Raw genomic sequence first — 56,863 nt, 5'->3', positions numbered from 1 at the left:
AGACGAAGCTGCCGCTCAGGCCTTCCAGGCGCTCGGCGGGCTGCATCAGGACAGCCAGGAACGCTATGGCAAGGACCACGAGTGCGCCGATGCTCACGATAGGCGTCGAGCGCTCACCGCGGATCGCTCCGAGGAGAACCAAGGCCAGAGCGCCGATGGCGAGAATGATTTCCGGAAGAGCGAGCCCAAGCGCCGGAACGGTGTGGGTGGCAATCATTGCGGCCTCACGGAGTTGCGACCGCAACGGTCTTTGCGGAAAGAAGCGCGGTGCTCACCTGGGACATGAGCGTATCGGTCGAGGCTGCGAAGCTGTCGAGGATCGATCCCGGCTGTACGCCATAATAGATCACGAGCAGCACGAGTGGTGCGAGCACGACGATCTCACGCCTGTTGAGATCCGGAATGCTCTGAAGAGAGGGCTTCTCGAGCGGCCCGAAGATGATGCGGCGATAGAGCCACAGGGCGTAGGCGGCCGACAGAATCACGCCCGAAGTCGCGAGAAACGAAACCGTGGGATTCGCCTGGAAAGCCCCGAGGAGAGAGAGGAACTCGCCTACGAACCCCGACGTGCCGGGCAGACCGACATTCGCCATGGTGAAGACCATAAAGGCGACGGCATACAAAGGCATGCGATTTACGAGGCCCCCATAGGCCGCGATCTCGCGCGTGTGCATCCGGTCATAGATGACACCGACGCACAGGAACAGCGCCCCGGAGACGAGGCCGTGCGAGATCATCTGGAACATCGCGCCCTGGATCCCCTGCGGGGTCATCGTGAAGAGGCCCATCGTCACGAAGCCCATATGGGCAACCGACGAGTAGGCGATCAGCTTCTTCATGTCCTCCTGTGCGAGAGCCACGAGCGAAGTGTAGATGATCGCAATGATCGAGAGGGCGAACACGAGCGGCGCGAAATAGGCCGATGCTTCCGGAAACATGGGCAGCGAGATCCGGATGAAACCGTAGCCACCCATCTTCAGGAGAATGCCCGCCAGGATCACCGACCCTGCCGTCGGCGCCTCGACGTGGGCGTCAGGCAGCCATGTGTGGACCGGCCACATTGGGACCTTGACCGCGAAGGACGCGAAGAACGCAAGCCATAGCCAGATCTGGACCTCGCGGCCGAACCTGGAGGACGATTCCGCGAGCAGAGTCGGAATATCGGTGGTGCCGAGCCCGAAATACATCGCCAGGATCGCCAGCAGCATCAGCACGGAGCCGAGCAGGGTATACAGGAAGAACTTGAAGCTGGCGTAGATGCGCCGCTTCCCACCCCAGATTCCGATGATGAGAAACATCGGAATGAGCCCCGCCTCGAAGAAAAGATAGAAGAGGACGAGGTCGAGCGCCACGAAGACCCCGATCATCGTGGTTTCGAGCACCAGGAAGGCAACCATGTATTCCTTCAGGCGGTGCTCGATGGAGGTCCACGATGCCAAGATGCAGAATGGCATCAGGAACGTTGTCAGGACGACGAACGGGATTGAGAAACCGTCCACGCCGAGCTTGAACCGGATCGTCTCGGTCAGCCAAGCATGCGTTTCCACGAGCTGGAAGGATGAGCTCGACGGATCGAAACGGTTCCACGCGACGAGCGAAAGCAGGAACGTAACCACCGTGGTCGCGAGGGCGGCCCAGCGGGCATTGGACCTGACGGCCTCCTCGTCGCCTCGCAGCGCGAGAATGAAGGCTGCCCCGACGAGAGGCAGGATGAGGAGGCCGGAAAGGAGGCCGAGGCCGAGCATCAGCGAGCTCCCGAAACGAGATACCAGACGACCAGAACCGCGACCCCGATCAGTATCGCGAAGGCATAGTGATACAGATAACCGCTCTGCAGTCTGACGACGCCTCTCGTGACGTCGAGCACACGTGCGGAGATACCGTCAGGCCCGAGGCCGTCGATGACGCGCTGATCGCCCGTTCTCCAGAGGAAACGACCGAGCCGGTTCGCGCCGCGCACGAACACCAGATCATAGAGCTCGTCGAAATACCACTTGTTGAGCAGGAACCGGTAGAGCATCGGGTGCTGCGCCGCGAGTTCCGCCGGCTTGCGCCTGTCGACCTGGTACATCCAGTACGCGAGGCCGAAGCCGAGCAGCATCATGATCGTAGGCAGCCAGACAACCAGCGCCGGGACATGGTGCATGTCCTCAAGGATCGTGTTCTCGGGCCGGGTGAACAGAGCCCCCTTCCAGAACTCTCCGTATTCGTGGCCCACGAAGGGCTCGTAGAAGAGTATTCCGGCCAGGATCGCGCCGGCCGCGAGCACTGCAAGTGGGATCAGCATCACGAGCGGGCTTTCGTGCGGCGTATGATGACCGTGCCCGTGCTCGAGTGGAGAGTGGCCGGTCGGCTCGACGTCATGCCCCCGCTCATCGTGCTCGACGCCTTCATGGTCCGGAGGCGCAGCATGCGCTGCGGTGCCGCCCCACCGCGCCGGATCCTCAAAGGTCATGAAGAACAGACGCCAGGAGTAGAACGAGGTCATCAAGGCCGCCACGACGACAGCGAGAAAGGCGTAGACGGCGCCCGGCCTCTGAGAAGCGTATGCGGCCTCGACGATCGCGTCCTTGGAATAGTAGCCGGCCGTGAACGGAAAGCCGGTCAGGGCCAGGGTCCCGATCGCCATCATCGCTGCGGTGAAGGGAATATAGCGGCGCAGCCCGCCCATATTCCGCATGTCCTGCTCATGATGCATGGCATGGATCACCGAGCCTGCGCCCAGGAACAGGAGCGCTTTGAAGAAGGCGTGGGTGAACAGGTGGAAGATGCCTGCGCCGTATGCTCCGACGCCCAGAGCTACGAACATGTAGCCGAGTTGCGAGCAAGTCGAATAGGCGATCACACGCTTGATGTCGTTCTGCACCAGCCCGACCGTCGCCGCGAAGAACGCTGTCGTCGCTCCGATCACCGTTACGACTGACAGGGCCGCTGGCGCATACTCGAAGACCGGCGACATGCGCGCGACCATGAAAACGCCGGCAGTGACCATCGTGGCGGCATGGATGAGCGCGGATACCGGCGTCGGGCCTTCCATCGCGTCCGGCAGCCAAGTGTGGAGCAGGAATTGAGCGGACTTGCCCATTGCTCCCATGAACAGGAAGAGACAGGTGAGCGTCAGCGCATGCCATTGAATGCCGAGGAAGACGAAGCTCCGATCCGCGAACTCGCCTGCGCGCGGGAAGATCTGGTCGAAGGACACGCTGCCGAAGAGGAAGAACAGCAGAAAGATTCCGAGCAGGAAGCCGAAGTCGCCGACGCGGTTAACCACGAAGGCCTTGATGGCCGCCGCGTTCGCAGAGTCTTTTTGGTACCAGAAACCGATCAGGAGGTAGCTCGCAAGGCCGACGCCCTCCCAGCCGAAGAACATCTGCACAAGATTGTCAGCCGTCACGAGCATCAGCATCGCGAACGTGAAGAGGGACAGATAGGCGAAGAATCGCGGCCGGTGCGGATCCTCGTGCATGTAGCCCATCGAGTAGAGGTGGACGAGTGCCGAGACCGTGTTGACGACCACGAGCATCACAGCCGTCAACGTGTCGATCCGGAAGGCCCAGTCCACCACGAGGTCGCCCGATGCGAACCACTGCGCGACCTGAATGCGCGTTGCGCCGGTCCCGAATCCGACCTGGAAGAGTGCGACCCACGACAGGACCGCGGAGACGGCTAGCAGAGCCGTCGTGACAATCTCGCTCGGCCGGGATCCGATGAGACGACCAAAGAGGCCGGCGATCAGAAAGCCGACGAGCGGGAGGAAGACGATCGCGTGATACATGCTCGATCCGTGGAGGCCTCAGCCTCTCATCAGGTTGACGTCTTTGACTGAAATCGACCCGCGATTCCGGAAAAAGACGACGAGGATGGCGAGACCGATCGCGGCTTCGGCCGCTGCGACGGTGAGGATCAGAAGCGCGAAGACCTGACCGACGATGTCGTTCATGTAGGTCGAGAACGCGACCATATTGATGTTCACCGCGAGCAGGATCAGCTCGATCGACATCAGGATGATGATGACGTTCTTCCGGTTCAGGAAGATCCCGAACACGCCGAGCGTGAAGAGGATTGCGGCGACAGTCAGGTAATGACCCAGTCCGATAAGCATGCTCTCGTCCTCACACGCCTTGCCGGAAGGGCACCTTGCGAACCTCGACGGCCATCTCCTGGGTGCGAGCATTCTGTCGGGAGATGTCCTGACGCCTGACGCCGGGGCGCGCGCGGAGGGTGAGCACGATTGCACCGATCATCGCGACCAGCAGGATCAGGCCTGCAGCCTGGAAGAAATAGGCGTAGCGTGTGTACAGGACTTGGCCGATAGCCTCGGTGTTGGTCATCAGCGACGGCGAAGGAATCGGAACGGCCGGCGAGCGGATCAGGGCGGGATCGAGGACCCAAATTCCGATCACCATCGCGAGCTCGACGAAGAAAATGATTCCGATCAGGACCCCGACCGGCAGGTACTGAAGGAAGCCCTGTCGCAACTCGGCAAAATCGACGTCGAGCATCATCACGACGAACAGGAACAAAACTGCCACGGCGCCGACATAAACGATGACAAGAATCATCGCGAGGAACTCGGCGCCCATCATCACGAAGAGGCCTGCCGCATTCACGAAGGCCAGGATGAGGAACAGCACCGATTGAACGGGATTTCGGGACGCGATGACCATGAAGGCCGAGGCGACCGTTACCGTGGCGAAGAGATAGAAGAACGCGGCATTGACCGTCATTTGCTGAGCTCAAGCCGCGCTTGGCGGCCCCTTCCGGCCGAGCCCTGTGGGACTCGGCCTGTCTATAGTTCCCGATGTCGGGCAGGACAACTGGAGAGCCTTGCCTCGCCCGTACCTGCGGATCAGCGGTAGGGTGCGTCCTTGACGATGTTACGGGCGATCTCCCGCTCCCAACGTGCTCCGTTCTCGAGCAGCCTGTTCTTGTCGTAGAGCAGCTCTTCGCGAGTCTCGACCGAAAACTCGAAGTTCGGCCCTTCCACGATGGCATCCACAGGACATGCCTCCTGGCATAAGCCGCAATAGATGCACTTCACCATATCGATGTCGTAGCGCGTGGTGCGCCGGGTTCCATCATTCCGGCGCGGACCGGCCTCGATCGTGATCGCCTGGGCCGGGCACACCGCCTCGCAGAGTTTGCAGGCGATGCAGCGTTCCTCCCCGTTGGGATATCGGCGGAGGGCGTGTTCGCCGCGGAACCGCGGGCTGCGAAAGTTCATCTCGAACGGATAGTTGATCGTCGCCTTCGGCTTGAAGAAATAACGCACCGTCAGGATGAAGCCGGTCACGAACTCCTTCAGGAGAAGCGCACGAGCGAAGTTGTCGAGTTTCATGGGCTCACTCCAGAGCGAGAACGGCTAGCGGACACCCGGCGCCAGCCCCGTGGCCATCAGGACGCCAGCCACGACCACGACCATGGCGATCGAGATCGGCAGGAACACTTTCCAGCCGAGGCGCATCAGCTGGTCATAGCGATAGCGCGGCACCAGGGCCTTCACCATCGCGATCAGGAAGAAGAGGAAGCTCGCCTTCAGAACGAACCAGATCACGCCCGGAATAAGAGTGAACGGAAAGAACGGTATGGGCGACAGCCAGCCGCCCAGAAACAGGATTGTCCCGAGCGCGCACATGGTCATGATCGCCACGTATTCGCCCAGCATGAACAGCAGGTACGGGGTCGACGAGTACTCGACCATGTAGCCAGCCACCAGTTCGGACTCGGCCTCCGGGAGATCGAAGGGAGGCCTGTTCGTCTCCGCCATGGCCGAGATGAAGAAGATCACGAACATCGGGAAGAGCGGCAGCCAGTACCATCCGAAGATGCCCAACGCCGTGTCCTGCGCGGCCACGATCTGCGAGAGGTTCAGGGTCCCCGCGCACATCAGGACGGTGATGATCACGAACCCGATCGACACCTCATAGGACACCATCTGCGCCGCAGACCGCAACGCACCGAGGAACGGATACTTCGAGTTCGAAGCCCACCCGCCCATGATGACGCCATAGACGCCAAGGGAGGAGATCGCGAAGATGTAGAGAATGCCGACATTGATATCGGCGATCGCCCATCCGGCACTCAGCGGGATGACCGCCCAGGCCGCCAGCGACAACGTGCACATCACCAGAGGCGCGAGGAGAAACATCCCCTTGTTCGCCGAAGACGGAATGACCGGCTCCTTGACGACGAACTTCAGGAGGTCGGCAAAGGATTGCAGCAATCCCCAAGGCCCGACCACGTTGGGCCCCCGGCGGAGTTGGACGGCAGCCCAGATCTTCCGGTCCGCGTAGAGCGCGTAGGCGATGAAGATCAGCAGGGCGACGAGCAGGAGCAGGCTCTTGCCCACGAGGATCGCGACGGTGAGGATGATATCGCCGAGGTCCATATCAGGTCTCCTACTCCGCCGCCTCGAGCTTGGCGCCACGCGCCAGAGCCGAACACTCGGCCATGACTCCCGACGCGCGAGCGATCGGGTTCGTCAGATAAAAATCGCCGATCGGGCTCACGAAAGGCTCCCGGCCCGGCTTCCCTCCGAGGTCGGCCAAAGTGGAGACCACTTCCACAACATTTTCCGAGGCGATCGTGCCGATTGATGCGAGATGTGGGTGATCAGCGTAGAGCCGCCGCCGGAGCGCGTTGAGGTTATCGAATGGCAGACGCTGGCCCAGTGCCTCGGACAGGGCGCGGAGAATGGCCCAGTCCTCTCTAGCCGCACCAGGCGCGAAAGCTGCGCGGTTCGCCAACTGCACACGCCCTTCCAGGTTCACATAAGTCCCGGATTTCTCCGTGTAAGCCGCGCCTGGCAGGATGACGTCCGCCCGATGGGCTCCACGGTCGCCATGCGTTCCCTGGTAGATCACGAATGCTCCCGGGGAGACATCGATTTCGTCCGCGCCGAGATTGAACAGCACATCCACCTGCCCGTTGGCCATCTCTGCGGCCGTGAGCCCGCCCTCGCCCGGCACGAAGCCGAGGTCCAGGGCGCCGACCCGGGACGCAGCGGTATGGATGACGCCGAAGCCGCCCCATTCGTCCGTAACGGCACCGCAGTCGCGGGCGAGCGATGCGGCGAGCGACAGGATCGCCAAGCCGTCTGGCCGTGCCAAGGCACCCGGCCCCACGATGATCAGGGGCCGCTTGGCCTCCTTCAGCGTGGACGCAAAGGCATGCCGACCCGCTGCCAAGTCCGATAGTGTATCGGGGCCAGCGCCGAGATAGTCGTATCTGTAGGTGAGATCGACCCGCTCGCCGATCACGCCGATCGGCAGAGGCGCCATGCGCCAACGCTTGCGAATGCGGACGTTGATAAGAGAGGCCTCGATCCGGGGATTCGAGCCGACCAGCAGAATGGCGTCTGCATCCTCGATACCGGCGATGGTCGAGTTCAGGATGTATGAGGCCCGGCCGGAGGCGGGTGACAGAACGCTTCCGTCCATCCGACAGTCGATGTTCGCAACACCGAGACTGCGCATCAGAAGCTGAAGAGCATAGGTCTCCTCGACGGCGGCTAGATCGCCGACAATCGCCCCGATGCGCTTGGGATCTGTCGCCTTGATGCGGTTTGCGATCGTCGAGAAGGCCTCGACCCATGAGGCCTGGCGCAGGCGGCCGTTCTCACGGACGAAGGCCCGATCGAGACGCTGAAGACGAAGGCCATCCACGACGTGGCGTGTCTTGTCGGTGATCCATTCCTCATTCACCGCCTCGTTGATGCGAGGCAGGATGCGCATGACCTCGCGGCCGCGGGAGTCGACGCGAATAGAGGATCCGATCGCATCCATGACGTCGATGGAATCCGTCTTCGTCAGTTCCCACGGACGATAGTTGAAGGCCTCTGGCTTGTGCGTCAGCGCGCCCACCGGACAGAGATCGGCGGCGTTCCCCTGGAGTTCCGATCCGAGCGCCTTCTCGAGGTAGCTCGTGATCTCCATATCCTCGCCGCGCCACACGGCGCCGAGATCCTCGACGCCGGCGACTTCCGTCGTGAAGCGTACACACCGCGTGCAATGGATGCAGCGGTTCATCGACGTCTTGATAAGGGGACCGAGATATTTGTCGACGACAGCGCGCTTGTTCTCGGCGAAACGGGTGCTGTCGACCCCATAGGCCATCGCCTGATCCTGCAGGTCGCACTGGCCGCCCTGGTCGCAGATCGGACAGTCGAGCGGGTGATTGATCAGGAGAAACTCCATCACGCCTTCGCGAGCCTTCTTCACGGTCGGCGTCTTGGTGAAGACCTCGGGAGGCTCGCCATTCGGCCCGGGACGGCAATCCCTCACGGCCCAGGCGCAGGACGCGACCGGCTTGGGAGCGCCCTTCAACTCGACGAGGCACATGCGGCAGTTGCCGGCGATCGACAGCCGCTCATGGAAGCAGAAGCGCGGAATTTCGGCCCCGGCCGCCTCGGCAGCCTGGAGCAGGGTGAATTCCGGCGGAACTTCGACCTCAATTCCGTCGACGATGAGCTTGGTCATTGCAATCTGGCCTTCGGTCCTGCCGCTCTACTCTGCCGCCATGGGAATGGCTTCGAGGTTGGGGTTGGCGGCATAGTCGTCGATGCGCTTCTCGATCTCGTGCCGAAAGTGGCGAATCAGGCCCTGTACGGGCCAGGCGGCCGCGTCGCCGAGGGCGCAGATCGTGTGACCTTCGACCTGCGTCGATACTTCGAGAAGCATGTCGATTTCGCGTTTCTGGGCACGCCCCTCTGCCATGCGCTGCACGACTCGCCACATCCAGCCGGTCCCCTCGCGGCACGGCGTACACTGCCCACAGGACTCGTGCTTGTAGAAATACGAGATGCGGGCGATGGCGCGGATCACGTCTGTGGACTTGTCCATCACGATCACCGCAGCAGTTCCGAGACCCGATCTCAGGTTCCGGAGCGTGTCGAAATCCATATGCGCATCGATGATCTGCTCGGCTGGAACGAGCGGGACCGACGATCCTCCGGGAATGACCGCGAGCAGATTGTCCCAGCCGCCGCGAATGCCGCCGCAATGACGATCGATCAGTTCGCGGAATGTCAGGCCGAGCTCCTCTTCCACGTTGCAGGGCTTGTTCACGTGGCCCGATACGCAGAACAACTTTGTTCCGGTGTTGTTGGGCCGTCCGATTCCCGCGAACCACGCTCCGCCGCGGCGCAGGATGGTGCCCGCAACGGCGATCGACTCGACGTTGTTGACGGTCGTCGGGCAGCCATAGAGTCCCATATTCGCAGGGAACGGCGGCTTGAGGCGCGGCATGCCCTTCTTGCCTTCGAGGCTCTCGAGCAGCGCGGTCTCTTCTCCGCAGATATACGCTCCAGCGCCTTGGTGGACGTAGAGGTCGAACGGATATCCGTGGACGTTGTCCTTGCCGATGAGCTTTGCCTCATAGGCCTCATCGACAGCGCGCTGGAGCGCCTTGCGTTCGGCGACATACTCGCCGCGGATGTAGATATAGGCGGCGTGAGCTCCCATCGCGAAGGAGGCGATGAGGCAGCCCTCGATCAGGAGGTGCGGATCGTGCCGCATGATCTCCCTGTCCTTGCAGGTGCCCGGCTCCGACTCGTCGGCATTCACCACGAGGTAATGCGGCCGGCCATCGGACTGCTTCGGCATGAAGGACCACTTGAGCCCGGTCGGGAAGCCGGCGCCTCCCCGACCCCGGAGCCCGGACTTTTTCATCTCGTCGATGATCCAGTCCCGCCCCTTCTCGAGCAGAAACTTCGTTCCGTCCCATGCGCCGCGCATGCGCGCCGCGTCCAGTCCGGGAGAGTGGAACCCGTAGAGGTTCGTGAAGATGCGGTCGCGGTCTTGCAACATCGTGATTCACCCCGTCAGGGCGTCTTGTTCTCTTTGACAGGAACGTCGGGCTTGCTTTCGCTCCCGTCGCGCTTTCCGCCCTCGGAGGGCGGCGTTCCGGCCACAGGGGTCGTGGCAGATTTGGAAACCGCCCGCCCCTCGGCGGGGTCGCTTGGCGTGGCGACGTAGGACTTTCCGCTCTGGGGAGGAGATACTGGCTCGTCCGTTTTCTTGCTTTTGCTGGCGGTCGCCCGCGAACGGCTGGACGCGCGCTTCTGCTCGGAAGCCCGGACGGGAGTCTCGCCTTCCTTGGCTCGTTTCGCCGGTGTGTCGGCGGCATCCGACTCGATGGCGCGCCCTGCCGGGGGCTTTGCTGCCTTGCTCTCCTCGGGCAGCGATGCGACTTCGGTGGCCGCTTCGTCGGTGACGACCTTCAGAGCCTCCTCTTCGAACCGCTTGCGCCAAGCGCCGACGAGCGAGCCGTCGAAGAGCGCAGGATCCTGCAGAGTATTCACGGCACCTTCCGGCTCGGACGAACGCCGGCCGATCTGCGAGCCGGGCTTCACCGGCCGGCCGGCGGCCAGATCGTCGAGCAGCTTCTCGAAGTTCTCCGGCGTGAGATCCTCGTAATAGTCGTCGTTGATCTGCACCATGGGGGCATTACAGCAAGCCCCAAGGCACTCGACCTCGAGCCAGGAGAAGAGCCCATCGGAAGAGATGTGCCGCTCCGCTCCGATCCGGCGCTCGAGAACCTTCTTGATCTCGCCGGCGCCGCGCAACGCGCAGGGTGTCGTCCCGCAGAACTGGACGAAGTAGCGCCCGACTGGGTCGAGGTTGAACATCGTGTAGAAGGTGGCGACCTCCATGACCCGGATCGGAGCCATCCCGAGCCGGTCAGCCACGGCCTCGATCGCCTTCTGCGGCAGCCATCCGCCGCACTGTTCCTGAGCGCGCCCGAGCAGAGCGATCACGGCCGATGCCTGACGGCCTGGCGGGTATTTTGCAATCTCCCGCTCCGCGAAGGCCTCGTTCTCCGACGTAAAGTCGAAGCTCGCAGGCTGCAACTCCGGTGGAGCGAGCTTACGGACGGCCATTCCAACTCTCCTCGTCGCGCCTTGGACCCGACCCGACATGCGCGATCATCATAACGCCGAGCAGGTGAACCCCCTGCCCTGTTGTCGCCTTAGCGATCCACTTCGCCGAACACGATATCCAGCGAACCGAGAACCGCGGATACGTCTGCAAGCATGTGCCCGCGGCACATGAAGTCCATCGCCTGGAGGTGGGCGAAACCGGGCGCCCGGATCTTGCAGCGATAGGGTTTGTTCGTGCCGTCCGACACGAGATACACCCCGAACTCACCCTTCGGGGCTTCCACCGCCGCATATACCTCACCGGCCGGCACGTGGAATCCTTCCGTGTAGAGCTTGAAGTGGTGGATGAGCGCTTCCATCGAGCGCTTCATGTCACCCCGGGATGGAGGAGCGACTTTCCCGTCCATCGTCGTGACGGGGCCCTGGCCTGCCGGCGAGCGCAAGCGCTCGAGACATTGCTTCATGATGCGCACGCTCTGGCGCATCTCCTCCATACGGATGACCTGCCGGTCGTAGTTGTCCCCGTTGCGTCCGACCGGAATGTCAAACTCCAACTCCTCGTAACATTCGTAGGGCTGCGCCTTGCGGAGATCCCACGCGGCGCCGGAGCCGCGGACCATCACGCCGGAAAAGCCCCAGCGCCAGCAATCCTCGAGCGAGACGACGCCGATATCGACGTTGCGCTGCTTAAAGATTCGGTTTCCGATCACGAGTCCGTCGAGGTCATCTAGAACCTGGAGAAATGGATCGCAGAATTCCCAGATGTCATCGATTAGATCGGGCGGCAGGTCCTGATGCACGCCGCCTGGACGGACGTAATTGGCGTGCATGCGCGCTCCAGAGGCGCGCTCATAGAAGACCATGAGCTTCTCACGCTCTTCGAAACCCCAAAGAGGAGGTGTCAGCGCACCCACGTCCATGGCTTGGGTCGTGACGTTCAGGAGGTGCGAGAGCAAACGACCGATCTCGAGATACAGCACGCGAATGAGCTGTGCGCGTTTCGGAACTTCGATTCCGAGGAGTCGCTCGATTGCGAGGCAGAAAGCATGCTCCTGGTTCATCGGCGCGACGTAGTCGAGCCGATCGAAGTAAGGCACATCCTGCAGATAGGTCTTGTACTCGATCAGCTTCTCGGTCCCTCGGTGGAGCAAGCCGATATGCGGATCGACGCGCTCGACGATCTCGCCATCGAGTTCGAGAATGAGCCGGAGCACTCCGTGCGCCGCCGGGTGCTGCGGGCCGAAGTTAATCGAGAAGTTCCGGATATTGTGTTCGCCCATGGGCAGCCCCAGCCCCTCTCAGGGAGAGGTCTTGGACTTCTCGTCGCCGGGCAGCACGTAGTCCGTGCCTTCCCATGGAGACAGGAAGTCGAAATTGCGGAATTCCTGAGTGAGCCGCACTGGCTCATAGACGACGCGACGCTGCGCATCGTCGTAACGAACCTCCACGAAGCCGGTCAGCGGGAAGTCCTTGCGGAGCGGAAAGCCCTCGAACCCGTAATCGGTGAGAATGCGCCGCAGATCGGGATGCCCGGAAAACTGGATTCCATAGAGGTCGTACGCTTCCCGCTCAAACCAGTTCGCCGCCGGAAAGACGGACACGATCGACGGCACCGGCGTGACCTCATCCGCCTGCACCTTGACGCGCACGCGCAAGTTATGACTCGGCGAGAGGAAATGGTACACGACGTCGAACCGCAGATCTCGACCGGGATAGTCCGCTCCGCACACGTCGATGAAGCACACGAAGCGGCATCGCGCATCGTCGCGCAGGAAGGTCACGACCCGGACGATCTCCTTCGCCTCGGCGAGAATCGTGAGCTCGCCGAAGCTCACGACCGCCTGCGTTGCCGCGCCGGGAAGCGAGCTGACGATGTAATCGCCGAGATCCTGAAGATCAGCGTTCATGTCGGACCTGCTCAACGCTCGATCGTGCCGGTCCGGCGAATCTTCTTCTGGAGAAGCAGAACGCCATACAGCAAAGCCTCGGCTGTGGGTGGACACCCGGGCACGTAGATATCAACCGGGACTACGCGGTCGCAGCCGCGGACCACGGAATACGAGTAGTGATAGTAGCCACCGCCGTTGGCGCAGGAGCCCATCGAAATCACGTAGCGCGGCTCGGGCATCTGGTCGTAGACCTTGCGCAGAGCAGGCGCCATCTTGTTCGTGAGCGTGCCGGCAACGATCATGACATCCGACTGCCGCGGGCTGGCCCGTGGAGCAAACCCGAAGCGCTCCGCATCGTAGCGTGGCATCGACATCTGCATCATCTCGACGGCGCAGCATGCGAGGCCGAAGGTCATCCACATGAGCGACCCGGTGCGCGCCCAAGTGATCAGGTCTTCCGTGCTCGTGACGAGAAAGCCCTTGTCGGCGAGCTCGTCGCTGACATTCGCGAAAAAAGGGTCAGTCTCGCCAACCCGTTTGCCCGTAACAGGATCAATTGCGTCTTCGGGCTGCGGGGCGATCACACGGGATTGGGAGTTCGCGATCAGTCCCATTCGAGCGCTCCCTTTTTCCATTCGTAGACGAAGCCGATCGTGAGAACGGCCAGGAAGATCATCATCGACCAGAAACCGAACCACCCAAGCCCACCGAATGTGATGGCCCATGGGAACAGAAAGGCGACCTCGAGATCGAAAATGATGAAGAGAATGGCGACAAGGTAGAATCTCACGTCGAACTTCATTCGCGCGTCGTCGAATGCGTTGAAGCCGCACTCGTAGGCCGATAGCTTTTCAGTGTCCGGGTTGCGGTAGGCGACCAGGAAGGGGGCGACGAGAAGCGCTACCCCGATGAGCAGCGAAATGCCGATGAAGATGACGAGCGGCAGATAGTCGACAAGAAGATCGGGCATGCCACACCTGGAGGGGGACGGAGCGGCGAGCTTCGCCGACCGGCAGACCCTGATTTATGCTGCCTCGGGTGCCGTCAAAAGAACCCGCGACAAATCGGAGGATGCGGCGGGAGGATTAGCCGAGCATCCCTCCCCTGACAAGGGTTGCGCAACGCCCTTGGCCCCATTCCGGCAGGGATTCCCTCGCTTTGACGCGGAATGCAGCCTTTTCCGGATCCGGCTCGTCCCTTTGCTCGGAACACGTGCTGCTACGGTAAAAGATGCACCGGGAGTTGTATCCCGATTTCCGGGACGAGGAGCCAATGGCGCGGGCGACGGGGCTCGAACCCGCGACCTCCGGCGTGACAGGCCGGCACTCTAACCGACTGAGCTACGCCCGCGTTGGCAATCGCCTCGACGGCGATGCGGTCCATTAAGCAGACGACTTCGAGGTGTCAAGCGGACGACGCGACCTATCCGAAGTTGTCTGGTGGGCGGTGACGGGATCGAACCGCCGACCCTCTCGGTGTAAACGAGATGCTCTACCGGCTGAGCTAACCGCCCGGTAATGGGGACATAGAAATAGAACCCCGACAAAGCAAGCGCCGTCTTGTTTCGATTGCTCTGCAGGTAACCCAGCCCTGCGCCAGAGCGCCGCCTGTCAGGTGTCCCAAATCGTTCGGCTTCGAATTTCCTGCGCGCCGGGCAAGATGGATCCGGCGTTCGAGCAAATGCGCAAAAAAGAGCCCTCGGGAGCTACCCGAGGGCTCGACTGACTTAGGCAGGTGCGGATCAGTGGGCCACGACGGACGCCGAATCCTCATCCGATCCTGTCGCTGGACGGGTCGGGGCAGACGCCTCGTCCCACTCGATGCGCTGGGGCATCCGGATGAGCGCGTGCTCGAGCACCTGATCCATCCGGGCTACGGGAACGATCTCGAGCCCGTTCTTCACGCTTGCCGGGATATCGACCAGATCCTTCGCATTCTCCTCGGGAATCAGGACCTTCTTGATCCCGCCGCGGAGTGCCGCGAGAAGCTTCTCCTTGAGTCCGCCAATGGGCAGCACCCGGCCTCGCAGGGTGACCTCGCCGGTCATGGCGACGTCACGCCGAACCGGAATCCCGCTGATCACCGAGACGATTGCGGTCGCCATGGCAATGCCTGCAGACGGTCCATCCTTCGGGGTTGCCCCCTCGGGCACGTGGACGTGGATATCCCGCCGGTCGAACAAGGGCGGCTCGACGCCGAAGTCGATCGCACGGGAGCGCACATACGAGGCTGCGGCCGAAATCGACTCCTTCATGACCTCCCGGAGATTTCCGGTCACGGTCATCTTGCCCTTGCCGGGCATCATGATCCCCTCGATCGTGAGGAGCTCACCGCCCACCTCGGTCCAGGCCAGCCCAGTCACCATGCCGACCATGTCCTCGGATTCCACCTCGCCGTAGCGGAAGCGCGGTGGGCCAAGGAAGTCCGGCAGATTTTCCGGCGTGACATCGACTCGCTTGGTCCCAGTGAGCAGGATCTCCTTCACGGCCTTCCGGATGAGGTTCGCGAGCTCCCGTTCGAGATTCCGGACGCCAGCCTCACGGGTGTAGCGCCGGATGAGGAACATGAGACCATCATCGCTGATCGACCACTCCTTCGTGTCCAGCCCATGCTTCTGCATCGCGGACGGGATGAGATGGGTGCGGGCGATCTCCGCCTTCTCCTCCTCCGTGTAACCAGCGATCCGGATCACCTCCATGCGGTCCAGTAATGGAGGCGGGATGTTCAGCGTGTTGGCCGTCGTCACGAACATTACGTTCGAGAGGTCGTAGTCGACCTCGAGGTAATGATCGTTGAAGGCGCTGTTCTGCTCCGGGTCGAGGACCTCGAGCAATGCAGCCGACGGATCTCCGCGGAAATCCATGCCCATCTTGTCGATCTCATCCAGCAGGATTAGCGGATTGGCGGTCTTCGCCTTGCGCATCGACTGGATGATCTTGCCGGGCATTGAGCCGATATAGGTCCGCCGGTGGCCCCGGATCTCGGCCTCGTCCCGAACACCGCCGAGCGACATCCGGACGAATTCGCGTCCCGTCGCTTTCGCGATCGACTTGCCGAGCGAGGTCTTGCCGACGCCGGGCGGGCCGACGAGGCAGAGAATCGGTCCTGTCAGCTTGTTCGCGCGCTGCTGAACGGCAAGGTACTCGACGATGCGCTCCTTGACCTTGTCCAGGCCGTAGTGGTCCGAGTCGAGGATGCTCTGCGCCCCTTTCAGATCCTTCTTGATCTTGGAGCGGCGGCCCCACGGGATCCCGAGCAGCCAGTCGAGGTAATTGCGGACGACGGTCGCCTCGGCCGACATCGGCGACATCTGGCGGAGCTTCTTGAGCTCGCCCATTGCCTTTTCGCGGGCTTCCTTCGTGAGCTTCGTCTTCTCGATCTTCTCCTCGAGCTCAGCCAGTTCGTCCCGGCCGTCCTCGTCCCCGAGCTCCTTCTGGATCGCCTTCATCTGCTCGTTGAGGTAGTACTCGCGCTGCGTCTTCTCCATCTGACGCTTCACGCGGGTACGGATCCGCTTCTCGACCTGCAGGACCGAGATCTCGCTCTCCATGAGCCCGAGAACCTTCTCCAGCCGCTGCGCGACCGTGGGGATCTCGAGTATGGCCTGCTTGTCGGCGATCTTGATCGCGAGATGCGACGCGATCGTGTCCGCAAGCTTGGCGGGCTCGTCGATTTGCGTAACGGCCGAAACGACTTCGGGCGAGACCTTCTTGTTGAGCTTTACGTAGTTCTCGAATTCGGAGACTACCGAGCGGGCAAGCGCCTCGGCCTCGATCTGGTCACCCAGCGAATCCGGAAGAGCGACGGCTTCCGCCTCGTAGAAGTCCTCGGTGCGCGTATATGCATTGACTCTCGCGCGGCTCGCGCCCTCGACGAGCACCTTGACCGTGCCATCCGGCAATTTGAGGAGCTGCAGCACGCTTGCGAGCGTACCGACCTGATAGATCGCGTCGGTGGCCGGATCGTCATCCGTGGCATCAATCTGGGTCGCCAGGAGAATGTGGCGATCGGTGCGGACGACCTCCTCAAGGGCACGGATGGACTTCTCGCGCCCGACGAAGAGCGGGACGATCATGTGCGGGAAAACGACAATGTCGCGCAGGGGCAGGACCGCGTAAGTCCCGGTCGAGCCCGGCACGACGGGCTGGCGCGGCTTCGACTGTGTCATTGAAAGACATCCTTTTGGCAGCGTCCGCGGTTCCCCTCGTCAGAGCAGGCACGCGAACGGTGAACCGGAACGCTCAGGCTGTTTTTGTGTGCTGCGTTCCGTGCGAGGAGCCGCCCCTCCTGGGATGAGCTGACGGCAATCCCGCAAGGAACTAGATGGCGAGGCCCCGACCTGCTTTCAAGCATGCCAACGAAAGCAGGTCGGTCGGTCACGCCGTCCCGGATCTCAGGCACTGGCGCTCGCAGTCTGGTCCGCGCGGTCGCCGTGGATGAAGAGCGGCTTCGCCTTCCCTTCGACGACCTCCGGCCCGATGACCACCTGCTCGACGGAGTCGAGCCCCGGCAGGTCGTACATCGTCTCGAGCAGGATGCCTTCCATGATCGACCGCAGGCCGCGGGCACCGGTCTTGCGCTCGATAGCCTTGCGCGCGACCATCGAAAGCGCCTCGTCCTGGAAGGTGAGGCTGACATTCTCCATCTCGAACAGGCGCTGGTACTGCTTCACCAGGGCGTTCTTGGGCTCCTGGAGAATTCGCTTGAGGGCGCTTTCGTCGAGGTCCTCGAGCGTGGCGATCACCGGCAGGCGGCCGACGAATTCCGGGATGAGGCCGAACTTGAGGAGATCCTCGGGCTCGACCTGCTTGAACACCTCTCCGGTCCGCCGGTCATCCGGCGCCTGAACGGTCGCTCCGAAGCCGATCGACGTGCCCTTCCCGCGAGCGGAAATGATGCGCTCGAGACCCGCGAAGGCGCCGCCGCAGATAAACAGGATGTTGGTCGTATCGACCTGGAGGAACTCCTGCTGGGGATGCTTCCGCCCCCCCTGAGGCGGCACCGATGCGACTGTCCCCTCCATGATCTTGAGGAGCGCCTGCTGGACGCCCTCGCCCGAGACATCCCGGGTGATGGACGGGTTGTCGGACTTGCGGGAGATCTTGTCGATCTCGTCGATGTAGACGATGCCGCGCTGCGCCCGCTCGACGTTGTAGTCTGAGGCCTGGAGGAGCTTGAGAATGATGTTCTCGACATCCTCGCCGACATAGCCGGCCTCGGTCAGGGTCGTCGCATCCGCCATGGTGAACGGCACGTCGAGGATCCGAGCCAGGGTCTGGGCCAGCAGGGTCTTACCCGACCCGGTAGGCCCGATCAGCAAGATATTCGACTTGGCGAGCTCGACGTCGTTGTGCTTCGCGGCATGCGCCAGACGCTTGTAATGGTTGTGGACGGCAACCGAGAGGACCTTTTTCGCGTGCTCCTGGCCGATCACGTAGTCGTCCAGGACCCTGCGAATCTCCTTCGGAGTGGGAACCCCGTCCCGGGACTTCACCAGCGACGACTTGGACTCCTCACGGATGATATCCATGCACAGCTCGACGCACTCATCGCAGATGAACACGGTCGGCCCTGCGATCAGTTTCCGAACTTCGTGCTGGCTCTTGCCGCAGAACGAGCAGTAGAGCGTGCTCTTTGAGTCGTTACCGCCGGCCTTGCTCATTATCGCTTCTCCGATCGGGCACGGGCTCCGTCACGGCCCCCGCACCAATGTACTAACATAGGAGCGCCGGTCTCAAGAAAAGGTTCCAGCGCCCGAGACCCGGGATGTCTCAGATTTGTTGGTTCCCGAATCCCAGTGCAACACGCGCACGGTGCGCGATCAATAGAGACGGCGCCGTACGCCAAAAGGACGCACGGCTTCCAAGTCCCCGGGCAGATCTACAGGAATCAGGTTTGCGGGAGCGTCGGCTCGGGACGCTTCACCAGGACTTGATCGATCAGGCCAAACTCCTTGGCCTTCTCTGCCGTCATAAAATTGTCTCGCTCCAGGGCCCGTTCGATCGTGTCGTAGTCCTGACCGGTATGCCGCACGTAGATCTCGGTGAGGCGGCGCTTGAGCGCTTCGCTCTCGCGGGCGTGGATCATGATGTCGGTGACCTGGCCCTGGTAGCCGCCGGACGGCTGGTGAACCATGATCCGGGCATTCGAGAGGGCAAACCGGTGGTCGGCCTCACCTGCGCAGAGCAGAAGCGACCCCATCGAGGCTGCCTGCCCGACGCAGAGCGTCGCGACCGGGCACCGGATGAACTGCATGGTGTCGTAGATCGACAGCCCCGAGGTGACCACGCCCCCCGGGGAGTTGATATAGAAGGAGATCTCCTTCTTGGGGTTCTCGGCCTCCAGGAAGAGGAGCTGCGCCACGATCAGAGAGGCGGAATAGTCCTCCACCGGCCCCGTCAGGAAGATGATCCGCTCACGGAGGAGCCGGGAATAGATGTCGAAGGCCCGCTCGCCACGATTCGACTGCTCGACCACCATCGGAACGAGGGTGTTGCTATAGACCTCGAACGGATCTCTCATTGCTCACGGCTCCTGAAACCGGTCACGCGATCGCGTGACCGTCGATCATGGGAAGGATACAACCGCCGCCAGCCGGACCCTGCGAACCGGGTGGCCAAGCCGCGGGTCAGGCCGCGGCGTTCTCCTTGGCCGATTCGTCGTCGCTGAACAGCTCTTCCTTGGAGACCGGCTCGTCAGACACCTTCACCTGCGAAAGGATATGGTCGACGACCTTCTCTTCGAAAAGGGGGGCTCGGATTTCGGCGAGAGCCTGTGGATTCTTCTGGAAGAATTCCCAGACTTGACGCTCCTGGCCCGGATACTGGCGGACGCGCTCGACGAGAGCCTGGGTGACTTCATCGTCCGCGACCTTGATGTCGGCCTTCTCGCCGACCTGTGCAAGAACCAGCCCGAGCCGAACCCGACGCTCAGCGATCTTCCGGTATTCCTCTCGCGCCTGCTCCTCGGTCGTCCCCTCGTCCGCGAAGGTCTTGCCGTTGTTCTTCAGGTCCGCCTCCACCTGGGACCAGACGGCGGCAAATTCCTGCTCGACGAGGCTCGGAGGCAGCTCGAAGCTATATTTCGTGTCGAGCGCGTCGAGGAGTTCCTTCTTCAGGCGCCGGCGGGATTGCGCATCGAAATCCCGTTGAATGGCCCCCCTGATGGCATCCTTCAGCTTGTCGAGAGACTCCATTCCGAAGCTCTTCGCCAGTTCGTCGTCGATCTTGATCTCGCCAGGAGCCTCGACCGCCTTCACGGTAACGTCGAACTCGGCGTCCTTACCTGCGAGATTCTCCGCGAGGTAGTTCTCGGGGAAGGTGACTTTCACGAGCCGGGAGTCTCCGGCGGACATGCCGATAAGTTGCTCCTCGAAGCCCGGGATGAAGGTGTTGGACCCGATCTCGACCCGGATGTCCTCACCCTTTCCGCCCTCGAACTCCGCACCGTCGATGCGCCCGACGAAGTCCACGACGACGCGGTCACCGTCCGCGGCGGCACCGTTCTTCGGCTCGAAAGACTGGTTCTGCTTCGCCATGCGGGTCAGCGACTCGTCGACCTCGGTATCCTCGACCGTTGCGACGGCGCGCCGGATCTCCACGGCGGACACATCAGCGAGCTCGAAGGTCGGCAGCACCTCGAGCTCGACCGTGAAGGCGAGATCCGCCTTGGCATCCATGGCCTGCTCCACTTCCTGCCGGTCCTCGGGGAACTGGATCTTGGGCTCGTGGGCAAGCTTGAGATTGTTCTCGTCGACGATCTTTCGGTTCGCCTCGGTGACCGCATTCTGAAGGACGTCCGTCATGACCGAACGTCCATAGACACGCCGGAGGTGCGAAACAGGCACCTTGCCGGGCCGGAATCCATTGATGCGGACACGGTCCTTGATGCCGGTGAGCTCAGCCGTCAGACGCTCCTCCAATTCCGATGCGGGGAGAACCACCCGATATGCGCGCTTCAAGCCCTCGGAGAGGGTTTCCGTCACCTGCATGGTCTATTTCGCCTTCATTCCACTCGAGACAAGTAACATTGCTATGCTGGCTCCTCGACCGGCCTGACATGAGGCCTGTCGTCTCGGTCGAGCGGAGCCGTCCGGAAGCCAACCCTATGCGGAGTTGGTGCGGGCGGAGGGACTCGAACCCCCACGACTCTCATCACCGGAACCTAAATCCGGCGCGTCTACCAATTCCGCCACGCCCGCGCGAGAGGCGGCGTTTGCCGCGCCTCCTCCGGGACGCGGCTCTATAGCATGGTCCGAGCGAGGTGCACGAAAAAAGTTCTGTCCTGCTCCTGACAGTTCCGAGTGGCTGAATAAGGATCCGCACCCTCAACGAATTCACGCTTCCCTCCAGTCAAAATCGTCCGGCAGCGCTCTACCTGATGGCGCATGATGACTGCCCAGCCGACCAGACGTGCCGTTCTCGCCGGGCTTAGCACCCTCGCTGCGCCAATTTCCCGAGTCTACGCAGAGGGCGGAATCGAATGGCGACAATGGACCGCGGAACCGCGCCAGATTGCTCTCCGTCCGGACGCGACGGGCAAGGCGGATCTCTGGGTGCTCGGCGGCTCCCTGCCCGGGCCGGTTCTTCGCCTGCGCCACGGCGAGGAGCTTCGTGTCCGGGTGGACAACAAGACAACGGCGCCGCTTTCGCTGCATTGGCACGGGATACGCGGGCCCAACGCGATGGACGGTGCGGCTGGCTTGACGGAGGCTCCGGCGCTTCCGGGAAAGTCCATCGAATACCGCTTCGTGCCACCCGAGAGCGGCACTTATCTTATCCGTTCCTGCGTGCCCGGTCACTCATCCGAACTGACGGAGCGCGGCGTGGCTGGTCTGCTGATCGTCGAGGACCAAGCCCCACTGGATGTCGATTCCGATCACGTCTTCCTGATCGACGATTGGCTGCTGGAGGAGGATGGATCTCTCGCACCTTTCGACCGGCCTGTCGGGCTCGCCGGGCGGCTCGGCAACTGGATGACCGTCAATGGTCACCCTGCCCCTCACCAGATCCAGGTCGCACCGGCGAGTCGGATTCGGCTTCGTCTCATCAACGGCTGCAATGCTCGAATCCTGCGCCTCCAATTCGAAGGAGTCAGGCCACTCGTCATGGCCATCGACGGACACCCGACTGATGCCTTCGAGCCGCTGCGGTTGGCTCTCCCGTTCGTGCCGGGGAGCCGCTACGACCTTCTCATCGATCTCCCGGCAGTAGAGGGGAGCAGCGCGTCGGTCATCGGCCTATCCGGCATGGCGCGGGTTCCGCTCGCAATGTTCGATGTCGTGGGGTCAGCGGCCCCTGCCCGCCCTGTGCCCGCTCCGCTCGCGCCCCATCGCGACTTGCCTGCCTCCATTCGCCTCGAGGCAGCGATGCGGCGCGATGTCACGATCACCTCCATGGATCATCCCGGCGCATCCCCCGAATGGCGCATCAATGAATCCCCGCGAGATCCGACTGCCAAGCCACTGCTCACGGTCAAGCGTGGAACCCCGGTCGTGCTGACGCTCGCGAATCGCACCCCAGCGGCTCAGAGCCTCCATCTTCACGGTCACGCGTTCCGGCTCCTTCACTCCCTCGACGACGGCTGGGAGCCATATTTCCTGGACACGGTACAGATACCCGAGAACCGAACGGTCCGGATCGCATTCGAGGCGAACAATCCCGGCCGCTGGATGCTCGCCTCGACCATCCTCGAGCGTTTCGACGCCGGCCTGTGGACCTGGCTCGAAGTGACGTGATCGGCTCACCGCCTCCCGTGCTCGCAGCGAGGTCCTCTTCGACGTAAGCCCGTTAGAGCCCCAGGTCCTTCAGAACGGCAGGAACGAGCCCGGGCAGGTCCTCGGCGATGAGGCCCGCCCCAAATGACGCTCCCGCGGCGGAATGAATCCAGACAGCCGAGCACGCGGCTTCGAACGCCGGAAGCCCTTGCGCCAGCATTCCGGCAACCAAGCCACTCAGGACGTCTCCCGATCCGGCCGTCGCCAAGTAGGGCGATCCGTTCTCGTTGACTGCGGCACGCCCGTCCGGGTGAGCAACGACGGTATCGGGCCCTTTGTAGATGACCGTTGCGCCGAGGTAGGCCGCAGCCCGCCGCGTGCGCTCGACCTTCGACTCTTCGGCAAGAATGTCGGCCTTGCCGGCCATGATCCGGCTGAATTCCCCATCGTGGGGCGTCAGGACGGTGCGCGTGTTCGCGAAAGCACCGGCGAGGGCCTCGGTATGGCCCTCCAGGGAGCTGATTGCATCCGCATCTAGAACGACACCACGACTCGCTGATACGCCAGCGGCAATCATCGCCCGGGTGGTCGCACTCACTCCGAGAGCCGGGCCAAGCACGACTGCATTGAACCGTGCGTCACGAAGGATCGTTGCGAGCCCTCCGGGGCCATCACACCCCCTTAGCATCACAGCGGTGAGATGAGCCGCCGCGACACCGAGTGCCTCGGGCGGGCACGCCAGCGTCACGAGGCCGGAACCGATGCGGAGTGCCCCCATGGCAGCGAGGCGAGCCGCCCCGGTCCGCGTGGCACCGCCCGCAACGACGAGCGTGTGTCCCCGCTTGTATTTATGTGTGTCGAGCGCCGGTTGCGGTAACTGCGCCGACCACAGCCGCGGACCGTTGGCAAAGGTGTTCGGGGCGACTCGCCGCAAGGTTTCTTCGGGGATCCCGATATCGGCTACCGTCACCGGGCCGCAATGCGACCGGCCGGGTACCAAGAGATGCCCCAGTTTGCGGGCTGCAAACGTCACCGTGGCCGATGCCATGATGGCTGCGCCGCGGACAGCCCCCGTCGCTCCGTCGATCCCGGACGGAAGGTCGACCGCGAGAACCAGCCGGCCCGAGGCATTCACGGCTTCTACGCACCGGCGAGCCGGGCCGCTGAGATCCCTCGCGAGACCGGCACCGAACAGAGCATCGATGATGACATCCGCATCGGCTGGGACAGCCTGCTCGACGGCAATGATCGGTCCTGCCCAGAATGCGCGTGCCCTCGCGGCGTCGCTTTCGGCGTTTGATTCCGGCCCCAGTCGCGCAACGACGACGTCCAGCCCGGCATCTGCAAGCACTCTTGCAGCCACATAGCCGTCGCCGCCGTTGTTTCCGGGCCCGCAGAGGACGAGGAACTGCTGCGCGGAGGGAGAGATGCGCCGGGCTATATCGGCCACAGCCGCACCCGCCCGCTTCATCAGCTCCCAGCCTGCCGTTCCGCCCTGGATCGTCATCGAATCCGCGCGGGCCATCTGTGCAGGAGTGAGGAGATGCTCACCCATCATGTAATCCGGCCGCGCCCTGGCCCAAAGCCTTCGCGAGGGTATGGGGGATCGGGGCAGGTTGCGCAAAATTTGTGCAGTTGCTGATCACGAGCTGGGCAAGCTCTCCAAACGGCACAGGTTGTGTGCATGGAAGCACACCGAACTTGGTGCTAGAAGCCCCCGACCTGTCACCGATCGAAAAACAGCGGCCACCATGAAGAAGATCGAAGCGATCATCAAACCCTTCAAGCTCGACGAGGTGAAGGAGGCCCTTCAGGATGTCGGCCTGCAAGGTATCACCGTCATCGAGGCCAAGGGGTTCGGGCGTCAGAAAGGTCATACCGAACTCTATCGCGGCGCCGAATACGTCGTCGACTTCCTGCCAAAGGTGAAGCTCGAGATCGTGCTGTCGGACGATCGCGTCGAAGAGGCCATCGAAGCGATCCGGAAGGCGGCTCAGACGGGCCGCATCGGCGATGGCAAGATTTTTGTATCTGCGGTTGAGGAGGCAGTTCGGATCCGGACCGGAGAGACCGGAACGGACGCCATCTAGTCCAACAAGCACGAGCAATGTGCCGGCGTCAGTCCGGCCAATCAGGGCAGAAAAGGATCACTCGAACAATGCAGACCGCCAACGATGTGCTGAAGGCGATCAAGGACAACGACGTCAGATACGTCGACTTCCGGTTCACGGATCCGCGGGGCAAATGGCAGCACGTCACCTTTGACGTCTCCATTGTCGACGAGGATGTTTTCGCGGACGGAATTATGTTCGACGGATCCTCGATCGCCGGATGGAAGGCTATCAACGAGTCGGACATGACTCTCATGCCGGACTCGGCCACGGCCTGCATGGACCCGTTCTTCTCGGCGGCGACCATGTCGATCGTCTGCGACATCCTCGAGCCAGCGACCGGCGAGCCCTATTCTCGCGACCCGCGCGGCATCGCCAAAAAGGCCGAAGCCTTCCTGAAGTCGACCGGGATCGGCGACACGGTGTATGTCGGGCCGGAGGCCGAGTTCTTCGTGTTCGACGACGTGAAGATCATGGCCGATCCATACAATACCGGCTTTAAGCTCGATGCTTCGGAACTGCCCACGAACGGCGACACCGACTACGAGGGTGGAAATCTCGGCCACCGCATCCAGATGAAAGCCGGCTACTTCCCGGTCCCGCCGCTCGACTCGGCGCAGGACATGCGCGGCGAGATGCTGGCTGCCATGGGAGCCATGGGGGTCAAGGTCGAGAAGCACCACCACGAGGTGGCCTCGGCACAGCACGAACTCGGGATCCAGTTCGACACGCTCGTCCACATGGGCGACCAGATGCAGATCTATAAGTACTGCATTCACAATGTCGCTCAAAGCTATGGAAAATCGGCAACTTTCATGCCGAAGCCGGTTTACGGAGACAACGGCTCGGGCATGCACGTCCATCAGTCGATCTGGAAAGGTGGCAAGCCGCTCTTCGCCGGGAACAAATATGCAGACCTGTCGCAGGAGTGCCTCTGGTACATCGGCGGCATCATCAAGCACGCGAAAGCCCTGAACGCCTTCACGAATCCCTCGACGAACTCCTACAAGCGGCTCGTCCCGGGCTATGAGGCGCCGGTTCTTCTCGCCTATTCCGCGCGCAACCGGTCCGCGTCCTGCCGCATCCCGTGGACGACGTCTCCGAAGGCCAAGCGTGTGGAGGTTCGGTTCCCGGATCCGGCCGCGAACCCCTATCTCGCTTTCGCGGCCATGCTGATGGCAGGCCTTGACGGGATCCAGAACAAGATCGATCCCGGCCAGGCCATGGACAAGGACCTCTACGATCTCCCACCGCGGGAGCTCAAGAAGATCCCGACCGTCTGCGGCTCTCTGCGGGAAGCGCTAGCCAGCCTCGACAAGGACCGTGCATTCCTGAAGAACGGAGGCGTCTTCACGGATGACTTCATCGACGCATTCATCGAACTCAAGATGACCGAAGTCGCGCGATTCGAGATGACGCCGCATCCAGTCGAGTTCCTCATGTACTATTCCTGCTGACGGGGCACCGCTGAACGCCCTCCGGGCATCGGATATCGTGGCCAATTCGCCGGAGCCCCTGAAAAGATTCAGGAGATTCCTAGAAATCTCCTGAATTGATGGAACCAAGCCGGGGGAGCCACGTTTCCATCGATCACCGGCCTATTCTGCCCCCACGGGCCGGTAGCCTTCGGGGCCCCTTTCGAGGGGCCCCTTTCTTGTCACAGGCTCTTGGTGAACAGGCGGGGAGCGGTTTCCTGTGAGGTGTCGTTTCGCGAGGATGCACAGGACACGCGCCTCTCTAGGCGCGGCGCAACCCGCATGCGAGAAGTCCTGCGGATAATCGACTCCTCCAGTGCCGAAACGCTCCTCACCTCCCTCACAAAGCAGCTTTCCCTCTCGCGAAGACATCCTGGGCTTCGTGGCCGGGGCGACCTCAAAGATCAGCAAGCGCGAGATCGCTCGTGCCTTCAACGTGCGCGGAGAGGATCGCAGCCGGTTGAAGAACCTCCTGAAGGATTTGGAAGCCGAGGGCGTCATCGGCCGTCACGGCAAGCGGATCCACCGCACCGGACAGCTTCCAGCGGTCGTGCTTGCCGACATCCGTTGCCGTGACCGGGACGGCGACATCGTCGCCGTCCCGGCGGAGTGGGACCCGGAAGCGAATGGCCCGGCTCCGACGATCGTCATCTCACCGCCCCGCCGTGCATCCAAGGGCGTTCCTGCGCCAGGAATCGGCGACCGCGCCCTCATCCGTGTCTCGCCTCTGAAAGGAGATGTGCATCGCTATTCCGGACGGATCATCAAGGTGCTGGAGAAAAGCGCCGGTCAGGTTCTCGGAATTTTCCGCCCTCTTCCCGGAGGTGGCGGGCGCCTCGTCCCGGTCGACAAGAAGTCCAGAGACCGCGAACTCGAGATCAGGCCCGGTGACGAAGGAGAGGCCGAGGAGGGGGATCTCGTCACGGTCACGACCTCACGTAGTAACCGTTTTGGTCTTCCGACCGCCAAGGTTCGCGAGCGCCTCGGTTCGGTGAAGAGCGAGAAGGCCCTGAGCCTCATTGCGATCCACGCACACGGCATTCCGAATGCCTTTTCTCCGGCGGTGCTGCGGGAAGCCGAGGAGATAGCGCCGGTTTCTCTCAACGGACGAGAGGACTGGCGCGACCTGCCCTTCGTGACGATCGATCCTCCGGATGCGAAGGATCATGATGATGCCGTGCATGCGACGCCCGATCCAGATCCGGAAAACAGGGACGGGTTCATCATCAATGTCGCGATCGCGGATGTTGCGGCTTACGTCCGCCCCGGCACGGCCCTCGATCGGGAAGCTCTGGAGCGCGGCAACTCCGTCTATTTTCCGGATCGGGTCGTGCCGATGCTCCCGGAGCGGATCTCGAACGATCTCTGCTCCTTGCGACCGCAGGAGGATCGGCCCGCCCTCGCGGTGCGGATAACCGTCGCCTCGGATGGTCGCAAGCTGAGACACAGCTTTCATCGGGTCCTGATTCGATCCGCTGCCCGCTTGGCGTATGCGCAGGCACAAGCGGCGATCGATGGGCGTCCCGACGAGGTCACCGCCCCTCTCCTCGACCCTGTCCTCAAACCGCTCTGGCAGGCTTACGAATGCGTGAAGCTCGCTCGGGAGCGTCGCCAGCCGCTCGATCTCGAACTCCCAGAACGCAAAATTCTATTGAAGCCGGAAGGCACGGTGGACCGGGTCTTCGTCCCCGAGCGGCTCGATGCGCATCGTCTGATCGAGGAATTCATGATCCTCGCCAACGTTGCCGCCGCGGAGTCGCTCGAGCAGGCCAAGAGTGATCTCATCTACCGGGTTCACGACGAACCTTCGCTCGAGAAGCTCCGCGCGCTCGGAGAGGTTCTCGCCTCCATCGGGCGGAAATTGAGGACGCAGGATGCGCTCACGCCTAGCCTCTTCAACAATATCCTCGAGAGCGTCAAGGAGACGGAGCATCGGCTCTTCGTCAACGAGGTCGTGCTACGGACCCAGTCCCAAGCCGAGTACGCCGCCGAGAATTACGGCCATTTCGGGCTCAATCTTCGACGTTACGCGCATTTCACCTCTCCGATCCGCCGCTACGCAGATCTGATCGTCCATCGGGCGCTGATCCGGATGCTCGGTGGACAGGATGGGCTCCCCGCAGACATGACCCGGGAGGAGTTGGCCGAAATAGCCGCACAGATCTCCACGGCGGAGCGCCGTGCGATGGCAGCCGAGAGGGAGACCATCGACCGGCTCATCGCCCACTACCTGGCCGACCGGATCGGCGCGACGTTCGAGGCGCAGATATCCGGCGTCACGAAATCGGGGCTCTTCGTCCGCCTGCTCGAAACCGGAGCCGACGGGTTCGTCCCTGTCTCCTCACTGGGTGCCGACTACTACCGCTACGAGGAGGCACAACACGCCCTGACAGGAGAACAGACCGGGGAGTCGTTCCGATTGGGCGATCGCGTGCAGGTCCGCCTCCTCGAGGCCGCGCCGGTCGCGGGAGCGCTGCGTTTCGAGATTCTCTCGGAGGGGCGTCAGGTACGATCCGGACGTGGCAGTCGGCCCAGAAGCCGCACCCCCGTTGCCCAACGCGCGCCTCGGCGTGTAAGCGCTCGGGTGAAGGACAGGAGCAGAAAGCAATGACGGCTCTTTTCGAGAGAGCAACCTCCTCGCATCCCTCGTCCGTGCCGACAGGAACAGCTCTCAAACGCGGACTCGCATGCCGTTGCCCGGCTTGCGGACGGGGCCGCCTCTTCGGGCGCTTCCTGAAGGTCGTGGAGACCTGTTCGGAATGCGGTGAGCCGATGCATCATCATCGGGCCGACGACTTCCCACCGTACATCGTGATGTTCATCGTCGGCCATCTGGTCGTCTGGGGCGTCCTTCAGGCCGAGCTGCGCTATGAGATACCCATGTGGGTCCATTTCACGATCTGGCCGCTCCTCACCCTCGTGCTGGCCCTCCTGCTCCTGCAGCCTGTGAAGGGTGCTGTCGTGGGTCTGCAATACGCTTTAGGGATGCACGGCTTCGGTGAGGCCCGGCGTCGGAACGGAACTCCACGGGAGGAAGTCGAGTCTTGAGCGACACACGAGCGCAGTCCATCACCGACCGGCTAACATCTACGGCTCGAGATCGCAGCACTCCCAACCTCCGGCCGAAGGATGCGGCGACGCTGATCGTAATCGATCGCAGCGGATCCGCACCGAAGGTGCTTATGGGGCGAAGACATTCGGGGCATAAATTCATGCCCGGGATGTTCGTTTTTCCCGGTGGCCGGATCGAGGCTGCCGACCGCGCAATGCCGGTATCCGGAGTCCTGACCGCACGTGCCGAAGAGGCGCTGCTTGCCCGAGTGACACGTCCCTCCCCTGGTCGCTGCCGCGCTCTGGCCCTCGCTGCGATCCGCGAGACTTACGAGGAGACAGGGCTTCTCCTGGGATCCAAGGAACTCGGTGCACCGGAGAACGTACCGCCGGGACCGTGGGCCGCCTTTCAGGAACACGGTGTGTTTCCCAGCATCGAGGAACTTCAGGTCGTCGCCCGGGCGATCACGCCACCGAGGCGCCCGAAGCGCTTCGACACGCGGTTCTTCGCCGTCGATCGCTCCGCTGTTGCACACGAGGTCGGAGGGGTCGTGGGACCTACGAGCGAACTGGTCGAGCTCGCCTGGGTCACGCTGCCCGACGCCCGCAAGCTCCAGCTCCCAGTGATCACGCTGACGGTTCTCGAGGATCTCGAAGAGCGTCTGGCAAACGGCTTCAATCCTGAGCTGCCGGTCCCGTTCTACTACGAACGCAGGGGACGCTTCGTCCGCGAACTCCTTTGAAGCCCATGCATGTAGCGGGCTTTGCTCGCTCACAGGTTGCGTCCATCACCGCCGCAATTTCCTGTGTCGCTGCCGTCGGGATTGGTCTCAGCCTTTCGATCCCGCTCCTCTCGATCGAGATGCAGCGGTTGGGCATCTCGAACAAGCTGATCGGGATCAACACGGCAATCGCCGGACTTGCCAGCATGATCGTGGTGCCGTTCGTTCCACGGTTGGCGCAGCGATATGGGCTGCTACCCCTTCTCTGGGCCGCGGTTCTGACCGGGCCGGTCACAATGATCCTTTTCAGGATCATTTATGACTTCGTTGCTTGGTTTCCGCTCCGCTTCGCTTTCTCAGCTGCGCTCGGCATTCTCTTCGTTCTGTCCGAGTACTGGATCACGGCTGCGGCGCCGGCGGGGCACCGCGGCCTTGTGATGGGAATTTATGCAACGGTCCTCGCGATCGGACTCGCGGTTGGACCGTTGCTTCTGGCAGCAGTCGGGACCGAGGGCTGGCTTCCATATCTCCTCGGGACCGCGCTATTCGCCCTCGCGATAATACCTCTATCTCTCGCGCGAAATCTCTCACCGGCGATCGAGCCGGGTTCCGGACCGGGGATTCGTTCCCTTGTCCGGGCTGCGCCCATCGCGACCTTCGCGGCTCTCGTCTTCGGAGCCATGGAGACCAGCGCCTACGCATTGCTGCCCGTCTACGGAATAGAAGTCGGCCTCGATGCTGCGGATGCAGCTCTCCTCCTGAGCGCCGTCGCTCTCGGCAATGTGGGGCTGCAGATCCCGATCGGACTTCTCGCGGATCGCGTCGACCAGAGATTGATCCTCCTGGCCTGCACAGCTTGCAGCGCCGCCGGGGCGGCTCTCATCCCGCTCATCCGCGATATGACGGGCCTCATGCTACTGATGTTTGCCTGGGGCGGCTTGAGCGGAGCACTCTACACGATCGGCCTCGCCCATCTCGGGGCACGCTTTACGGGCGCCGCGCTGGTGTCCGCCAATGCCGCTTTCGTGTTTCTCTACAATGTCGGGCTCACTGCTGGTCCGCCGATCGTCGGCGCCGGGATGGATCTCGTTCCACCCTACGGCTTTGCCCTGGTGCTTTCCGGCTTCGGGGTCGCTTATGCGATCCTTATTCTGGCCCGGCTTCGCGCAGCCGCAAGCTCTTGACGGATTCCGAGCCGTGGGGCAATGAGAACCTGTCATTCATGGCCGGGTTCGCCCGGCCCTTTGCGTTTCGGCCTAGCCGGACGACCAACGGAGATGTTCCATGGCCAAGGCTGCCACGATCAAGGTAAAGCTCCTTTCGACTGCGGATACGGGCTACTTCTATGTGACGAAGAAGAATTCTCGGACCATGACCGAGAAGCTTTCGATGAAGAAGTACGATCCGGTCGCGAAGAAGCACGTCGATTTCAAGGAAACCAAGATCAAGTGATCACATTTCGCCCAAGTCGCCCATGATGTGAAAACCGCCCCAAATGGGCGGTTTTTTCGTTCTGGCCTGGTTGGCGAATCTACATCTCCTGGTGAATTGACGCAGCAGCAAAGGTAGCCGAAGCTCAGCCTTAGAGGCTGGGAGGAATGAATGTTCAAGCGTCCGTTGGTGGCCGTCCCGCTGATGCTCGCGAGCTTCCCAGCCTCCGCAGAGATCATCGTCGAACAAGCCATGATCGCCGGCGGCGAACTGCGTGTCATCGGCCGGCTGAGTCGGCCACGGCAGACCACCGTAACCCTGGATGGAACGCATGAGACCCGGAGTGAGGCGAGCGGACGCTTCACCTTCCGCCTGATCTACCATCCGGCCACCTGCATCGTGAAGCTGCAGGCAGATAACGAGGAGCGCGAAGCCGTTGTCGGCTTCTGCGGCCAACGTGCGACGGATGTTCCCCAAAACGGCGCTTCTGCTGCAGTGCTGAATCAACAAGGCCCTCCGGGTCCTGAAGGCCCGCAAGGCGAAGCCGGTCCGAGTGGACCAACTGGGCCCCAAGGAGAGCGCGGACCTGAAGGCCCTGCCGGCCCTCCAGGTCCGGCTGGGCCTGTGGGAGCCCGAGGAGAGCGTGGGCCCGAGGGCCCGCCCGGACCTCAGGGGCCGCCCGGCCCACTAGGCCCTGCCGGCTCCCCGGGGCAGAGCATTGCAGAGAATCTACCCGGACTTGTCGGCCCCCCAGGGCCGATGGGTCCGGAAGGGCCTCCCGGTCCGCCGGGTCCTCAGGGCCCGCAGGGCTTGGCCGGGCATCAGGGACCTCAAGGCCCGCAGGGAAGCCAAGGGCACCGGGGGGAGCCCGGTCCGGCTGGACCACCGGGTCCGGAAGGCCCCACCGGACCGCAGGGAGAAGCAGGCCCCCCGGGACCGCCAGGCCCGGTTGGACCGGTCGGGGCGATTGGGCCTGCGGGCCCGGCCGGACCGGAGGGCAAACCTGGTCTCTCGGGAACTATCCTGCGGGTCTTCGTTCAGCAGTGTAACTCGGGCGAGAGGTGCGTCGCTCGCTGCGAGGATGACGAATTCCCCATCAATGGGACCTGCGCTCGCGGGGATCGACCCGCGATGGATGAACTCGCCGTGTATTGCTTTTCGACGAGCAGCGACACGAACGGCATGTTCGCCCGGGCCATCTGCGCCAAGAAATGATCGAGCAACCCGGAGCCGCATCGCGAGTGCGGCTTGTCGAATCAGTCAAGCAGATGCCTACGCACCGCCCATTCACGTGGTGAGGCGTGCTTTGGCCGGAGAGTCGTTCCCGGAATCGCCGATAGAACTGGGTGGAGCGTTGGTCGCCGGGAGCGGTGGCCGGCTGGGGACGGCAATGAGGAGGCCACGGACCGCCCCCAGCTCGGCCTAGCCCACGGCGACCCAGGAGATGCGGCGGACCTGAGCATCCGTCGGGCATTGAAAACTTGCCGGATCGTGGCGACCCGGCTGAGCATCTCGCGCGCCGCTTTCCTCAAGATGCCCTGGAACCCTATGCTCTTGCGGGCAGCGGCGCAAGCGACTCACGCTGCTCGTCTTCTTTCGGTCGAGGTTAGCGTTACCATGTCGACGGCCGTGAGCATGGGGCTAGCAGGTCTCTGCCTGTTTTCCATCAACATGAGGCGAATCTCGGCCAGAGAACGGATGCGCGCTCGGGCTGCTGCCAGACGGATCGGTCTCGTCACCATATCGTCCACCCCACTGAACCGGCAGTACTCCTCCAGATCCTCGCCGGCTTCCGTAAGGACAAGCAGGCCCGGGTTGTTCCGACCTCTGACCTGTGGATTCGATCGTGGCAGACAGCCCCGTGCTCCGTGCAGACCTGAGCTCGCCACGAGGATCACGTCCGCGGTATCGATAGCCTGCTCGGGCATAGACGGCCCGTCGATCGGCGAGCAGAGGAAATAGGGTGCGAGAAGCGAGGCCGTCTCATGACGCCTGTCGGCGACCGGGTCCAACAGAGCTATTCTGACGGCCCGAGATCCGGAATCACACCGAGCCGGACCCGAGGCCCGCTCGAACCCTTCAAGGCGAAGACGTCCGATCTCGCAAAGACGCCGCACGCGGAGGCAGAGCGCCCCTGTCTCGTCCGGGAGACTGATACAATCGTCCGATCCTGCTTCGAGGAGCGACAGATCCTGCCACGGTTCCTGCGAGCAGGTGATCGCCAGGATCGGCACCACCCGCCCCCGATCGAGAGAGCGCAATGCTACGCAATGCCGAAGGGCCGTCGAGCAATCCTGGTCCGCCAGCAGGGCGATCATGCCCACGTGGATCCGTTCGCAAAGCTCGATGGCGTCTTCTTCGCGAGTTGCGATCGCCGTGCTCAGCCCCCCTTCCATGAGAGTCGACTCGAGTCGTCCGGCAGTCCGAAACGAGCTTCCGACGATGAGCACGTCGATCTGCATCGCTAAGACCGATCCGCGTCGAGGTAAGTCTTGATGGTTGAGAGAAACTTCGAGACCGAGATCGGCTTCGAGAGATAGGCTTCGCAGCCACCCTCCCGGATGCGCTCCTCGTCGCCTTTCATGGCGAAGGCCGTCACCGCGATTACCGGAATCGACTTCAGATCTTCGTCCTGCTTCAGCCAGCGAGTCACCTCCAGTCCCGAAACCTCCGGGAGCTGGATGTCCATGAGGATTAGGTCGGGCTTGTGGGCCCGGGCCAGTTCCATGGCCTCGATTCCATGGCCCGTCTTGAGGGTTCGGTAGCCATGCGCCTCCAACAGGTCGTTGAAGAGCTTCATGTTGAGTTCGTTGTCCTCAACGATGAGCACGGTCTTCGTCATTGGATCGTCCCTGGGCGGCCGATCATAGCCAGGGCACGCCCACTCCCTTGATGATAAGCTTACGTCGAAACCTCTTGACGAAGTGCAAACTACCGATTCGATGATCTCACAACGGAAAATGTCGCAGATTGACGCAGTTGCCATGGCCATCGAGGTCACGGGTGCCCTCGCAGCTTGGCAAGAGGCACTCGAGAGATTCCTGCTGGACTCAGGCCTGACCCCCGATACCGTCCGCCAAGCAGCCGCCTCCCCAGGGTTTCTAGCTTCCGTCCTCGATCATGTGGCCTCGGACGAGGCGTTGCTGATCGATATTGCAGACCGGATCGGAATGCATCCTGCCCGAATTGCCGAGGCCCGGGCAATTCTATCGAGTTCGTAGTGCCGGAGGGCGCTGGAAATTCCTGCAGGCAGCGCAGCCTCTAGATCAGATAGTCTCAGGGTCGACAGTCACTTGGGGCCGAGACTTCGAGCTGCTGGAGATCGCCGCGCAATGCAAAGTCACCATAATCGATCCGCAGAGCCCGGCTGATGCCATTCTCATAGAGTTCGAAGGAAATCACATAAATCGGTGTTTGGTCTCCTGTTCCGGTCGTAAAGTAGCTGATCGTCACAGGCCACCGTGGGAGGCTCGCGAGGGGCTCTTTTTGCGCCGGCTCCTCCATGCCCGGGCGCGAGCCGGGCTCGATCCGATGCCCAATGAGCGCCAGAGTGTCGTAGACCTTCATGCCGTTGTCGGAACCGTCATACACCTTGACGATCACGTTGGATCGCCCTGCCCGCGCAGCTGCGATGACGGTCTTCAGGTGTTCGGTCGGGAAGATCGGTTCCCCAGAAAAGCTGACCGTTTCCTTCTTCGGTTCGCGCAATCGAACCGAGAGAACTCCATTCTCGCGGCTCGCGTCACCATCCACCTTCTCATCATCGCCATCTTGCATTCGCGAGTCCGTCCGGAACCGGAGCGTGCGGCCATTCGCACCCTCGAACGTAGCCGTTCGCACGTCGAGGGTGCGGGCACCGGACTCGCTGCTATCTAGGACCGTGACCTGACGGTATTTCGTCGTGTAGCCTTCGCACTCGTCACCGCCGAATTCCAGCGCGATCCGTCCGCGCGCTGCATCAACGGACCGGGATCCGTTGCTGCGCATCAGCGACAGGTCATAGACGGCCCTATGTGGCGCAAGCGGCAACACTGACGGGGTAGGCTGTGCGACCACTTCGGGTCCAACCGCAAGGGCCAGTCCGGCAAGGACTACGGCGAAGCCGACGCGCATGATAACTCCTGGCTGCCAGTTGAACGATAGAGGGCGGAATGCCGCCCCGCAATCGGAAGGCCGGTTACCCTCGCCGGTGGAGGCGCCACCTGTCGGTCGGACAAGCTCCGTTTTGCGGCCGGGAGGAATAGCGCAGGAGCTCGAAGGGTGGAACCAGGGATGGAATGCGCATTCCAGTCGCTTCGGCCGGCCGGTTCGGATGATGCGATTGCCTCCTCCGGAATCATCCGTCAGATATCCGAAACGAAGAGTCCTCGTGAGCGGCCCAAAACGTCGAGGGTAGGATACCCCACCGGGCCATCGCGGGAGTGATAAACCTCACCAGTTGGAACGACCTACCCTATCGGAGATCACAGGCGATGAGTGCCGTCGAGCAAGCTCTCAGGAATCTCGGTATCACGCTCCCGGAGCCTGCGGCCCCGGTGGCAAACTACGTGCCTTTCGTTCGGACGGGTAATCTCGTCGTGATCTCGGGTCAGCTCTGCCTCGGTTCTGACGGTAAGCTGTCCGACGAGCATCGGGGCAAGATCGGCGCCGAGGTGACGCCCGACGCGGCGCAGTCCGCGGCACGCCTGTGCGCGATAAACGTCATTGCTCAGCTCAAGGCAGCCGTGGGGGATCTCGATGCGGTGGCTCGCTGTGTCAGGCTGGGCGGCTTTATCAATGCCGTTCCGTCATTCGCCGCACTGGCACCCGTCATGAACGGGGCATCGGACCTCATGGTTCAGGTGTTCGGTGATCGTGGGCGTCACGCGCGTTCGACGATCGGCGTGGCTGCATTGCCGCTGAACGCCGTCGTCGAGGTCGAAGCCATGTTCGAAGTCGCATGAGTGCTCCGTCCTGGCTTACTGCCAAGCCGATCGCCCATCGCGGACTGCATGATCGCGCGCTCGGGATCGTCGAAAACACGCTGAGCGCAGCACGGGCCGCGAAAGCGGCAGGATTTGCGATCGAGTGCGATGTGCAACGCTCGATGGATGGTGAGGCCGTGGTCTTCCACGACTTCACGCTCGATCGATTGACTGGAGAGAGAGGAGCGGTTTCAGAGCGCACGAGTGCCTCGCTGTCGGCGACCCGGATCACCGATTCGCGGGAGGATCGGATCCCGACCCTACGCGAATTGCTCCAGGAGATTGGCGGTGCGGTTCCGCTGATCGTCGAAATCAAGAGCGAGTTCGCGGCAGATATGAGATTGACCGACGCCGTCTGTCGCATCCTCGACGAGTATGACGGGCCGGTTGCCGTGAAGTCCTTCGACCCCGATGTGGTGGCGCATCTGCGCGAGCAGGCCCCCAGCATCCTCCGCGGCATTGTTGCCGAGTGCCACTATTCTCACCCGACCTACAACCGATTGAGCGCGGATCTAAAATACGAACTCGCCAATCTCTTGCATTTCGACCGAACGCGGCCGCAATTCATCTCTTGGCATGTGAAGGACTTGCCGGCTGCGGCGCCCTACCTCTCGCGCCTCCTCGGCGGTATCCCCGTCATGACATGGACGGTGCGTACGCCAGAAGACCGGCTACGCGCGGCTCAGCACGCGGACCAGATGGTCTTCGAAGGCTTCATCCCATGAGTGCGACCGCGCGTATCGTCGTTCCGGACCAGAAAACTCCTATCTAGCGAGTAGCGCCACGAGAGATATCCGCGTGGAATTTGCTGATTGGCCGGACGACTCTCCTCCGTTGGATCAACAGCCCTCACCTCATTTGAAGGTGCCATGAGCCGGATTCCGGACCCGGGCCCCTCCCAACAGTCCCGGTTCACTGTAAAGGTTGCGACATCCCTGAAGGCGGTTCCTTCAGGGGACTGGGATGCCTGCGCACAGGCTGCCGCAGAGCATCTCCCTGGCGAGGATCCCTCCAATCCCTTCGTCGAGCACGCGTTTCTCTCGATCCTGGAGGAATCCGGCTGCGTCGGCGAGAGGAGCGGCTGGCAGCCGATACACATCCTGGTCGAGGATGCATCCGGAACCCTTGCGGCTGCCGCGCCGTGCTACCTGAAGTCCCACTCTATGGGCGAATACGTGTTCGACCATGCGTGGGCCGATGCCTACAGGCGCGCGGGGGGGAGTTATTACCCCAAGCTCCAGATTTGCGTGCCATTCACCCCCGTCACCGGGCCACGCCTTCTCGTGGGCCATTCAGATCGAGAATCGGCTTGGCGCCACCTCGTCTCAGGTATCGAAGCCCTTCGCCACCAGATGGGCGCGTCGTCCGCCCATGTGACATTCCTCACGGGAAAGGAGTCTCAGGCCCTGGTAGAGGCGGGCTACCTCCCTCGAACGGACCAGCAGTTCCACTGGATCAACGAGGGATACGACTCGTTTGATGACTTCCTCGGCGCCCTCGCCTCCCGAAAGCGAAAGGCGATCCGTCGCGAACGGCGGGAAGCGCTGGCCGATGGGATCACCGTCGATTGGCTTACCGGTTCAGACATCACGGAGAAGCACTGGGACGCCTTCTTCACTTTTTATCAGGATACCGGGTCTCGCAAATGGGGTCGTCCCTACCTGAACCGGCGATTCTTTTCGCTCATCGGAGATCGAATGAGCGAACGAGTTCTCCTGGTCCTGGCCAAACGGGCCGGCCGCTACGTTGCGGGCGCGATCAACTTTATTGGCCGCAGCCACCTGTTCGGGCGCAACTGGGGGTGCATCGAGGATCACCCCTTCCTTCACTTCGAGCTTTGCTATTATCAGGCGATCGATTTCGCGATTGCCCGTGGGCTCACGCGCGTCGAAGCAGGAGCCCAAGGCGAGCACAAGCTGGCGCGGGGATACCGGCCCGTGCTGACACACTCGAGCCACTCGATTGGGGACCTGTCCTTCCGGCGGGCCGTCGCTGCCCATCTTGAACGCGAGCGGCAAGCGGTTCTCGCCATCACGCAAGAACTCGACGCCACAGGTCCCTTCAAGCGGACGGAGACGTGAGCGGCCTCAGAAGGCCGACGCAATCTCGCGGAGCCCGGCCACCACTGCCGGAATGGATGTGCCGAGGGCGTTGAGCCCCGTATCGAGCATCCAATAGCATCCTAGAAGGATGAGCGGCACGAGAACCCAGCCTATCGCCTCTTCGAACCACATCCGGCGACGGCGACGCGCCCAGCGCTCCTCGCGCCGGCTGCGGCGTGTCGAGCTTGCCGCAGGCTGCTTGGTAGCCTGCGGCGCAAGTTCTTGAATTTCGAGGCTCATGCACGCACCAACGGAACCTTGGGAACCGTTCGGACGCCCCCTCCGCCGGACCCGCCGGGTCCTTTCGGTTTCGTCGGCTTCACGGACTTGCGGGATTTCCCGTAGCGGTTCGCTTTCGGGCGGGACCGCTTGCGGGCGACCTCACTCACGTCCTTTTCCTGCTTCGGGACGATCGGCCCTTCCGGGTATTCGAAGCCGAGCGTCTTCGTGCCGGCCTCATCGGTCTGCACAATCACACGCACAGCACCACCCGCCTTGAGGCGTCCGAACAGAACGTCGTCGGCCAAGGGCGTCTTGATGGTGGTCTGGATGAGGCGGGCCATTGGCCGGGCACCCATGGCCTCGTCGTAGCCGTGCTCAACAAGCCATTCCCGTGCCTCGTCCGTGAGCTCGATCGTGACGTTGCGGTCCGCGAGCTGCGCTTCGAGCTGCAGCACAAACTTGTCGACGACCTGCTGCACCACCTCCTTCGGGAGATGGCCGAAGGAGATCACCGCATCGAGGCGGTTCCGGAACTCCGGAGCAAACAGGCGGTTGATCGCCTCAGTATCGTCCCCTTCGCGCTTGGCCCTGGTGAACCCGAATGCCGGGCGGACGAGGTCTGCGGCTCCAGCGTTCGTGGTCATGATGATGATCACGTTCCGGAAGTCGACCTGCTTGCCGTTGTGGTCGGTCAGTTTCCCATGGTCCATGATCTGCAACAGAATGTTGAACAGATCCGGATGGGCCTTCTCGATTTCGTCGAGAAGGAGCACGCAATGCGGATGCTGATCGACGCCGTCGGTCAGAAGGCCTCCCTGGTCGAAGCCGACATAGCCCGGAGGGGCACCAATCAAGCGGCTGACCGTATGGCGCTCCATGTATTCTGACATGTCGAAGCGAAGCAGCTCGACTCCGAGGCTCGCCGCGAGTTGCTTCGCGACCTCGGTCTTTCCGACGCCTGTCGGGCCCGCAAAGAGGTATGATCCGATCGGCTTTTCCGCATCACGCAGGCCGGCCCGGGAGAGCTTGATCGCGGCCGTGAGGGCTTCGATCGCCTTGTCTTGCCCGTAGACGACACGTTTGAGCGTCGACTGGAGATTCGACAGCACCTCGGCGTCGTCCTTGGAGACGGTCTTGGGCGGGATGCGAGCCATCGTCGCGACCGTCGCCTCGATCTCCTTCACGCCGATCGTCTTCTTGCGGCGGCCTTCCGGCACGAGCATCTGCGATGCGCCGGTCTCGTCGATGACGTCGATCGCCTTGTCCGGGAGCTTGCGGTCGTGGATATAGCGAGCCGACAATTCCACGGCGGCCTTCACGGCATCGTTCGTGTAGCGGAGCTTGTGGAACTCCTCGAAATAGGGCTTGAGACCTTTGATGATCTCGATCGTGTCGGGCACCGATGGCTCGTTCACGTCGATCTTCTGGAAGCGCCGGACGAGAGCCCGATCCTTCTCGAAATACTGCCGGTACTCCTTGTAGGTCGTAGACCCGATGCAGCGCAGGGTGCCCTGAGCCAGAGCCGGCTTCAGCAGGTTCGACGCGTCCATGGCGCCGCCGGAAGTCGCACCGGCGCCGATCACCGTATGGATCTCGTCGATGAACATGATGGCTTTCGGGTGGGCCTCGATCTCCTTGATGACCTGCTTCAGCCGTTCCTCGAAATCTCCACGGTAGCGCGTCCCGGCGAGCAGAGTGCCCATGTCGAGCGCAAACACCGTCGCGTTGGCGAGCACTTCCGGAACTTCGTTCTGCACGATCTTCCGGGCCAATCCCTCCGCGATCGCGGTTTTCCCGACGCCCGGGTCCCCAACCAGGAGAGGATTGTTCTTTTGCCGGCGGCACAGGACCTGGATCGTACGCTCGACCTCGGCCTCACGCCCAATCAGCGGGTCGATCTTGCCGTCCTTAGCCTTCTTGTTGAGGTTTATGCAGTAAGCCTCTAGTGCATCGCCCTTTTTCTTCGGGCGACCTTCGTTGTCGTCGCCGGTCGGACGCTCGTTCGACTCTTCCTCGGAACCACGAGGAGGCCTACTCTCCGAGAGGCCGGGCCGCTTCGCGATTCCGTGACTGATGTAATTGACCGCGTCGTAACGGGTCATGTCCTGTTCCTGCAGGAAATACGCGGCGTGGCTCTCGCGCTCGGCGAAGATCGCCACGAGCACGTTGGCTCCGGTCACCTCCTCCCGTCCGGATGACTGGACATGGATCACCGCTCGCTGGATTACGCGCTGAAAGCCAGCGGTCGGCTTGGAATCCTGGCGCCCGTCGGCAACGAGATTGGCAAGTTCGGTATCGACGTACTCGACCAGGTTCCGACGCAGGACGTCGAGATCGACGTTGCAGGCCCGCATGACCGCAGCCGCATCCTGATCGTCGACCAGGGCGAGCAGAAGATGCTCCAGGGTCGCGTATTCATGCCGCCGCTCCCCTGCCAGGGCGAGAGCACGGTGAAGAGCTTGTTCTAGACTGCGAGAGAAACTCGGCAAGGGTTCGGTGTCCTTCCAGGGTCCGGACGCGATCCGCAGCAGGACCGCATCCCGATCTTTAATATTAGCGCAAAGTTCCCAAGAGCCCGAATTCCGCGTCCCGGGACCTCTGCCGATGCCTACTTCTTCTCCATCACGCACTGCAGCGGGTGCTGGTGCTTCCGGGCGAAGTCCATAACTTGCGTGACCTTGGTCTCGGCCACCTCGTAGGTAAATACGCCGCACTCCCCGACGCCGTTCTGGTGCACGTGCAACATGATGCGCGTCGCATCTTCACGGTTCTTGTTGAAGAAGCGCTCCAGGACATGAACGACGAACTCCATGGGGGTGTAGTCGTCGTTCAGCAGGAGAACGCGGTAAAGGTTCGGTCGTTTCGTCCGAGGCTTAGTCTTCGCGATGATCGCTGTGCCGGCACGGCCGTCATCATCGCCACCGGCCGACCCCGTCCCGGCGGCATGCAAAGCGGCTGTCACCGAGCAAAGCCAGCGGCCATCAATCGTCGGCACCATGTCGTATCGATAAACCCCGTCCGGACCTTATGCAGTCCCGCTCCGGAATGCACCGATGCGAGCCCGCCACCCAAACTGAATGTATAGTCTGCCCAGGTGGGCTTCCAGATCAAGCGTCCATGTTCACGGCGTCGCGGGCCGGTGGACGGGAGGAAGGGCGGAACGTCGCAACACCGGATCGGCAAGGGTTTGTGAAGGGATCGCCAGAACGAAAAAAGGCGCCGGCTGGTCGCCGGCGCCTCGGACGCAACACAACTTTGGACGAAGCGGCTTACTTCGCAGGGGCCTTGGTGACGATCGTCTCGAAGGGCCTGAAAGCATCCTTGGCGACGGCGGCATAGAGCTCGCCCATCTTTGTCGTCTGGGCAACGAAGCCCTCATAGGAGTTCTTCAGGAATTCCGTCTGGATTTCGACAGCCTTGTCGAGGGTCTTCGCGCCAACGAGCTTCTCGACGGTCGCCGTGCCCTGCTCGAAACTCTTCCGGGCGTACTCGGCCGCCTCGACGGCGATGGTCTGCGCACCCTTCGTGACGGCCCCGAAGGTCTTCATGGCCGCGTCCATGTTATCCTGGCCGAATTTCTGGAACTGGTCGAACTGCTGAATCATGGCTTGCTCGGCGGTCGCACCGCCGCTCCTGATTGAATCCCCGCCGAAAATCGACAGACCACGCCTTATAGGTGCACTGCACAAAATCTGTCAAGAAATTTGTGCAGTGCAACATAACCCGATCTCGCGTGCCGGGAGCCAGGCCTTAACCGACTCGTAACCGCAAACTCCTAGCGTCAGCCCATGTGTTGCGCCGGCCACGCTTGGGAGCAGAGCGCCGGCGCCATCCGAGAATGTTGCATCAGGGACGGTTGCGTAATGAATCTCGGCTGTGTTTCGGGACGTAGAACTCTCGCCATCAGCGCCATTTGCGGAATTTTCGCAACTGTTGCAGTTGCACTCCCCAGTCCAGCCGAGGCCGCCAGGCGCAAGAAAGCTGCCGGCGGCGGATACAATCCACCCTACGCGGCTATGGTCGTGGACGCCAAGACGGGGCGGGTCCTCCATGCGGAAAACGAGGATGCCCTGCGGCACCCGGCCTCGGTCACTAAGGTTATGACGCTGTACCTTTTGTTCGAGCAGTTGGAGCGTGGAAAGCTCTCGCTCGACAGCCGGCTCCAGGTTTCCGCGAACGCGGCAGCTCAAGCGCCTTCAAAGCTCGGGTTGCGGGCGGGTTCGTCCATCGCTGTCGAGGACGTCATCAAAGCGCTCGTCACGAAGTCCGCAAATGACGCAGCGGTTGTAATCGCCGAGAACCTAGCGGTATCCGAGGACGCGTTCGCCGAGCAGATGACTCGCCGCGCCCGCTCCCTCGGGATGAGCCGGACCACATTCCGCAACGCATCAGGTCTCCCCAACCCGGAGCAGGTCACGACTGCGCGCGACCTGACCACCCTCGCGCGGGCGATCCAGGACCGGTTCCCCAAATACTACTCGTATTTCCAGACCCGGGTATTTGAATTCGGGGGAGCGCGTTACGCCAATCACAACAAGCTCCTGGGACGAGTCGAAGGCGTGGATGGCATCAAGACGGGTTTCACCCGGGCCTCCGGCTTCAACCTGATGACGAACGCCCGCACCGAAACCCGACATATCGTCGCCGTCGTGCTAGGAGGGCGCTCTGGCCCGAGCCGGGATCGGATCATGGCGTCCCTGGTCGAGTCCAATCTGCCGAAGGCCTATGCGGGTGCTCGTACGGCGCCTCTCGTCGGTGAGGGCCCTCGTCCGGTCGCTGTGGCTGATGCCGCGTCGCGCCGTGACCTGAACGTCGAGACCACGGCCGCAACGTCTCCGTCCAGGGCTGCGGCCGAGCCGCGCAAGCCGCTCGATCTCAACTCGCTCCGGCCCGTGGTTGCGTCGGCCGCGGGTGCGACCTCCACGACCACGCCGGTATCTAAACCCCTGCGGTGGAAGGCCGGTGCGCAGCCGCTGCCTCTCTCGGCTCACGCGTATGCAGCGGTAGAGGATTCGGAGCCCGCGACACGCCCGGTCGGTTCGACCGGCAAATTCGACGACAGGCTGCCGGCCCCTCCCCCTCCTGCTCCGCCTTCCCCCGCTGCCCCGCAGGCGAAGCGTGAGGCCCCTCGCGCCACTCCGTCGGGCTGGGTCATTCAGCTCGGCGCGACGGATGACGAGGACAAGGCCAAAGCCATCCTGGAATCCGCACGTTCGCGACTGGGGCGTGCCCTCACGGGTGTCGAGCCCTTCACGGAGAAGGTGTCCAAGTCCGGGACAACGCTCTTCCGCGCTCGCTTCTCCGGCTTTGAAGGGGCGGACGAGGCACAGAAGGCCTGCAAGGCTCTGAAACGGAGTGGGTTTGCCTGCTTCGCAACCCGGAGCTGAGGCTTCTCCGGCCAGTGCGGGATCAATCTCGATCAGGTGGATCCCGCATTTTGGCTTGTCGCTCAGCACGAGCCCGTCGGAGAGCCGTTTTTCACTCTCCGGGATCTGCGCCGGGAGCGGCCTCCTTCGGATCGCTCCTTGTCCTCAGGTTGTCCGTGTCGCGCGTGGAGTATCAGCGATGCCGGCTCAGCAAGATCTCCTTGGCCTCGTTTACGCGAGCCGCGAGATACGTCGTCCCGCCCTGGTCGGGATGCAATTTCTTCATCAGCGTCCGGTGAGCGCGCCTGATGTCATCGGCGCCCGCGCCCGGCTCAAGTCCCAGGATCTGATAGGCCTCCTGATCGGTCATTGCGCCCGCTTGCGTGCCCGCTCCCGTCCGCGCGTCGCCATCGCTTTGAGCGTGTTCACGCCAGCCGGCAAACCGGCGGTCGAGATAAGCCTCTAGCAAGCGGAGACCATCGGGATCCGTCGCTCGGCATTCCTCGACGAGGCTGATGATTCCGCTCTTGTCGAGCTGATTCAGGCGCTTTCCGGCATGCTGGCCCGCCAGTACGGTTCCATCCATCGCACCCGTACCGTGATCCAACTCCATCTCGATCAGAGCCGAGCGGACTCGCGAGATGCCCGGCATTCTCGAACCTCCTCCCGGCAATCGCATCCTGCTCCAGCCCAGGAGGGATGCCCCAATTCCCCCCAGGAGGAGGGCCATGTCGATCCGGCCCCTCGCACCCAGAAGGACAGCCGCGCCTAGGCTGAGGATGCCAGCAATCATCTTTCCCGCTTTAGCCACGGCACGGACGTCCGCGCGGGCAAACACGGTGCTGAGCCACCACAGTGCGAGAACCGCGGCGATACCGTACATCAGGCTCATGAGGACGCTCCACGGAGCGACGTGAGAAGCGCCCTTGCCTCCGGTTCGCGGGCGGCGAGCCGGATCAGACCGTCCGTGCCCTGGCTCGCATAGGTTGCCGCGGCACGCAGCAGTCCGACGAGGCGCTCAGGCGCCTTGTGGTCGAACCGCTCATAGGCGCCCCCCGTGATTCGAGCGATTTCCCGAAACGCCAGCTCCGCCCTACGATCAGGCCCCTCCTGGAACATGAAAGCCTTGACGCCCAGGATACCGAGTTCCCCGGCAACCGCGCAGAGCTCGTCGATGGACTCCTCCATGGCGTCGCCCACGAACACCATGACCCGCAGTGGCCCTGATTCGGCTGCGCTGCGCACATGGCGCAGGACCCGGCCTATCTGAGTTTTGCCGCCTTGGCACCGGATACGGCACATGAGGTCGCGCAGGGCGCGCCCGTCCGCCACCCACCGCGAGGCGCGGCACTCGCCGAAACCGCGGAAGTAGACGAGTTGGATCGTGAGGCCGCCAACCTCACCGACCGCGTCGAACATGGCGGCTTGGAGATGGGTTGCGAGATCCCACGTCGGCTGGCGGCTCATCGTCGCGTCGAGGGCAAAGATGAGCCGCGCCGCGGCATCAGAGACCGCAACGCGCTTGGCGTCCTCCAGGAAGCGATCGATCGCGCCGGATTGCCCGGTCGCGGTGACATCCGTCTTGCGCGACATTCTCTCTCCAAGGGCAGATGTGGGCCCTTGGATCAAAGATGTAAACGCCTGTCAGGACTGCCGGAAGGTGCCCCGACCGCGGACGGCTTTTTTCGATCAGTGGAGCCGGCGTACAGGAAGGCTTTCTCGCTCGCGCTCCCACGCCTTGGCTGAAATACCGTTTACACCCAAATCGCCGAGCCGATGGCTCAGCGAGACAAATGCTCTTTCACTGGCAACGATATCGGACTCGTTCTCGATTTCGGCGCTGTCGCTGGCTTCGAGTTCAGCTGAGGCTCGGCGCTCGAGAGCGGCTGAAAGTTCAGCATAAGCGAACGCCACCGGCATCGTGCGAAAGATGGTTGAGAAATCCTCGTCAAGGGTGCCGGTTTCCAGATCGCGCATCTGAACGAGGTATCCGTCTGAATGTTCGCATACCTCGTAACGCCAGTGCCGACCCTCGGATGCTGCCAGGAGCATCGCCACCTCCACTCAACTGATACATCGAGCCAATGCGTACCCGAGCCACCCGGTTCCGCTTACCTCAGCGCAGGGACAGAGTCGGTAACGCTTGACGATCAGAGAAGGCCCAGCTCCGCAAGCTCGCGACGGAGTGCTTCGGGCATTTGTGCAAGTCCGTCATGCTCCGAATTTAGGTCTCGGGGGGCATCGGACGGCTGGAGATAGCGCCAACCCTGGAACGGCCGGCAGGGACGAGGCTCGACCGGGATCACTGCCGAATCGAGCACGAGGTGACACCGCCCGATTCCGCCAGCGTCGGTAAATGGTCGGATGTCGAGGAGTGGCTGCCGGCAGCTAACCTGGCCCTTGATCACCCAGTAGAGCGATCCACCATCCAGGAGATCCGCACACTTCCTCGGTAACATTCGTGTCGTGTGCGTCTGTTCGTAAACGCGACCCATCCGGTGATGATGGAGCCGGTTCTCCTCAATCCAATCCTTGAGATCGCTGATCGACTCACAGCCGACACAGAGCTTCAGCAGATGGAGGGTCATGATTGAGGAGAAGCACGATATTGATGGATCGTAAACGGCACGAACCGACGCGGCTAAAATACCACGCGGCCTGCTAGGCCGGTTCGCCCTCGGCTTGGATCGTAAACAGCCGGGCCCCCTCCTCGACCTGCGCTCCAGCGACTGCGGAGACCTCGACTATATCACCCGCAACGGGGGCAACGAGAGCGTGCTCCATTTTCATGGCCTCCATGATGGCGAGCCGTTGCCCTTTCGCGACCCGATCCCCCACCGAGACAAACTGCGCCACGAGCTTTCCGTGCATTGGCGCGCGGACGGTCCCACCCTCATCGAGATGTTCGAGATCCACGTCGAACGGATCGTACAGGGCGACGCGCGTCTGACGTCCCTGGTCGAGCACGAGAACTGCACCGTCCGCCGGGATCACCTGATTCCGATCCGGATCCGTTGCATTCGAACCCTGCACGAGAGGCTGTTCGTCATGCCACTCGACGATCAGCGTTGCTGCCTCACCGTCAGTGACAACCGGGAGTGAAAAGTGACGCTGGCCTACGAGCTGGAAAGCGTCATTGGCGTTCCACGGGTCTCTCGCCGCGTCGGATGGCAATGATGAACGGAGCTTCTCCATATTCCTTTTCAGGAGATGCAGAGCGCCTGTGCGGATCGCATTCGGCGATGGCGGCTGAGGCACTGCTCCGAGCTTGGCAAGATTCTGGTCGATGTAGCCCGTATCGAAGACACCGCGGGCAAATTCCTCTTCCTGGCAGAGCCTCTTCAGAAACCCGACATTGCTTTTCGGTCCAGCCACGATCGTATCGCCGAGCGCACGCGCGAGTCGTTGAAGCGCCTCACCACGATCGCTTCCACGCGCGATGATCTTTGCAATCATCGGGTCGTAGAACGGCGTGACCTCTCCTCCCGCCTCGACGCCGGTGTCGACACGGATTCCCTCCCCGCTCGGCAGCCTCAGAGCCCAAAGTTTCCCGGTCGATGGTAAAAACTCGCGCTCGGGATCCTCCGCGTAGACACGCGCCTCCACGGCATGGCCGTCGATCCGAAGATCATCCTGGCTGAACGGCAGGGCCTCGCCCGAGGCGACGCGAAGTTGCAGTTCCACCAGGTCAAGACTGGTGATTGCTTCCGTTACAGGATGCTCGACCTGCAGCCGCGTGTTCATTTCCATGAAGTAGAAGCGATCGGGACGCAGGCCCTCACGAGCGTCTACGATGAACTCGACCGTTCCAGCTCCGACATAACCAACCGCGCGCGCAGCTTCGACAGCCGCAGCCCCCATGGCGCGCCGCATCTCCTCCGTCATCCCCGGCGCAGGGGCCTCTTCGATGACCTTCTGGTGCCGCCGCTGCAGGGAGCAGTCGCGCTCGAACAGGTGCACGATATGGCCATGACTGTCGGCGAAGACCTGGATCTCGATATGCCGGGGGGCGAGAATGTATTTCTCGACGAGAACGCGCGGGTCGCCGAACGCGCCAGTGGCCTCGCGCTGCGCGCTTGCCAAAGCCGCCTCGAATTCGGCAACGCGGTCGACGCGCTTCATGCCTTTGCCGCCACCGCCGGCGACCGCCTTAATGAGAACCGGATACCCGATTTCATAGGCCTTCTGCCGCAGGAAATCCGGCTCCTGGCGCATTCCGTGGTATCCTGGGACGACTGGCACACCGGCCTTCTGCACAAGGGCCTTGGCGGCATCCTTCAAGCCCATCGCCCGTATCGCCGCCGGCGGTGGCCCAACGAAGACGATTCCGTTCGCTGCGCATGCCTCGGCAAACTCGGCTCGCTCCGAGAGGAAGCCATACCCGGGGTGAATGCACTCGGCTCCGGTCCGCCGGGCCACGTCGATAATCGTGTCGATCCGGAGATAGCTCTGCTGCGCAGGAGCCGGACCGATCAGATGCGCCTCATCCGCCAACCTGACGAAAAAGGAGCGTGCATCGGCCTCGGAGTAGACCGCGATTGTCCGCAAGCCCAGCCGGCGCGCGGTCTTGATGATCCGGCAGGCGATCTCGCCGCGATTCGCAATCAGAACGGACCCGAGCATCGCCTGTTCTCTCCCTAGCGCAACTTATCCGTCTGCACCCAAGCCGTTGAAATCCTTTGGCTCGCGCTCAGACGAGCCTAACAATCTGCCTGGTCGCGATCGATGAGCCAAGGCCCATGGCAGCCTCTAGACGCCACTCAGACGGGTGAGCGCTTCCGTGATCTTCGTTCGACGTGACAAGGCATTCTCGCGCCGCTCGCGCTGTTCGTCGATGACTTCCTCGGGCGCGCGATTCAGGAAATCGGCATTGCCGAGTTTCGCATCGATCTTTGCGATCTCGCCTTCGAGCTTGGCGCTCTCCTTGTTGAGGCGAACACGCTCTGCCGCGAGGTCGACAACTCCGGCGAGCGGGAGAGCCGCGACCTCACCGCGCACGATCAATTGCACGGCGTAAGGCGGAGGCGCAGCGGCAATGGTGATCTCCGAAAGGCGGGCGAGCCGCCGGATCGTCTCATCGTTGCGCTCCAGCCGTTCACGGACCTCGTTCGATGGCGACAGGAGAACGAGCGGAATCTGTGCCCCGGCCGGTACGTTGGTCTCCGACCGGGCCGAGCGAATCTCCGTCACGAGGTCGACCACCCACCCGATCTCCGCCTCGGCGGCTTCTTCGATCGCTCCGGTCGTCTCGGTCCAGGGCGCCAGGGCGAGAACGCTCGTGCGCGCAGGCCCCTCTTCACCCGTAATCGCCCAGAGTTCCTCGGTCAGGAAGGGCATGAATGGATGGAGGAGCTTGCAGATCTCGTCGAGGATGAAAGCAATGACGGCTCGTGTCTCGTCCTTGGCAGCGCTGTCCGGCCCCTGGAGAATAGGCTTGGCGAGTTCGAGCATCCAGTCGCAGAACACGTTCCAGACGAAGCGGTAGGCCGCAAGCGCCGCTTCGTTGAACCGGTATGTCTCGATTCCGGCCGTAACCTCGGCGACGGCTCGCGCGCATTCACCGAGAGCCCAGCGATTCAGGGTTTCCTGGGCCGATGCAGGATCGAAAGCTTGCACGCGCCGGCAGCCGTTCATCTCCGCAAAGCGGGCAGCATTCCAGATCTTGGTCGCGAAGTTCCGGTATCCTTCGACCCGCTGCACCGACAACTTGATGTCACGGCCCTGTGCAGCCATCGCTGCAAGAGTCATCCGCAGCGCATCGGCGCCGTAATGATCGATGAGATCGAGCGGGTCGATGACGTTGCCTTTCGACTTGGACATCTTCGCGCCCTTCTCGTCCCGGACGAGCGCATGGATGTAGACCGTGTCGAACGGGACCTCCTTCATGAAATGGATGCCCATCATCATCATGCGGGCAACCCAAAAGAAGATGATGTCGAAGCCGGTGACGAGCGTGTTGGTTGGATAGTAGCGCGCGAGTTCCGGGGTTTGCTCGGGCCAGCCCAAGGTCGAGAACGGCCACAGAGCAGAGGAGAACCAGGTGTCGAGCACATCCTCGTCGCGGACCAGCTTGACGTCGTGCCCATGCTTTTCCCGGGCCTGCCGGTGCGCATCATCCTCACTGGTGGCGACGAAGACATTCCCACTTTCGTCATACCAGGCGGGAATCTGGTGCCCCCACCAGAGCTGACGGGAAATGCACCAGGGCTCGATATTCTCGAGCCACTGGAAATAGGTCTTCTCCCAATTCTCCGGTACGAAGCGGGTCTTGCCACCTCTGACGGCAGCGAGGGCGCGCTCGGCCAGTGGCTTGACGTTCACGTACCACTGGTCGGTGAGATAGGGCTCGATCACCGCGCCAGAACGATCGCCATGCGGCACCGCATGCGTGTGCGGCTCGATCTCGGCGAGCGCTCCCTGCGCCTCGAGCATTTCGACGACCTTCTTGCGCGCATCGAAACGATCGCTGCCGTGGAGGGCGAGCACGCCGTCGAGAATTTCCGAAGGCGGGACATCCGCGAGGAATGCCTCGTTTCCGGCCACCAGGATCTCGCCCTCCCGACCCAGGACATTGATCAGCGGGAGATTATGGCGCCGCCCGACCTCGAAGTCATTGAAGTCGTGGGCCGGCGTAATCTTCACGGCGCCGGTACCCTTCTCCGGGTCGGAGTAAGTGTCGGCGACGATCGGGATCCGGCGTCCGACGAGCGGCAGAATCGCGTGGCGCCCGATGAGATCGCGATAGCGCTCGTCGTCCGGATGCACCGCAACGGCAATGTCGCCCAGCATCGTTTCGGGCCGCGTGGTCGCAACGGTGATGGTGCGATCGGCGGAGCCCGCGATGGGATAGCGAATGTGCCAGAGGTGTCCCTTCAGTTCGATCTGCTGCACCTCGAGATCGGAAATGGCCGTCTGGAACTTGGGATCCCAGTTGACGAGCCGCTTGTCCCTGTAAATCAGGCCCTCGGCATGGAGGTCGACGAACACCTTCAGAACGGCTCGCGAAAGCCCTTCGTCCATGGTGAACCGTTCGCGGGACCAGTCACAGGATGCGCCGAGGCGCCTTAGCTGGCGCTGGATGTTGCCTCCGGACTCGGCTTTCCATTCCCAGACACGGCGGACGAACTCCTCGCGCCCGAGGCTTCGCCGGTCGATCTGTTGCACAGCGAGCTTCCTCTCGACGACCATCTGCGTGGCGATGCCGGCGTGATCCGTGCCCGGCTGCCAGAGGACGTCGCGCCCTCGCATGCGCTCGAACCGGCAGAGGATGTCCTGCAGCGTGTTGTTGAGCGCGTGCCCCATGTGGAGCGAGCCAGTGATATTCGGCGGCGGGATGACGATCGAATAGGGCTTGGCGTTCTTCCGGTCCTCGCGCCCCGCCTTGAAAGCCTGCGCCTCGTCCCAGCGGGCTGCAATGCGCGCCTCCACGGCGGCAGGGTCGAAGCTCTTGTCCATCATGGGTAAAACCGCGGTTGAGCCGGTCCGGGCCGGCAGTCGTGCGGGCTAAAAATCGAACTGATCGCGGCAAGTCAACTCGGACGCGCGAGTCTCGATGTCCCGCAGGGACCTCTCGACGTCCGGCGGCGTCGGGGGCGCGGTCGTGCGGAAGCGGGCCGAATGGCGGCGTCAGCGCCCGCCGCGCGCCACTCGTTCGATCTCCGATCTGACGAGGCGCTCGACGAGAGGCGGGAGGTGCTCGTCGAGCCAAGCCTTGAGCAGCGGGCGAAGGAGGTCGCCCACGAGATCTTCCAGGGTCCGCGGATTGGAGCTCAGGAGCGTCGAGGAGAAGCTTTGGTTCGAGATGGTCGAGGATAGGAGCCCGAATGCCTGCGACACCGTGCTGTCGACGGCCGGCGACAACAGCCCCGATCCGAAATCCTGCTTGGCCGGAGCCTCCGGCGGGGGGGCGATATCCGCCTTGGGTGCGCCGATACCGGCGTCATCGACGCGGAACGAAACATCCTGCTCCGGGAGATCGAGGTCCGCCCCGTGGGAGCCAGCTGCGGCATCGAGCTCGGCCAAGTCCAGCACGTCGCTCGCGTCCTGGGATGGCCCATCCAGCTCTGCCGGCTTGTCGGTGCGTCCGCTATCCTGATCGTCGGCGATGATCCGCCGGATGGAGGCTAAAATCTCCTCCATGGACGGTTCCTGAATCTTCGCACTCGCTGAACTCATGCTCACCACGCCGGCCCCGGAACCCGGAATTGCAGTCTCTCGATGTCGTAGGAGTAGTTCACGGGTCGCGGCGGAGGCAAGCTGAGCGGAGCGCTGCCGGTGGCCATGCACGGGTTTCTTTACTTGCCTTCCGGCGTCGTCAGTCCGAACCAGAGATCCTTGACTTGGTCGTAGTGAAGCTTCGGGCTGTATTGTTCGACATTCAGGCCGATGCTGCGCGACGAGAGGCGTCCGGTCGACTGCACCACGGCATAAGACGCGACGACCCGGTCGCGCTGGGCCGTGATGAGATTCACCCGGGCGTTGAGCAACTCCTGCTGCGCGTTCAGGACATCGAGCGTCGTCCGCTGCCCGACGCGTGCCTCTTCCCGCACGCCATTCAAAGCGGTCTCGCTGGCGTCAACCTGGGCCTGAGCTGCAATTATCTGCGCACGGGCAGCTTCGAGCTGCCCCCAGGAGGAGATCACGGCGGCCCGAACTTGGTCCCTGACCGAATCGGCCTCGAGGCGCCTTTGGCCGACAGTTTCCTTGTCCTGCCGCGTCCGGGCATGGACGTCGCCACCCTGGTAGATCGGCACGGTCAATCGAGCGACAACGGAGGCAGCTGTCCGCTCGTCGCCGGGAATCTGCGAGTCGTAGCGCCGAGCGAACGTCCCGGTAAGCCCGAGCTGCGGAGCGAGTTCTCCCTCCGTGATCCGAACCTGCAACTCCGCTACATCGACCCCATGGAGAGCTGCGTGAATGGCCGGGTGCTCCTTCAGCCCGATCTGCAAGGCCGCCTCGAGAGTGCGAGGAAGCAGCCGGTCAACCGGCCGCCCCGGTGCGAGCTGGCGTGGCTCGACCCCAATGACCTGCCGGTAGGTGGCGATGCTCGTCCGAAGGTTTGCCTCGGCGAGGCTGGCCTGCGATCTTGCCAAAGCCAGACGCGATTCCGCCTGCGCGACGTCAGTTCGAGTAACCTCACCGACCTCGAATCGATCCCGGGTTTGCCGCAACTGCTCGTCGATGACCTCGACGTTGTTCCTCTGAAGATTGAGAATGGCCGTATCCCGCAGAACGTTCATGTAGGCCGTGACGGCATTGAACAGCGTATTCTGCTCGTTGTTGCGCAAAGTCTCCCGCGCACTCATGACAGAGGATTCGGCCTGCCTGACGGAATTGCTCGTCTGGAACCCGTTGAACAGAGTCTGATCGACCTGGACACCAACTCCCCTCGGAGCTGTGCGCGTGACCGTCGTGCTATTAGGATTCACGCCACCAAGGACAGGGCGCGCTGGCGATTCAAATTCCTCGAACAAAGCCCCAGCATCAGCGGTCGCATTGATGCGCGGCCGATAACCCGATTTGGCGCGAGCGACATTCTCGTCCGTTGCGCGCACGCTCGCCCGCTGGGCGTTGAGGGCTGGATTGGCGCCGTAGGCTCTTGCGAGAGCGCTCTCGAGCGTCTCCGCAGAGGCCGGCAACACCGCCATGATCGCTCCGGCGCTCACGGCGACACGGATCGTCCGGTGAATTCTCGCCAGTGCGATCACCTTGATTGAGCCCACCAAAACCTGCCAGCGTTATGATTATCCGACACGCCAGAACCGGAGCGCCGGAGCCCTCTCTGGAACATACCGATTAGCTTGGAGGCGACAACCCGGCAGCAACGCTTGATGGGCGGTTCTTGGTCGAGTGCCGCAAAAAAGCTACACCCGCCCCACCCCCCGCGCAGGGGCGAACTTCAGAAGACGAAGCCGGGCTCTGACCGGAAGGCTTCGAGAGTCGGCGCGGCCGCATCGAAAAGGATGCGGGATCCGATGGCCTCCCCGGCCCGGATGAACAGTGTCGCGCGGCCTATCGGGCCCTGCCCGACCACGCAAGCCAGCCGGCCCCGATCGGCAAGCTGAGCAAACAGGCTCTCGGGCCTCGTCTCGACCGAGCCATTCACCAGGATGGCATCGTAGGGGCCGTGCTCGGCATCGCCATGAGCGAGCGGCCCCGTCTGGACCCTGACCGACGGAGATAGAGACGAAAGCCGCTCCTTCGCGGCCGCAGTCAGCGCCTCGTCCTCGTCCAGGGCTACGACCGTGCCGCCGAGTTGAGCCATGACGGCGCTGGAGTAGCCTAGGCCGCAGGCCACATCGAGGACCCGTGTGCCCTCCCCGATCTCGAGAGCTTGGATGAGACGCCCGAGCACCATCGGTGAGAGCATCATCCGGGCGCGAGCCCCGGACCCGAGAGGAATATCCTGATCCGAATAGGCGAGATCTTCCCAGCCCGGCAGAACGAAGCGCTCGCGCGAAACGGTGTCCATCGCGGCAAGCAGCGGCAGATCGTTCACGTCGAACGTCCGCAGCTGGCTATCGACCATCGTGCGGCGCGCCTGCGCGAAATCGACCATGGAAAGTGCCTCTGTGGATAACGAGGAGCGCATGAGAAAGAGTTGGAGGCCTCGGAGGGAATCGAACCCCCGTACAAGGATTTGCAGTCCTCTGCGTAACCACTCCGCCACGAGGCCGTTGGGCGTTGCCGCTCTGCGACAATCGCTCAATAGCAGAGCGGCGCCACGCAGGGCAACCGCTTCACGGTATTTGCGCGACGCAATTTCTTGCCGCTGGAAAAGGGCTGGAAAAGGGGTTGCAACCCGATCTTTCGGTGATATATGGCACCCACCCTGATCCGCGATAGCTCAGTCGGTAGAGCAAGCGGCTGTTAACCGCTGGGTCGCAGGTTCGAGTCCTGCTCGCGGAGCCAATTCGGAAGGCCGGGCTGCACAAGCAGCCCGGCCTTTTCGCTTATGAAGCGTGGGTCGTCGTGGCCGGAGCCATTTCAGGCTCGATCCGACACACGAAGCTGGTTGCTCGTCTCAAGCTGTTCGATGCGTGCCGGACCGCCGAGAGGTTCCGTGTCGGCAGCAATGGCACTAAGGTGCCCGCCAACCCGCGGGAGCGACATGACCGAACTTCTTTTCCGTAATGACGCGTATCTCACCTCGTGCACGGCGCAGGTGCTCGAACATCTGGACAATGGAGTCGTCCTCGACCGCACCGTCTTCTATCCGCAGGGCGGTGGCCAGCCTGGGGATGCCGGATTCGCAGAGGGGCCCGGCGGCGCACGGAATGCCATCGCCAATACGGTCTATGCCCCGGACCGCACACGAATTCTGCACCTTTTCGCTTCCAGCGAGGCCCTGCCGGCCCCCGGCGACCAGATCCGCCTCGAGCTCGATTGGGAGAGGCGCCTCGCCTTTATGCGGATCCACACCGCCCTCCACCTCCTCAGTGTCGTGCTCCCGTTCCCGGTCACGGGTGGCTCGATCGGCCAGGGCGAAGGCCGCCTCGACTTCGATATTCCTGAAGGGGGACTAGACCGGGAGGAGCTGACCCGGAGGCTCATGGAGCTGGTGGAGCGGGACGCTCCGGTCCGGGAACGGTGGATCACGGATGAGGAACTCGACGCCAATCCGGGCCTGGTGAAGACGATGGCGGTGAAGCCTCCACGGGGTGCCGGCCGGGTGCGTCTCGTCGAGATCGAGGGAATCGATCTGCAGCCCTGCGGCGGGACCCATGTCAGAAGTACCGGCGAGATCGGCGTCGTCACCGTGACCGATATCGAGAAGAAGGGGCGGCAGAACCGCCGCGTCCGAATCAAGCTGGTGTGAGGATGTGATGGACAGCCGACAAGATAGCCCCTTCGTTTCGGGCGAGTGGCTGAACCAGCGCCTCGGGGCCCCGGACATCGTGGTTGTGGACGGCTCCTGGTATCTTCCGGCGATGAACCGCGATCCTGCGGCGGAGTACCTCGAGGGCCATATTCCAGGAGCGATCCGGTTCGACCTCGATGCGGTCCGGGACGAGAGTTCACCGCTCCCGCACATGCTGCCCTCGCCGAACCGGTTCGCCGCGGCGGTCGGTGCGCTCGGAATCGGCGATGGGATGCGAATCGTCGTCTATGATGGCGCCGGACTCTTTGCCGCGCCACGCGTGTGGTGGACCTTCCGCACTTTTGGTGCGCGCGACGTGGTCATCCTCGATGGCGGGCTCCCGGTTTGGCGCGCCGAAGGGCGGCCCATCGAAGAGGGATCACCAGCCCCTCGCGCTCCCCGCACCTTCACGGCACGGCTCGACCATTCGGCCATCGCCGACCTGGCTTCCGTCCGGCGTGCCCTCGAGACAGGATCGGCACAGGTCGTCGATGCTCGTCCTGCCGGCCGCTTTCGCGGCGAGGCGCCCGAGCCCCGCCCAGGCGTCCGAGCCGGCCATATGCCCGGAAGCCTGAATCTGCCCTCCAGCGAACTCGTCGCCGCCGGGCGCCTGAAAACTCGGTCCGATCTCGAAGAGACGATGCGCCGGGCCGGCCTCGATCTCGAACGGCCGGTGATCACATCGTGCGGGTCCGGCGTCTCAGCGGCCATCCTGACCGTTGCGCTCGAGATGCTCGGCCGGCCTGCGCAAGCGCTTTACGACGGTTCGTGGGCGGAATGGGGTTCGCGCAAAGATCTTCCGGTCGCAACCGGAGCGCCCTTGAAACAAGCATAAGGGCAGATCCGAGGCCGGACGCGCTGCTTGCCGGCGGGACCAAGATCCCGCCGCGAGACGGCTCAGTGCAGGATTTGGCTGAGAAAGAGTCGGGTGCGCTCGTGCTGAGGGTTCGTGAAGAACTCCTTTGGCGTGTTCATCTCGACGATCTGGCCGTAATCCATGAAGATCACCCGGTCTGCGACCTGACGGGCAAAGCCCATCTCGTGCGTGACGCACAGCATGGTCATGCCCTCCTCGG

General features: G+C 62.7%; 51 protein-coding genes, 5 tRNA genes and 1 pseudogene (1 of these 57 running past the window's edge). 16 read left to right on the top strand and 41 right to left on the bottom strand.

The window, feature by feature from the left end; all coding sequences use genetic code 11:
- The 21 genes from nuoN to BN1233_RS09415 all read right to left on the bottom strand — a co-directional run.
- Window positions 1-217: the 5' portion of an NADH-quinone oxidoreductase subunit NuoN gene (gene nuoN, locus BN1233_RS09515; protein ID WP_046863352.1), read on the bottom strand. The gene continues 1,229 nt to the left of window position 1, outside the view; the window shows 217 of its 1,446 coding nt (coding positions 1-217); its start codon is at window positions 215-217; its stop codon lies off the left edge, out of view.
- 7 nt (window positions 218-224) lie between these two features.
- Window positions 225-1,745, bottom strand: coding sequence for an NADH-quinone oxidoreductase subunit M (locus BN1233_RS09510; protein WP_046863351.1), 1,521 nt, complete (start codon window positions 1,743-1,745; stop codon window positions 225-227).
- The gene (gene nuoL / locus BN1233_RS09505; protein WP_046863350.1) at window positions 1,745-3,775 is read right to left on the bottom strand and encodes an NADH-quinone oxidoreductase subunit L; all 2,031 of its coding nucleotides are present in this window, start codon (window positions 3,773-3,775) and stop codon (window positions 1,745-1,747) included. Before nuoL ends, BN1233_RS09510 begins: the two co-directional genes overlap by 1 nt.
- Window positions 3,776-3,793: 18 nt before the next feature.
- Window positions 3,794-4,102, bottom strand: a complete 309-nt coding sequence (nuoK, locus tag BN1233_RS09500) for an NADH-quinone oxidoreductase subunit NuoK (protein ID WP_046863349.1) — start codon at window positions 4,100-4,102, stop codon at window positions 3,794-3,796.
- 10 nt (window positions 4,103-4,112) lie between these two features.
- Window positions 4,113-4,727, bottom strand: a complete 615-nt coding sequence (locus BN1233_RS09495) for an NADH-quinone oxidoreductase subunit J (RefSeq protein WP_046863348.1) — start codon at window positions 4,725-4,727, stop codon at window positions 4,113-4,115.
- A 122-nt stretch (window positions 4,728-4,849) separates the two neighbouring features.
- Window positions 4,850-5,338, bottom strand: coding sequence for an NADH-quinone oxidoreductase subunit NuoI (gene nuoI, locus BN1233_RS09490; RefSeq protein WP_046863347.1), 489 nt, complete (start codon window positions 5,336-5,338; stop codon window positions 4,850-4,852).
- Window positions 5,339-5,362: 24 nt separating this feature from the next.
- Window positions 5,363-6,388, bottom strand: coding sequence for an NADH-quinone oxidoreductase subunit NuoH (gene nuoH, locus BN1233_RS09485; RefSeq protein WP_046863346.1), 1,026 nt, complete (start codon window positions 6,386-6,388; stop codon window positions 5,363-5,365).
- Between the two features lie 10 nt (window positions 6,389-6,398).
- Window positions 6,399-8,477: an NADH-quinone oxidoreductase subunit NuoG gene (gene nuoG / locus BN1233_RS09480; protein WP_046863345.1), complete on the bottom strand. Its 2,079-nt coding sequence runs from the start codon at window positions 8,475-8,477 to the stop codon at window positions 6,399-6,401.
- A gap of 27 nt (window positions 8,478-8,504) precedes the next feature.
- A complete protein-coding gene (gene nuoF / locus BN1233_RS09475; protein ID WP_046863344.1) occupies window positions 8,505-9,806 on the bottom strand; it encodes an NADH-quinone oxidoreductase subunit NuoF in 1,302 nt (433 codons plus the stop codon).
- Window positions 9,807-9,820: 14 nt separating this feature from the next.
- Window positions 9,821-10,879 carry an NADH-quinone oxidoreductase subunit NuoE gene (nuoE, locus tag BN1233_RS09470; RefSeq protein WP_046863343.1) on the bottom strand — a complete coding sequence of 353 codons (1,059 nt, stop codon included), beginning with the start codon at window positions 10,877-10,879 and terminating at the stop codon, window positions 9,821-9,823.
- 89 nt (window positions 10,880-10,968) lie between these two features.
- Window positions 10,969-12,159, bottom strand: a complete 1,191-nt coding sequence (locus tag BN1233_RS09465; protein ID WP_046863342.1) for an NADH-quinone oxidoreductase subunit D — start codon at window positions 12,157-12,159, stop codon at window positions 10,969-10,971.
- A gap of 18 nt (window positions 12,160-12,177) precedes the next feature.
- Window positions 12,178-12,786, bottom strand: coding sequence for an NADH-quinone oxidoreductase subunit C (locus BN1233_RS09460; RefSeq protein ID WP_046863341.1), 609 nt, complete (start codon window positions 12,784-12,786; stop codon window positions 12,178-12,180).
- 11 nt (window positions 12,787-12,797) lie between these two features.
- Entirely contained in the window at window positions 12,798-13,382 is a 585-nt protein-coding gene (locus BN1233_RS09455) for a NuoB/complex I 20 kDa subunit family protein (RefSeq protein ID WP_046863340.1), read from the bottom strand.
- Complete coding sequence (locus BN1233_RS09450) at window positions 13,373-13,738, bottom strand: NADH-quinone oxidoreductase subunit A (RefSeq protein WP_046863339.1); 366 nt, start codon at window positions 13,736-13,738, stop codon at window positions 13,373-13,375. Before BN1233_RS09450 ends, BN1233_RS09455 begins: the two co-directional genes overlap by 10 nt.
- 303 nt (window positions 13,739-14,041) lie before the next feature.
- A tRNA-Asp gene (locus tag BN1233_RS09445) sits at window positions 14,042-14,118 on the bottom strand.
- A gap of 87 nt (window positions 14,119-14,205) precedes the next feature.
- A tRNA-Val gene (locus tag BN1233_RS09440) sits at window positions 14,206-14,281 on the bottom strand.
- A 228-nt stretch (window positions 14,282-14,509) separates the two neighbouring features.
- Window positions 14,510-16,936 (bottom strand): endopeptidase La, encoded by a 2,427-nt coding sequence (lon, locus tag BN1233_RS09435; protein WP_046863338.1) that lies wholly within the window; start codon window positions 16,934-16,936, stop codon window positions 14,510-14,512.
- 225 nt (window positions 16,937-17,161) lie between these two features.
- Entirely contained in the window at window positions 17,162-18,430 is a 1,269-nt protein-coding gene (gene clpX / locus BN1233_RS09430) for an ATP-dependent Clp protease ATP-binding subunit ClpX (protein WP_046863337.1), read from the bottom strand.
- A gap of 227 nt (window positions 18,431-18,657) precedes the next feature.
- A complete protein-coding gene (locus tag BN1233_RS09425; RefSeq protein ID WP_046863336.1) occupies window positions 18,658-19,290 on the bottom strand; it encodes an ATP-dependent Clp protease proteolytic subunit in 633 nt (210 codons plus the stop codon).
- Between the two features lie 106 nt (window positions 19,291-19,396).
- Window positions 19,397-20,758: a trigger factor gene (gene tig, locus BN1233_RS09420; RefSeq protein ID WP_046863335.1), complete on the bottom strand. Its 1,362-nt coding sequence runs from the start codon at window positions 20,756-20,758 to the stop codon at window positions 19,397-19,399.
- 125 nt (window positions 20,759-20,883) lie between these two features.
- Window positions 20,884-20,968: transfer RNA gene (locus BN1233_RS09415), tRNA-Leu, on the bottom strand.
- A gap of 186 nt (window positions 20,969-21,154) precedes the next feature.
- On the opposite strand from BN1233_RS09415, the gene BN1233_RS09410 reads away from it, so the two are divergent.
- On the top strand, window positions 21,155-22,504 hold the full coding sequence (locus BN1233_RS09410; protein WP_244470656.1) for a multicopper oxidase family protein: 1,350 nt from the start codon (window positions 21,155-21,157) through the stop codon (window positions 22,502-22,504).
- A gap of 52 nt (window positions 22,505-22,556) precedes the next feature.
- On the opposite strand, the gene BN1233_RS09405 is transcribed toward BN1233_RS09410, so the two are convergent.
- Window positions 22,557-24,041, bottom strand: coding sequence for a bifunctional ADP-dependent NAD(P)H-hydrate dehydratase/NAD(P)H-hydrate epimerase (locus tag BN1233_RS09405; protein WP_046863334.1), 1,485 nt, complete (start codon window positions 24,039-24,041; stop codon window positions 22,557-22,559).
- 193 nt (window positions 24,042-24,234) lie between these two features.
- On the opposite strand from BN1233_RS09405, the gene BN1233_RS09400 reads away from it, so the two are divergent.
- The 7 genes from BN1233_RS09400 (at window position 24,235) to rpmG (ending at window position 31,294) form a co-directional block, all read left to right on the top strand.
- A complete protein-coding gene (locus BN1233_RS09400) occupies window positions 24,235-24,573 on the top strand; it encodes a P-II family nitrogen regulator (RefSeq protein WP_046863333.1) in 339 nt (112 codons plus the stop codon).
- 68 nt (window positions 24,574-24,641) lie between these two features.
- Window positions 24,642-26,051: a type I glutamate--ammonia ligase gene (gene glnA, locus BN1233_RS09395; RefSeq protein WP_046863332.1), complete on the top strand. Its 1,410-nt coding sequence runs from the start codon at window positions 24,642-24,644 to the stop codon at window positions 26,049-26,051.
- A gap of 334 nt (window positions 26,052-26,385) precedes the next feature.
- Window positions 26,386-28,680: a ribonuclease R gene (gene rnr, locus BN1233_RS09390; RefSeq protein WP_046863331.1), complete on the top strand. Its 2,295-nt coding sequence runs from the start codon at window positions 26,386-26,388 to the stop codon at window positions 28,678-28,680.
- Window positions 28,677-29,117, top strand: coding sequence for a DUF983 domain-containing protein (locus BN1233_RS09385; RefSeq protein ID WP_046863330.1), 441 nt, complete (start codon window positions 28,677-28,679; stop codon window positions 29,115-29,117). Before rnr ends, BN1233_RS09385 begins: the two co-directional genes overlap by 4 nt.
- Window positions 29,114-29,863 (top strand): NUDIX hydrolase, encoded by a 750-nt coding sequence (locus BN1233_RS09380; RefSeq protein WP_063776615.1) that lies wholly within the window; start codon window positions 29,114-29,116, stop codon window positions 29,861-29,863. The genes BN1233_RS09385 and BN1233_RS09380 overlap by 4 nt, the downstream gene beginning before the upstream one ends.
- Before the next feature lie 5 nt (window positions 29,864-29,868).
- Complete coding sequence (locus BN1233_RS09375) at window positions 29,869-31,026, top strand: MFS transporter (RefSeq protein WP_046863329.1); 1,158 nt, start codon at window positions 29,869-29,871, stop codon at window positions 31,024-31,026.
- A gap of 100 nt (window positions 31,027-31,126) precedes the next feature.
- Window positions 31,127-31,294 (top strand): 50S ribosomal protein L33, encoded by a 168-nt coding sequence (rpmG, locus tag BN1233_RS09370; RefSeq protein ID WP_046863328.1) that lies wholly within the window; start codon window positions 31,127-31,129, stop codon window positions 31,292-31,294.
- On the opposite strand, the gene BN1233_RS49575 is transcribed toward rpmG, so the two are convergent.
- The 3 genes from BN1233_RS49575 to BN1233_RS09355 form a co-directional block, all read right to left on the bottom strand.
- Window positions 31,295-31,783: a hypothetical protein gene (locus tag BN1233_RS49575; protein ID WP_244889827.1), complete on the bottom strand. Its 489-nt coding sequence runs from the start codon at window positions 31,781-31,783 to the stop codon at window positions 31,295-31,297.
- Between the two features lie 1,067 nt (window positions 31,784-32,850).
- Window positions 32,851-33,735, bottom strand: a complete 885-nt coding sequence (locus BN1233_RS09360; RefSeq protein ID WP_046863327.1) for a PleD family two-component system response regulator — start codon at window positions 33,733-33,735, stop codon at window positions 32,851-32,853.
- A gap of 2 nt (window positions 33,736-33,737) precedes the next feature.
- Entirely contained in the window at window positions 33,738-34,115 is a 378-nt protein-coding gene (locus tag BN1233_RS09355; protein ID WP_046863326.1) for a response regulator, read from the bottom strand.
- Between the two features lie 118 nt (window positions 34,116-34,233).
- Between BN1233_RS09355 and BN1233_RS09350 the strand changes: the two genes are divergently transcribed.
- Window positions 34,234-34,494, top strand: a complete 261-nt coding sequence (locus tag BN1233_RS09350) for a DUF3572 family protein (RefSeq protein WP_244470655.1) — start codon at window positions 34,234-34,236, stop codon at window positions 34,492-34,494.
- A 55-nt stretch (window positions 34,495-34,549) separates the two neighbouring features.
- On the opposite strand, the gene BN1233_RS09345 is transcribed toward BN1233_RS09350, so the two are convergent.
- Window positions 34,550-35,386 (bottom strand): cell envelope integrity EipB family protein, encoded by an 837-nt coding sequence (locus tag BN1233_RS09345; protein WP_046863324.1) that lies wholly within the window; start codon window positions 35,384-35,386, stop codon window positions 34,550-34,552.
- Between the two features lie 359 nt (window positions 35,387-35,745).
- Between BN1233_RS09345 and BN1233_RS09340 the strand changes: the two genes are divergently transcribed.
- The 3 genes from BN1233_RS09340 (at window position 35,746) to BN1233_RS09330 (ending at window position 38,318) form a co-directional block, all read left to right on the top strand.
- Window positions 35,746-36,216 (top strand): RidA family protein, encoded by a 471-nt coding sequence (locus tag BN1233_RS09340; RefSeq protein WP_046863323.1) that lies wholly within the window; start codon window positions 35,746-35,748, stop codon window positions 36,214-36,216.
- Window positions 36,213-36,962: a glycerophosphodiester phosphodiesterase family protein gene (locus BN1233_RS09335; protein ID WP_046863322.1), complete on the top strand. Its 750-nt coding sequence runs from the start codon at window positions 36,213-36,215 to the stop codon at window positions 36,960-36,962. The genes BN1233_RS09340 and BN1233_RS09335 overlap by 4 nt, the downstream gene beginning before the upstream one ends.
- Window positions 36,963-37,106: 144 nt before the next feature.
- On the top strand, window positions 37,107-38,318 hold the full coding sequence (locus BN1233_RS09330; protein ID WP_046863321.1) for a GNAT family N-acetyltransferase: 1,212 nt from the start codon (window positions 37,107-37,109) through the stop codon (window positions 38,316-38,318).
- Between the two features lie 6 nt (window positions 38,319-38,324).
- On the opposite strand, the gene BN1233_RS09325 is transcribed toward BN1233_RS09330, so the two are convergent.
- From BN1233_RS09325 to BN1233_RS09310, 4 genes are all read right to left on the bottom strand, one after another.
- The gene (locus BN1233_RS09325) at window positions 38,325-38,579 is read right to left on the bottom strand and encodes a hypothetical protein (RefSeq protein ID WP_046863320.1); all 255 of its coding nucleotides are present in this window, start codon (window positions 38,577-38,579) and stop codon (window positions 38,325-38,327) included.
- Window positions 38,576-41,050, bottom strand: coding sequence for an ATP-dependent Clp protease ATP-binding subunit ClpA (gene clpA, locus BN1233_RS09320; RefSeq protein WP_046863319.1), 2,475 nt, complete (start codon window positions 41,048-41,050; stop codon window positions 38,576-38,578). Before clpA ends, BN1233_RS09325 begins: the two co-directional genes overlap by 4 nt.
- Before the next feature lie 119 nt (window positions 41,051-41,169).
- Complete coding sequence (clpS, locus tag BN1233_RS09315) at window positions 41,170-41,559, bottom strand: ATP-dependent Clp protease adapter ClpS (RefSeq protein ID WP_046863318.1); 390 nt, start codon at window positions 41,557-41,559, stop codon at window positions 41,170-41,172.
- A gap of 271 nt (window positions 41,560-41,830) precedes the next feature.
- Window positions 41,831-42,166, bottom strand: a complete 336-nt coding sequence (locus tag BN1233_RS09310) for a phasin family protein (protein ID WP_046863317.1) — start codon at window positions 42,164-42,166, stop codon at window positions 41,831-41,833.
- 258 nt (window positions 42,167-42,424) lie between these two features.
- Between BN1233_RS09310 and BN1233_RS09305 the strand changes: the two genes are divergently transcribed.
- Entirely contained in the window at window positions 42,425-43,948 is a 1,524-nt protein-coding gene (locus BN1233_RS09305; RefSeq protein ID WP_082145330.1) for a serine hydrolase, read from the top strand.
- A 172-nt stretch (window positions 43,949-44,120) separates the two neighbouring features.
- Here BN1233_RS09305 and BN1233_RS09300 read toward each other — a convergent pair whose 3' ends face one another.
- From BN1233_RS09300 to BN1233_RS09255, 10 genes are all read right to left on the bottom strand, one after another.
- The gene (locus BN1233_RS09300; protein ID WP_046863316.1) at window positions 44,121-44,819 is read right to left on the bottom strand and encodes a DnaJ domain-containing protein; all 699 of its coding nucleotides are present in this window, start codon (window positions 44,817-44,819) and stop codon (window positions 44,121-44,123) included.
- Window positions 44,816-45,520, bottom strand: coding sequence for a vWA domain-containing protein (locus BN1233_RS09295; RefSeq protein ID WP_046863315.1), 705 nt, complete (start codon window positions 45,518-45,520; stop codon window positions 44,816-44,818). Before BN1233_RS09295 ends, BN1233_RS09300 begins: the two co-directional genes overlap by 4 nt.
- 96 nt (window positions 45,521-45,616) lie before the next feature.
- On the bottom strand, window positions 45,617-45,904 hold the full coding sequence (locus BN1233_RS09290) for a hypothetical protein (RefSeq protein ID WP_244470654.1): 288 nt from the start codon (window positions 45,902-45,904) through the stop codon (window positions 45,617-45,619).
- Window positions 45,905-46,077: 173 nt separating this feature from the next.
- Entirely contained in the window at window positions 46,078-46,515 is a 438-nt protein-coding gene (locus BN1233_RS09285; protein ID WP_046863313.1) for a DUF1489 family protein, read from the bottom strand.
- Between the two features lie 73 nt (window positions 46,516-46,588).
- A complete protein-coding gene (locus BN1233_RS09280) occupies window positions 46,589-48,550 on the bottom strand; it encodes an acetyl/propionyl/methylcrotonyl-CoA carboxylase subunit alpha (protein WP_046863312.1) in 1,962 nt (653 codons plus the stop codon).
- 126 nt (window positions 48,551-48,676) lie between these two features.
- Complete coding sequence (locus BN1233_RS09275; protein WP_046863311.1) at window positions 48,677-51,385, bottom strand: valine--tRNA ligase; 2,709 nt, start codon at window positions 51,383-51,385, stop codon at window positions 48,677-48,679.
- A gap of 168 nt (window positions 51,386-51,553) precedes the next feature.
- Complete coding sequence (locus BN1233_RS09270; protein WP_046863310.1) at window positions 51,554-52,066, bottom strand: DUF2497 domain-containing protein; 513 nt, start codon at window positions 52,064-52,066, stop codon at window positions 51,554-51,556.
- 155 nt (window positions 52,067-52,221) lie between these two features.
- On the bottom strand, window positions 52,222-53,574 hold the full coding sequence (locus BN1233_RS09265) for a TolC family outer membrane protein (RefSeq protein ID WP_082145413.1): 1,353 nt from the start codon (window positions 53,572-53,574) through the stop codon (window positions 52,222-52,224).
- Between the two features lie 251 nt (window positions 53,575-53,825).
- On the bottom strand, window positions 53,826-54,485 hold the full coding sequence (locus tag BN1233_RS09260; protein WP_046863848.1) for a protein-L-isoaspartate O-methyltransferase family protein: 660 nt from the start codon (window positions 54,483-54,485) through the stop codon (window positions 53,826-53,828).
- Window positions 54,486-54,528: 43 nt separating this feature from the next.
- Window positions 54,529-54,602 (bottom strand) — tRNA-Cys (locus tag BN1233_RS09255).
- A gap of 160 nt (window positions 54,603-54,762) precedes the next feature.
- Between BN1233_RS09255 and BN1233_RS09250 the strand changes: the two genes are divergently transcribed.
- The 3 genes from BN1233_RS09250 (at window position 54,763) to sseA (ending at window position 56,622) form a co-directional block, all read left to right on the top strand.
- A tRNA-Asn gene (locus tag BN1233_RS09250) sits at window positions 54,763-54,838 on the top strand.
- Window positions 54,839-55,037: 199 nt separating this feature from the next.
- Window positions 55,038-55,745 (top strand): alanyl-tRNA editing protein, encoded by a 708-nt coding sequence (locus tag BN1233_RS09245; RefSeq protein ID WP_046863309.1) that lies wholly within the window; start codon window positions 55,038-55,040, stop codon window positions 55,743-55,745.
- A 7-nt stretch (window positions 55,746-55,752) separates the two neighbouring features.
- Entirely contained in the window at window positions 55,753-56,622 is an 870-nt protein-coding gene (gene sseA / locus BN1233_RS09240; protein WP_046863308.1) for a 3-mercaptopyruvate sulfurtransferase, read from the top strand.
- A gap of 62 nt (window positions 56,623-56,684) precedes the next feature.
- On the opposite strand, the pseudogene BN1233_RS09235 reads toward sseA, so the two are convergent.
- Window positions 56,685-56,863 (bottom strand): annotated as a pseudogene (locus BN1233_RS09235) (amino acid ABC transporter ATP-binding protein); the annotation flags it as partial.

The sequence above is a fragment of the Microvirga massiliensis genome (genome assembly GCF_001006805.1).
Taxonomy (GTDB): Bacteria; Pseudomonadota; Alphaproteobacteria; order Rhizobiales; family Beijerinckiaceae; genus Microvirga; species Microvirga massiliensis.
The sequence above is the reverse complement of the archived record's forward strand: the minus strand, read 5'-3'. Positions and strand labels throughout refer to the sequence as shown.

Bases quoted from the DNA above. Each gene is read 5' to 3' on its own strand.
- BN1233_RS09405 (WP_046863334.1), bottom strand. From the start codon at position 24,041: ATGATGGGTGAGCATCTCCTCACTCCTGCACAGATGGCCCGCGCGGAT.
- BN1233_RS09280 (WP_046863312.1), bottom strand. From the start codon at position 48,550: ATGCTCGGGTCCGTTCTGATTGCGAATCGCGGCGAGATCGCCTGCCGG.
- BN1233_RS09305 (WP_082145330.1), top strand. From the start codon at position 42,425: ATGAATCTCGGCTGTGTTTCGGGACGTAGAACTCTCGCCATCAGCGCC.
- BN1233_RS09270 (WP_046863310.1), bottom strand. From the start codon at position 52,066: ATGGAGGAGATTTTAGCCTCCATCCGGCGGATCATCGCCGACGATCAG.
- nuoL (WP_046863350.1), bottom strand. From the start codon at position 3,775: ATGTATCACGCGATCGTCTTCCTCCCGCTCGTCGGCTTTCTGATCGCC.
- BN1233_RS09295 (WP_046863315.1), bottom strand. From the start codon at position 45,520: ATGTCGCGCAAGACGGATGTCACCGCGACCGGGCAATCCGGCGCGATC.
- glnA (WP_046863332.1), top strand. From the start codon at position 24,642: ATGCAGACCGCCAACGATGTGCTGAAGGCGATCAAGGACAACGACGTC.
- BN1233_RS09460 (WP_046863341.1), bottom strand. From the start codon at position 12,786: ATGAACGCTGATCTTCAGGATCTCGGCGATTACATCGTCAGCTCGCTT.
- BN1233_RS09330 (WP_046863321.1), top strand. From the start codon at position 37,107: ATGAGCCGGATTCCGGACCCGGGCCCCTCCCAACAGTCCCGGTTCACT.
- lon (WP_046863338.1), bottom strand. From the start codon at position 16,936: ATGACACAGTCGAAGCCGCGCCAGCCCGTCGTGCCGGGCTCGACCGGG.
- BN1233_RS09260 (WP_046863848.1), bottom strand. From the start codon at position 54,485: ATGGTCGATTTCGCGCAGGCGCGCCGCACGATGGTCGATAGCCAGCTG.
- BN1233_RS09245 (WP_046863309.1), top strand. From the start codon at position 55,038: ATGACCGAACTTCTTTTCCGTAATGACGCGTATCTCACCTCGTGCACG.
- sseA (WP_046863308.1), top strand. From the start codon at position 55,753: ATGGACAGCCGACAAGATAGCCCCTTCGTTTCGGGCGAGTGGCTGAAC.
- BN1233_RS09310 (WP_046863317.1), bottom strand. From the start codon at position 42,166: ATGATTCAGCAGTTCGACCAGTTCCAGAAATTCGGCCAGGATAACATG.
- nuoH (WP_046863346.1), bottom strand. From the start codon at position 6,388: ATGGACCTCGGCGATATCATCCTCACCGTCGCGATCCTCGTGGGCAAG.
- BN1233_RS09385 (WP_046863330.1), top strand. From the start codon at position 28,677: ATGACGGCTCTTTTCGAGAGAGCAACCTCCTCGCATCCCTCGTCCGTG.
- BN1233_RS09455 (WP_046863340.1), bottom strand. From the start codon at position 13,382: ATGGGACTGATCGCGAACTCCCAATCCCGTGTGATCGCCCCGCAGCCC.
- BN1233_RS09410 (WP_244470656.1), top strand. From the start codon at position 21,155: ATGATGACTGCCCAGCCGACCAGACGTGCCGTTCTCGCCGGGCTTAGC.
- nuoK (WP_046863349.1), bottom strand. From the start codon at position 4,102: ATGCTTATCGGACTGGGTCATTACCTGACTGTCGCCGCAATCCTCTTC.
- BN1233_RS09450 (WP_046863339.1), bottom strand. From the start codon at position 13,738: ATGCCCGATCTTCTTGTCGACTATCTGCCGCTCGTCATCTTCATCGGC.
- BN1233_RS09265 (WP_082145413.1), bottom strand. From the start codon at position 53,574: ATGGCGGTGTTGCCGGCCTCTGCGGAGACGCTCGAGAGCGCTCTCGCA.
- BN1233_RS09375 (WP_046863329.1), top strand. From the start codon at position 29,869: ATGCATGTAGCGGGCTTTGCTCGCTCACAGGTTGCGTCCATCACCGCC.
- clpX (WP_046863337.1), bottom strand. From the start codon at position 18,430: ATGAGCAAGGCCGGCGGTAACGACTCAAAGAGCACGCTCTACTGCTCG.
- BN1233_RS09425 (WP_046863336.1), bottom strand. From the start codon at position 19,290: ATGAGAGATCCGTTCGAGGTCTATAGCAACACCCTCGTTCCGATGGTG.
- BN1233_RS09345 (WP_046863324.1), bottom strand. From the start codon at position 35,386: ATGCGCGTCGGCTTCGCCGTAGTCCTTGCCGGACTGGCCCTTGCGGTT.
- clpS (WP_046863318.1), bottom strand. From the start codon at position 41,559: ATGGTGCCGACGATTGATGGCCGCTGGCTTTGCTCGGTGACAGCCGCT.
- BN1233_RS09290 (WP_244470654.1), bottom strand. From the start codon at position 45,904: ATGCGCGATCTGGAAACCGGCACCCTTGACGAGGATTTCTCAACCATC.
- BN1233_RS09510 (WP_046863351.1), bottom strand. From the start codon at position 1,745: ATGCTCGGCCTCGGCCTCCTTTCCGGCCTCCTCATCCTGCCTCTCGTC.
- rpmG (WP_046863328.1), top strand. From the start codon at position 31,127: ATGGCCAAGGCTGCCACGATCAAGGTAAAGCTCCTTTCGACTGCGGAT.
- nuoI (WP_046863347.1), bottom strand. From the start codon at position 5,338: ATGAAACTCGACAACTTCGCTCGTGCGCTTCTCCTGAAGGAGTTCGTG.
- BN1233_RS09285 (WP_046863313.1), bottom strand. From the start codon at position 46,515: ATGACCCTCCATCTGCTGAAGCTCTGTGTCGGCTGTGAGTCGATCAGC.
- BN1233_RS09350 (WP_244470655.1), top strand. From the start codon at position 34,234: ATGTCGCAGATTGACGCAGTTGCCATGGCCATCGAGGTCACGGGTGCC.
- BN1233_RS09275 (WP_046863311.1), bottom strand. From the start codon at position 51,385: ATGATGGACAAGAGCTTCGACCCTGCCGCCGTGGAGGCGCGCATTGCA.
- BN1233_RS09465 (WP_046863342.1), bottom strand. From the start codon at position 12,159: ATGGGCGAACACAATATCCGGAACTTCTCGATTAACTTCGGCCCGCAG.
- tig (WP_046863335.1), bottom strand. From the start codon at position 20,758: ATGCAGGTGACGGAAACCCTCTCCGAGGGCTTGAAGCGCGCATATCGG.
- BN1233_RS09340 (WP_046863323.1), top strand. From the start codon at position 35,746: ATGAGTGCCGTCGAGCAAGCTCTCAGGAATCTCGGTATCACGCTCCCG.
- nuoG (WP_046863345.1), bottom strand. From the start codon at position 8,477: ATGACCAAGCTCATCGTCGACGGAATTGAGGTCGAAGTTCCGCCGGAA.
- nuoF (WP_046863344.1), bottom strand. From the start codon at position 9,806: ATGTTGCAAGACCGCGACCGCATCTTCACGAACCTCTACGGGTTCCAC.
- BN1233_RS09360 (WP_046863327.1), bottom strand. From the start codon at position 33,735: ATGCAGATCGACGTGCTCATCGTCGGAAGCTCGTTTCGGACTGCCGGA.
- BN1233_RS09355 (WP_046863326.1), bottom strand. From the start codon at position 34,115: ATGACGAAGACCGTGCTCATCGTTGAGGACAACGAACTCAACATGAAG.
- BN1233_RS09325 (WP_046863320.1), bottom strand. From the start codon at position 38,579: ATGAGCCTCGAAATTCAAGAACTTGCGCCGCAGGCTACCAAGCAGCCT.
- BN1233_RS09495 (WP_046863348.1), bottom strand. From the start codon at position 4,727: ATGACGGTCAATGCCGCGTTCTTCTATCTCTTCGCCACGGTAACGGTC.
- nuoE (WP_046863343.1), bottom strand. From the start codon at position 10,879: ATGGCCGTCCGTAAGCTCGCTCCACCGGAGTTGCAGCCTGCGAGCTTC.
- BN1233_RS09300 (WP_046863316.1), bottom strand. From the start codon at position 44,819: ATGAGCCTGATGTACGGTATCGCCGCGGTTCTCGCACTGTGGTGGCTC.
- BN1233_RS09400 (WP_046863333.1), top strand. From the start codon at position 24,235: ATGAAGAAGATCGAAGCGATCATCAAACCCTTCAAGCTCGACGAGGTG.
- BN1233_RS09335 (WP_046863322.1), top strand. From the start codon at position 36,213: ATGAGTGCTCCGTCCTGGCTTACTGCCAAGCCGATCGCCCATCGCGGA.